Below are 57,671 nucleotides of genomic sequence, written 5' to 3' on the forward strand. Positions count from 1 at the left end.
CCACCGCACCCCAGGGTCCGGCCCCGGCCGGGAGCCGCTCACAACGGAGCACGGGGTCCCGGCCACCGCACCCCGGGTTCCGGCCCCGGCCGGGAGCCGCTCACAACGGAGCGCGGGGAGTCCCGGCCACCGCACCCCGGGTTCCGGCCCCGGCCGGGAGCCGCTCACAACGGAGCGCGGGGAGTCCCGGCCACCGCACCCCGGGTTCCGGCCCCGGCCGGAGCCCGCTCGGAACCAGAGCGCGGGGAGTCCCGGCCACCGCACCCCCGGGTTCCGGCCCCGGCCGGGAGCCGCTCAGAAAGCACCAGCGACGCGGCGGCCGGCGCTCCGTAGATCAGCGGGAACGGCAGGTGCGAGAACCAGCGGGCGCGCGCCACCGTGGCCGCGGCCCCGAGGAAGTACAGGACCAGGCCCGCCGCGGCCAGCACGCCGATCACGGGCACGAGAAGCCCGGCCAGCAGACCCGCCGCGCCGGCGGCCTTCGCGACGCCCAGCCAAGTCCACCAGGCGCGCGGCACGCCGTAGTCGGCGAGCGGCTTCACGGTCCACTCGGCGCCGAGCAGCAAGGACGCGGCCGAGAACCCGGCCAGGACGGCCCCCAGGACGGTGACGACGACATAGGCAGTGGACATGTCAGTGGCTCCTCATCGGGGTGTCGTGCTCGCTTCACCCCCCTGACACGCCGCGCCCCGGATGTGTGACAGCACCGGGGCGGAATGCTGCTGTGACCCGGCTCACATCGCGCGTCCTGCCAGAAGCCACCTCGACGGCAGCTCGATCCGGGTGCCGTCCGGGGTGAACTCGGTCGTGGCGAGCGGCAGTTCACCGGAGGCGAGGACCGTGAGGCCTGCGGCGGCGAGATAGACGGGCACGGCCTCGTCGGCGACCTCGCCGGGGGCGATGCCGTGACTCAGGACGGGGGCGAGCTTCGGGGGCGGTCCGGCGGGCCCGCCGGCCAGGTCCTCGAGGAGCGGCCGGGCCGCCTCCGACAGCTCGACGAGGAAGGCCCGGCCGGTGCCGCCGAGGAGGGCGGCGACACCGTCCACCAGCGGCTGGCGGTCGTCGGGCTCGCACTGGTGCAGTACGCCCCTCATATAGACGTTGGCGTCGCCGAGTTCGGCGTGCAGCGCCTCGGCCTCGCCCTGGGCGGCCGCGTCCAGCCGCCGGTACGCCGCCCTTCCGGCGGGGTCGGCGCGCCGGGCGTGGTCGAGGGCGGCGTCGGCCAGGTCGACGCCGATCACCCGCGGGAAGCGGTCGGCGAGAAACCGCGTCTGGGTGCCGTTGCCGCAGCCGAGGTCGACCAACGGCAGGGCGGCGTCGAGGAGTCGGGGCTCGAAGAAGGCGAGGTGGTGGGCGGAGGTCACCGCGGGGTCCGCGTCCCAGAACACCCCGCCCGGCGTCGTCGGGGCCGCCCGCCAGAACCCCTCCCAGGAGTCCCGGTACCGACTCGTCACGCTCATGCCCAACTCCCCTTCGCGCGACGCCGCTTCGGCGTCACCCTCGTTCAGCGCCCCGGCGGCGTCGGCGCGCACCGGACGGACTTCCCGGCTGCCGTGCGGCTGGCGCCACGCCCCCGGCCGGCGCGCTCACCACGCGGGGCCTCCGGCCCGCGCCCCGCGCCGCCGAACACCCCAGTCGAGGGTGACGGGCACCCGGTCGTTCCGGCTGAACTCCAGGACGGGATAGCCGAGTTCGAGGACCTGGGCGACGATGCGGGCGCTGTCGCCGACGCTCATGCCGGGCAGGATCCCGGGCAGCCGGCGGGCGAGTTCCCCGGCGCCGGGGACGTCGGTGTGCAGGGCGAAGGCGGGGGCGGCGCATTCGACGGTCCGCCGGTCCGGCTCCGGCCGCCGGTCCAGGCTCTCCGCGTCGGCGGCCAGCACGAGCAGCCGCTCGGATCCCGGGCCGACGAGGGGGTACGCCCACCACAGGACGTCGACCCGGCCCCTGCCCCCCGTCCCACCCCGCTCGGGCACGGTCAGCCGGGCCCGCCCGGCGGCCGGATGGCTCAGCGCGCCGTCGAGGGAGACGTCATCGCCGTGGGAGGCCGGGCCCTCGCAGGGAAGGTCCTCGTCCACCTCGGGGAGCACACCGGAGACGGGGAGCAGGTCGATGGCGGGCCGGCCGATCGCCTCGTCCGCGGCGACGCCGAAGAGCCCGCGGGCGGAGCTGCTCCAGTGGGTGACGAAGCCGCCCCGGTCGACGACGACCACGGCGAGCGGGATGCGCGCGACGCCCAAGGGGCCGCCCTCCGAAGGCTCGTCCGGTGGACCGGCGTCGGCGCCACGGCTGGGAGGTGCGTGCCTCTCGGTGCCGCGGTCCATGGCCCAGGCCCTCCCGGAGCTGCGCAAGATCTGTTCCGAAGGCACCACCGTACGGCGCGCGCCGCTCGCGATGTGCGTCATTTCTGCAATTGGTTTCACTGCCGGGCCGCCGGGGAACTCCCCCGCCCGGCGCACCGCCGGAGCCCGCGCGCCACCGCAGGTCAAACCTTGGATCCAGGGCCCTGGAAACACGTGACGGTCAAGGGCCGCCGGGCCCTTGACCGTCATGGTGACAGCGTGTCCTACTTCTCGACCTCGGTGGCGAGGTTGGCGAGAATCGCGTCGTAGATCCGGCCGAGACCCTTGGGCGCGAAGGTCCTCTCGAAGAAGCCGCCGATGCCGCCGGCGCCGGTCCAGGTGGTCGTCACGACGACCCGGGACCTGCCCTCGCCGGCCGGGGTGACGCGCCAGACGGTGACCATGGAGGAGTTGCGGTCCTTCTCGACCAGCTCGCCGTCGCTGGGCTCGGTGACCTCCAGGAGGCAGTCGCGGACGCGCTTGCTGGTGGCCTGGAGCTTCCAGTGCACGAGGGTGCCCTCGCCGTCGCCGCCCTCGCGCACCTCGTACTCGCTGAAGTGCTCGGGCAGCAGCTTCCCGCGCGTGCCGCTGTAGTCGGCGATCGTGTCGAACACCGTCTCCGGGTCCGCCGCGACGACCCGCTCCGTGGTGGCTTCGACCTGCGCCATGGGTTCCTCCAGGTCCTTGTTGCTCAGGGCTGAACAGGGGTTTCCTCAGCTTCGGGGCAAGCCAACCACCCCGCTGTCCGGCCGCCAAATCGGGGCGCCGGAAGCGGTCGCCGGCCGGTCGGAAAGCACCCTCGCACGATCATGGGAACACATGTTCTATTGTGGGCTCAGTGCTACCGAGGAGGCGTCATGCGCTGGGAGAACCTCACCGTGGAGTCCCGCCACGACCGCGCGGCGGACGCCGCCCTGTTCGGCGCGGACGCGGTCACCACCAGGACGTTCGACACGCCCGAGTTCCGTGGGATCACCTTCCACGAGATCCGCGCCCGTTCGATCCTCAACCGGGTGCCGGGCGCCTCCCGCATGCCGTTCGAGTGGACGGTGAACCCCTACCGGGGCTGCACGCACGCGTGCGTGTACTTCCCTGCGTGACCCTATTGAGCCCGGGAGGGCCGATGCTCAGCACTCCGAACGCGGACAAGGCATGGAAAGGCATGACGAGGTCATTCCCGACCCCGGAGGCGTCAGGCCAGTATGCCGCCCCGAGCAAGGCGGAGCGGACGGCATACGCCGTGCTGCTGTATGGACCGGCTGCGCGCTCAGGCGGCGCCGACGCGAGTCAGTGGCTGCTGCTGCGCGACCGCACAGCGAAGCGCCTGTGACCGACGCACCAGCAGCAGCCACACTTCAGGAGCGCGTCAGTCGCCCAAGACGCCGTCGAGGTAGTCCTGTACCGGCTCGTACAGGTCGCGCGGAACCAGCCTGCGGACAATCGCCCTGCGAGGCCCAGACGACCCCTGTGGCTTCCCTGACGCTCACCGGGGCGTTTCCGTGTGGGCGCGCAGGTCAGCGCAGGCCGTCTGTGTCGTCGTGCTCTTCGCCGCCTGGGAGTGGCCGACGGTCGCCCCCGGGTCCACGCTGTAGATGACCGCGGAGACCGCGCTGGGCTCTCTGCTCGCGGCCGGCCGCGAGCATGGCGGCTCGGGTCTTCCCTTACAGCGGCTCCGTGATCGAGGACACGGCTCCGCTGATTCGGACCGCACCTTCCCAACCCCGCTGGCAGAGCACCAGACGGTGGTCCGCGCCGTCCTCCGCCAGGCGCACGGCGTACAGGCCGGCACGGCTGTTGCCGAGCGAGATCTTCCCGAGCTGTATCAGGAGTTCCGGAGAGCACGGCAGCAGGACTTGATCCGCTGTGGTGCCGCGTGCGGGCGCTAGCGACACGAGGTCGAGACGCTCGCCTTCCCATCGAACCCACATGCCGAGCGTGGGCCAGGCGATGGCAGGGTCGAGCGCGGGGTGTGGCGCCCTCGCGTCCATGCGAGGGTCTCCCGGTCCTTGAGCTCTGTCTCGCGGCTGATCGGTCATGACGCGTTCGGTCACTAGCCGAGCCAGAAGGCGGCGACGGAGGGCTGGTCGATACCGGCGGTCGAGCCGTCGTGAGCAAGGAACTCGGTCGGAGCGATGTAGCCGTCGCCCGGATCGAGGCGGATGCGCAGGCAGCGCAGCGGGTGTCCTGCGGTGACGTACCGGCGGATGTCCTCGGTGTGGGGGTGGTGCCGGTCCGGGTCGGCGTGGAGCGTGCGGCAGATCTGCTGAATGTCGTGGTCGCCGATGAGCAGGTAGCGCGGGCCAGGGCCGAGATTGAGGCAGAGCCGTCGGCGACCCTGGTGGCGTCGGGCGTACGGCAGTCGGTCGAAATTGTCGACGTGCAGTCCGATCCGGCGACCGGTGGTGGAGTCCTCTGTGGTGGTGGCCCAGTGGCCGGGGCTGGCCGCGCACCCCAGGAGGGTTGTGGGCCAGCGGCCGTCGAGGGGGTCGAGGCGGGCGGCGGCTTCGAGGCGGCTGGCCAAGTCGTCGGAATCGAGGTCCGGCAGCGGTCGGTGTACGAGTTCGATCCGGATGCTGTCCGGCACCGAGTCATCGGCACGATGCTGCTCGGCGTCGGCCGCGGTGATCGATTTCCAGTTCTCGTCGGGGACGATAGCGCCGTCGTCGTAACCGGACTCGCTGGTGGTCTGCCGGACCGATGCGATGTCGCACCGGCCGCGTAGGTCGTCGAAGGAGTGGAATACGAGCTGTGGGCCCATGGCCGTGCCTCCCCAGGGCAGGTGCGGGGCTACTTGTCGTCGAGGTCTTCACCGAAGGTGACGTCCAGCTCGGCGGCGAGGGCCTCGGCGAGCTGGAGTGTCTGGGCGTGGTCGATGACGATCTGCTTGAGCGAGGCCAGGCCGCGGAGCTGGGAGAGGTCGTTACCCCGGAGGTCCAGGCCGCGGTTCTTCCCGCCGTCGAACTCGGTCAGCCGTAGATCGCAGTCATCGATCAGGGCGGCGCCGAGGTCAGCGGCGGCGAAGGTGGTCTCGCGTAGAGAGCACTTGGCGAAGATCACCGGGCCGGTGGCCCGGACGCGGGTGAGGGTGCTGTAGTCGAACTTGCAGTTCTCGAACAGGACGTTGTCGAGCGTCACGTCTTCGAGTGCGGCGCCCATGAGCTTGCAGTCGCGGAAGACGGCTCGGGAGATCTTGCTGTCGGTCCACTGCAGGGAGGACAGGTCGCATCCGGTGAACTCCACGGAGTCGACGCGGAGCTTCTCCAGGCGGGTGCGCTGGGCCTTGAGGCCGGTGATCCGCCCGTCCATCAGGTGGGTGTCGGCCAGGTCAAGGTCCCGCAGGTCAGCGCCAGCGTAGTGGAACTCCGCCACCCGGCCACGACCGCCCTCCAGCGAGGTGACGTTGGAGAGGTTGAGGCCCGGCTCGTTCAGGGCAGGGAGCGTGACGCTCGTACGGCGGATCGTGCGGGTGTCCATCAACAGCCTTTCAGCGCGGTGGCTCGGTCGCCGGTGCTGCTGGCACGCCCCAGGCGTGCCAGCAGCGGCGCGGCCTACTTCTTCTTGTTCCAGTTGTCCCAGGTCGGGCGGTTGTCGAAGGGGGCCGGGTTCTTCGCCCAGTTGTCCCACGTGGGCCGGTTGTCCCACGTCGCTTCAACGATCACCGGGGGCGGGACGTCGTGCGTGGCTATCAACTCCATCACGACGGGGGTGTCGGATGTGGCGAGTCGGTCCAGGATCTTCATGCAACAGCCTCCTTGGTTGCGAGCGTGGACAGCGCCGTGACCAGGGCCTGCCGGGAGACCCGGCAGTAGTTGGTCTCGGTGGTCGTGAGGTCACCGTTCTCGAAGTAGCGGTTGGCGGCCTGGGCGCCGCGGCAGAAGTCGAAGAACTCGCATTCGGCCTGGCAGCGGTCCAGGCCGGTGAGAAAGTCGCGTACGTAGCGCAGCCGGTGGGCATCACGGAGGATCTCGGGCAGGGGGCGGTCAAGGATGTTGCCGGCCACGAAGTCGCCGTACTCGGGCGCCGCCGTGTCCGCGAGTTCCGGGGAGAGCAGGACCACGTCGCCCTTCCAGGAGACGGTGGGGATCGGGTCGAGGCGGCGCCCGTCCCACTCACCTCTCTGGCCGGAACGGATCAGCTGGAGGTACTCGGCGAGGCGTTCGACTTCCCGGACCGCCGGGGCGCCAGGGCGCCGGCGGGTCCAGGTGAGGGTGCGGCGCCAGAACTCCTCGGCCTGGACCGCGGTGGGCGGCTGCCGGTCGGTGTTGACCCCTTCGATCTCCTCGATGTTGAAGCCCACCGAATGGCCGCCCAGAGAGGTCAGGAACTCCAGCAGATCCTCCGGCATCGCGATGCCCAGGGTGCCGACCACCGAGATCACGGAGAACGGGATGCCGTGCTCGCGCAGCTGCGCGATTCCGCGCAGGATCCGGTCGAAGGCGGGCTTGCCTCGCAGGTCGACGCGCTCGGCGTTCAAGGCGGCCGGGCCGTCGACGCTCACCCCGACGCGGACGTCGTACGCGGCCAGCAGGTCGCACCACGTCTCGGTGATCAGCGTCGCGTTGGTCTGCACATAGTGGTGGACTCGGCCCACCCGCCGCAGGGCCTCGAACGGCGCGAGCAGCGCGGCGAACTTCTGCTGGCCCACGGCGAGCGGCTCCCCGCCATGCCAGACGATGCCGATCGGATGGCCGCTGTCGTCGAACTGGGCCACCGCCTGCGCCAGGGCCTCGGCCACCTCCAGCGGCATCTGGTGTTTGAGCCTGCGAAACGGCAGGTAGCAGTACCGGCAGTCCAGATTGCACCAGGTCGTGGGCTGCACCACCACGGTCTGCGGGGCCGCAAACCACTGCTGGTACCGGGCACGCCACGGGGACGGGCGAGAGCGCATCGGGGTCCTCTCCTCGACGGACAGGGGCATCGCCGACCGCGAGCGGGAGCCGCGGGCCGGGGATACGACCACAATCCGTCCCGCCATGACGTATACGCGATGACATCGCGCTGTCATTGTCGATGACATGTCATCGGCGCGGCGCTGACACTCCACTGAAGTCGCTTCACCTGCACGGGAGTTCGAGTGGCTGCCTGTGGGCTATCGTGGCGGGGTGCCTCGCTCGATTCTGATCCACGACGGCCAGACCGCCCGCGACATCGGTCTGGTGTACTGCTGCTCGGGCTACCTCGTCGAGCGCGGCAAGGTGCTGCTCGTGCACCACAACCGCTTCGACAAATGGGTTCCGCCGGGCGGTCATATCGAGCCCGGGGAGTCCTTCGCGGGCACGGCGGTGCGCGAGTTCAAGGAGGAGACGGGGCTGCTGGTGGAGGCGATCTCCAGCCAGCCGACCATCCACCCGGCCGACCACAACGCCACTCCTGAACCCGTGCCGTTCTATGTGGACATCGAGCGCGAAGGCTTTCCGACGCCGGCGCTGGTCCAGTTCTTCTACGTCCAGCGGCAGCCGGGCGCCCGGGAACAGGCCGTGGAGGCGCAGCTCGAAGAGGTGCACGGGGCCGCCTGGTTCGGCCTGGAGGACCTCGACACCCTCAAGACCTTCGACCAGGTCCGTTCCCTGGCGCGGTTCGCCCTGCTGAACTACCCGGTGGCCGGGGAGCGCGCCACGTCGTAGGCGGCGGCCTACCGCCCTGCGAGGCGGTACCCGCTGGCCCCGTCCACCGTGCTGGCCAGCAGTAGCCTGGCCGGGGCGCCGCCGAAGGCCGTGGAGACGGCGTGGTTGAGGCGCTGAACGTACTTGGGCACCGAGGACGGGGCGACGTAGAGCTGCGCCGCGAGCCGCTCGGTCGACATTCCGGCCTCGGGGGCGTCGTACACGACCTTCACCACGTCGAACAGGCGCTCCGACAGCTCACACGCCACGCTTCCTTCGCTGTCGCGTGCCCTGAGGAGGACGGTCCGGCCCGGACCGAGGGCGACATGGACGATGGCAATCTCGGCCGACGCCTCGCTCGCGTGCTCGGAGGTGGTGTCGGCAAGGTTCATCCGGGCCAGACGCTGCATCGCTTCTTCGTAGGCCGACACCGTGTAGTACGCGGCCCGGATGGTTGCGCGCTTGCCCGAGGCACCCGGCTCGTTCCACAGTCCGGCCTCCGGGTCCCACAGGCCGTTCATCAGCTTCCACGCCTTGGTGAGGCGGGGGTCGCGCGGGCTCGCGCCGGCCCGGATGGCGGCCTGGGTGCACAGCGCGTACGCCATGTGCTCCCAGGCCGTGCCTTGTACGTCCTTGTCGTCCTCAACGAACTCCTCCCACCGGTGGTGGTTGTGCAGCAGCCACTGGCCGGCCTCGACGACCACGTCGGACAGCCGCTTGTGCTGCACCGGGCCGTGCACCCCGCCCGCCTCCCGCAGGCCGTCCCGATAAGCGGGCTCGCCGCCGGGCCCGGTGCCCGAGCAGACGGTCGACAGCGCGAGCAGGCACAGCGCTGTCTTGCTCGGGCTCGGGTCGGTGTCGATGTAGGTACGCCACCCCCATGCCCCGCTGGGGCGCCGGTGGTAGAGCAGGCCGTGCACTCCGTGGTCGATCAGCGGTTCGACGCGCTCCAACAGGCTGCTGGTCTCCACCCCGCCGGGTAAGAGGAGTCCGGGGCCGAAATCATGGAGGGTACCTCTGAGCTCGGCGAGCCGGTGCACCACCAAGGCGGTCTGGTGCAGCGAGGTGTCGTCGAGTCCGAGGACTTCGGGCCAGCCGTGGTCGACCTGGTGGTCCTCCAGCCAGCCGACGCACCAGGCCGCGGTCTCCGCGACGCCGCTGTGGTGGAAAAAGCGAGGGTGGGACAGCAGTCCGGCCAGGCCGAAGGCGATGAACCGGGTGTGCTCACCACGGCCGCCTTTGGGCCGTGGCCGCGAGTGCTCCGGGATGGCGCCGGTGAGGAAGTCGAGCCCCTGGCGAACCGGCTGTCCGGCGATGCCGGCAGCCCGCAGAATCGGCAGGACCTCGCTGGTGTTGACGATCGACGAAACCGAGGTCAGGGTGAGGCCCCACCCGCCGTCGTACCCCTGGTTGTGCAGCAGGGTCCGGGCAGCCTCGCCCGCTCTGGTCTCGAACGCCGCGAGCCCCACGTGCGCACTCTTCATGATTCGCCTCCGCCGCCAAACGACCGAACCGCCGGTCGGACCGTACCCAACTCGCCTACTGCCGACGCGTGTTCAGGGTCGAGACGCTACGGTGCATGGTCATGAAGCCGTTCGCGGGCGGCCCGCGTCCCGGCCCGGAGTTCGAAGCGCGAACCGAGGCGCTGCGCGAAATCGGGCGAGTGCCCTACTTCCCGTGAATGCCCGAGGGGGACGAGGCCACCGTCGCCCGCTGGGTGCGGGCCGCGCTGTCGACGGTCCTGCACTCGCCCAGCACTCGCCCTTCGAGGGCCCTTCGGCGCCGGGAACACGCGCTGAGATCTCGCTGCGGCAGTTCTTCTGGGCCCCCGTCAGTGCGCCCGGCATGAAGGTGCCGCCCAGGAGGTGAGGCAGGCGCCATGACCGGCGGCCTGAGCGGCTTCGCCCGTTCAGCGCGGGGCTTCGGCGCCGCCGCCGTGGCGGACTCGTTCCAGGATCTGCTCGTGCAAGGCCGCCAGGCCCTCCGGCGGCACCGGGGCGGGGCTACCGGTCAGGGTGTACCACTCGTCTGCGTTCGTGTACTGGATGGCGATGCCGGCGCGTCCGTCGGTCAGCAGGCGGGTGGCGACGGTGAGGTCGCCAGTGATGACGCCGACCTCGTCCGTCATCGCGCCGCCCTGCCCGGCCTTCACCTCACTGACGAGCTGTTCAGGCTGCGGGGGGTGTGCGTTCATGAGGGGCAGGTACCCAGCATGTCGGTGAGCGCGTCCTTCTCGGCCTCGGTCACCGACAGCTCGTAGTCGGACTTCACCGACACCCAGGCCCGGGCATAAGTGCACCAGTACGCCTGGGACGGTGGCTTCCACTCGTCCGGTCCCTGGTCGCCCTTGCTGCGGTTGGAAGCAGCGGAGACGGCCAGCAGCTGCGGGTGCGTCAGGTCGTTCGCGAACGCCTTCCGCTCCTCCTGCGTCCATGTGTTCGCCCCGGACCGCCAACCGTTCGCCAACGGCACCATGTGATCAATGTCAAGATCAGAGGCGTCCGTGAACATCTTACCGTCATACACGCTCACCCACCGGCCGGACACCGCCCGGCACTCGTCGTCCCGGGTGACGTCCGCGCCGTCACGCTCCAGAACCGTCTCGCGGGTGTTGCAGTTCTCCCCCTGCTCCGCCCAGTGCGAGAACTTGTCGCGGCTGTAACCGGACATCGAATCGTGCGGCGCCACCTTCAGCTCCGCCAGCTCCGCCCTGGCCTGCCCTGCCGTCGGCACACCCGGCAGCGTGCCCGTGTCGGCGGCCTCGCCGCCCGGCACCCCGGCCGAGCGCGAGGCGGACGGCTTGGCATCACTCGCCTGAGGCGCCGCCGGATCGTCGATGGCCGTACAGCCGGCCACCGCGACTACGGCCACGGCCGCCAAGCCCCGCCCCCATTAATACTGCTGACGCCCCATGACCTGCTGTTTCCTCCCGCCGGTGACCATACGAGCCGCAGCGTACCCGCCGGGGCCACCCGCCCAGCCACCACAACGCACCGCTCACCTCCACCGGGCAGGGCGGGCACGGGGCGCGCCCGCCCCGAGTACTGCGGAAAGCGAGCCGCAGGTAGTTCGTCCGGCAAGTGCGAACAAGCCGCGAGGGCCGCGGTTGTCGTGCCGACAGCTGCGCGGTCATTTGCTGGCCGCGGAGTTAATGGCGCTACGGATGGCGATGTCCACGGCGCGCTCGCCAGTCAGCTCGTAGTAGTAACGTGCACTGCCAGGGTGTTCCCGTAGCACACTGGCGAGGATCTGAGCGGCCTGGCCGTGCAAATGGCGCAGCCAGTCCCGGGTTGCGATCTGCTGGTCGAACTCGTTGGATGCCGCGTCCCAGGTGCACATACCGCGGGCCGCCTCCTCCAGCACCTCCCACTCCTCCTCCCGGGCGGCGTGACGGGCGACGCCGCGCAGCCACGCGATGGCTCTCTTGCATTCGTTGTAGTCCGGCCAGCCGGTGCCGTCGCCGTGGACGTGCCCGGCCATCGCCTTGACCAGGGTGAGGGCTTGCTCGGGGTTGGCCAGGAGGAGCAGCCCGGTGAGGTCCATCTCCAGGCCCGGCAGGACGTCCAGGTACAGCTCGTAGTCGTCGCCGTTGTCAGCGGCGAGCGCGAGCAGCCGGCGGGCCGCGTCGGTGTCCCCCTCCTGGGCGGCGGCCACGAGCTGCTGGGCCCGCGCAATGGGCAGGTCGAAGGTGGGGGAGGTCTCTCGCTCCACCAGGTCGAGGAATTCGGCGATGGACTGCGGGCGGTGCGACGGCTCATGGAAGGTGCACTGCCTGACAACGCCACGCCAGGGGCCGGACGGCAGCAGGGGCACGTTCGGCTGCGGGTCGGCGCCCGTCAGAAGCCAGCCGATGACCTTTCCCAGGCTGTAGATGTCGCTCGCGGGCGTCGCGTTGTGAGGATCGACGGACAACTCGGGGGCGCCGAACTCGACCGTGCCGATCGTGGTGCCGGTGCGTTTGGGATTGGTCGTCTGCCCGCGGGGGCGGCGCACGATACCCCAGTCGCCGAGGACCCACCGGCCGTCGAGATGCAGGATGTTGGCGGGCTTGATGTCCCGGTGCAGGTAGTCCAGGCGGTGGGCGTCGGCCAGGGCGGCCGCCACCGCGTCCACCAGGGCCCGCAGTTCCTGGCCGTCGCGCTGCAGCTCGGGCTGGAGGCGTTCGGCGGTGTCCTGGGCCAGCGGCATGACGAACCACTCGGCCCGGGGGCTCGAGTCGAGGACCGGCATGACGTGACGGTTGCTGCCGAGCTTCTGGGCGACCTCGATCTCGCGCAGCATCCGTGCGGTCAGGTTCTCGCGCAGCGACCGCGGCTTCTTGAACGCGACGACGGTGCCCGTCGGCTTGTGCACGGCCTCGTGGACGATCCCCATGCCGCCCTTGCCGTCCGGCAGCGGGAACTTCTCCAGGGCGTAGTCCTTCTTCACACCGAGGGCCTGCCGGCGCACTGCGGCGTACGTATCACTGGCGGCGGGCGCCGGCATGTGTTCCTCGACCGTGGGGGAGTCGGCAGGAACGTGTCCGGTGACCTTCATCAGTACGGGGTGGACGGCGTCGATGTCGTTCGTCGGCAACGAACCCAGCAGGTACGCGGCCCCGCCCTCCGGGTCCTGGGCGAGTCCCAGTACCTCGCCGAGCTGCACCTCGGCGACCGCATCGCTGGTGCGGGCCACCGCATCGACGGTGTGCAGTTCCACACCGATGCCGGAACCGGCCCGCCCGGCCACCAGGACCGTGTCTTTCCCGCTGCAGGCCACATGCCCCGGGTAGGACACCGGGGTCACCGTCCAGTCCTCCCGCCCGCCGGCGCTCGTGCCGACGGCGAGGTCGACGACGGCGCTGTGCCCGCCAGCGGCAAGGAAGAAGCGCCGTCCGTCAAGCCAGCCGGCCGACCGCACCGCCGCGTCGAAGGCGATGGAGAACCGCTGCTGATCCCCGACCTCGTCGCCGAGTCGCGTGAGCGCCAGCGTTGAGCTGGTGTCGGCGCCGAACGTCGCACCGGATCCGGACAGAACCCACACGCTCGCGTCGGGGCCGAGCAGCAGGCTCGCGTTCGCCTCGAACCCGCCGCCCACCGCTCGCAGTGCGCCGTCGCGCCACATCACCACCGCCGGCCCGCGCAGCACGCACACCGAGCTGTCCGGCAGTACGACCGCGGCACCATGCACGCCGGGAAGCGGCAGCCGCCACCGCACCCCGCCCCGCCGCAGATCCATCTCCGCGAGTCCGGTCTCGGTGGTGATCAGCGCCCGCCCGGCAGACTCCCAGGCAAGACCGCTCGGCCGCAGCGGCCAGGACTCGCCGGCCAGGACCACGGAGGCCGTGATGCCCGGCTCCGTCCGGGCCGGCACGGTGACCGGTCCGGACGGCCGCGCCGGCAGGGACAGGGCGGGGGTCGGCTCTTCCGGCTCCTGCAGCAGGAGTTCGTGCAGCGGCGTGTACGGCGGCCGCGGCGGGCGGAAAGCCGACCGGATCAGCGCCGCGAGCTCAGCGAGGCCGCACACGGCGGCTTCCAGATGGTCCCGGTCGAGCAGCACGCCCCGCGCACCCAGAACGGCGCGCAGGGCATCGTCCACCGCCGGGCCCGGAGTCCTCGCGCACACCAGGACCCACCGCACACCCTGACCCAGGTCCTGCTGCTCGCGGGCACGCACCGCGGCCCTGGCCGACTCGGCCACATCGGTGCCTGACGCAGCCGTCACGGTGATCGCGTAGTCGCGTCCGGCGAGTTCGAAGAACACGGTCGGCTCGTCCGGCGCGCGGTGGGCCACCGTTGCTTCCTCGTCGGTGCGCCGGATTAGGGCTATGACCACGTCGACGAGGAGTCGGTGACGGTCCGGCTCCGACAGTTCGGTGCTGTGGCACTGACCGTACTCGGCCAGTAGCTCCCGTACGTCTTCCATCGCCCCGCCCCGTGCATCGTGCCTACCGGGCACCATGCCCGGAGGAGCGATTGTCGCGCACAGCCGGACACGACGCGCGTTGATGACGGAGTTTCGCTCCGCATCCCATGGCCGGACCCACCCTTCCCCGTCACGGTCCCACGCCCTCGCGGCCCCCACGCGAGGGTGCGCTTGACCACCTGATCGATCTCCTCGGCCAGGTTCCGCTCTGTGATGGTGAGGCCGGACGGTGCGTGATCGTGAATGATTCGCGACAGGACGCCCACGTGGTCGTCGTCCAGCACGACGGCTTCGTCGGGGTGCTTCTCGGCGTCCACGATGGCGCGGGCGACGCGCAGCGCATCGGCCAGGAACTCCAGGGCGTCCTGCGCGTTCTGGATGATCCGGTCCCGCGCCCGTGGCATTGTCCGGCCGGGGCAGTCCTCTCCGGCCGCCGTGGTGCTGCGCCTTGGGCTTGGCTATGCCTGGGCAGGGGTGGGGCCGGGGGCGAACAGGAGGGCGTGCAGGGGACGGGTGCGGGTGGGGGCCAGGACTTCGAGCCAGCCGTCACCGTCGGCAAGGCAGTACGGGATGGACCGGTAATGCTGCCACTTCCAGTTCACCCACCAGCGGGCCTCTTCGAGGCGGCCGGCCATGCGGCTGGGGGTGGGCAAGCGGTAGCCGGAGAGTTCCACGTCGCTGAGGCCGACGTTCAGGTCCTGGAGGTGCTGCAGGGCGCAGAGCGCGGCGCGGCGCAGCGGGCTGTGGTCCACCCAGCGGGTACTCAGGTCGTAGGCGATCTCCACATCGGCGGGTTCGGCGGGCTGGTCGGGCAGGATGATGCGGGAGATGGTGATCTGGCCGGTGTCGGGCCAGGTGATCAGGTCGTGGCGAACCGGGCGGGGGATCGCATGGTCCAGGGCCTCGAATTCTTCGATCATGTCGTCGCGTGGTGCGCGCCCCGCTGAGGGATCCGGCTGGATGGCGTGCAGGATGCTCAGGGCATGCTGGAGGGTGTCGCCGCGGCGCCACAGGCGCAGCATGGGCACGCCCTCGCTCTCGAGTTGGCGACGCTGGGCGGTATCGAACTGAAACTGGATGCCGCGGCTGCGGCCGGCCAGCTGCCGACGGAGCTCGCTGTGGGGGTTGCGGCCGGAGAAGATGGAGGCGATCTCGAGCTGCCGCATCCGCTCGTCGCGGTGGAAGTCCACGGCGATGTCGACGTCGTGCGGCTCAAGGGCGCCGCGGGCGTAGGAGCCGAACAGGTAGACCTCGTCGACCAGCGTCAGCGGCCAGTCGGTCCCCTCATCCAGCCTGCGCAGCATGTCCTCCCCAAGCGTGGTGGCTCGCTCCCGCTTCACCTGTCCCCGCCCTTTCCCGTGTCGCGCTCCCAGGCCAGCGTAGGCCTCCGCGGCGCCAGTCGGGCCAGGGTCTTGGACGTCGAGTGTCTATGCCTCGATGTCGTCATTGAGCAGGGGAAGAAGCGCTTGGTGCAGGTCGACTTCGAGGTGCTGTGCGGGGACGGGCAGACGTTGGCGCACGGTGCCGCTGACGTTCGTGGCCGTTGCGCGCCACTCGCCGACGAAGGAGTCTGCCGCTTCCTGCGTGCTGTAGAGCGTGATCGGACCGAGAGGGACGGTCTCGTGGGGTCGCAGGTCGACCGGCGCGAAGCGGATGATCGTGCGGCCCTCTTCATGCTCGATGTCCGGTGAGTCGATGGGCGGCAGCCGAAACGCTGGTGCCTGCAGGGCGGCGATGCCCGGGAAGGCGCTGAGGCTGACGGGGAGAGCTGCTGATCCGTATTCTTTGGGCTCGTCAGGCCAGTCGACGTCCTCTTCGTCGTCTGTGACGTGCGCGAGGACCGTGTCGGGGAGACTCAGCACAACTTCGACCTTGAAGAGATTCTCCTCCCCGGGGTTGGTCAGCCTCAGCCGCAGTGGCGTACCCGTTGTACCAACCACCTGTACGAAGGACTGCTGCATCGCCGCGTCGAAGTCGCGCAGGTACTCCTCAACCTGCTCACGGAACTCATCGGGCGAACGGTAGTCCGTGGGGGGCAGGGCGCGGAACACGTCGAATGCCGGAGCGTACGGGAAGGCATCTGTCGTGTTCTTCTTCGCCTGGCGCCTGACACCGAGCTGTTTCAGCAGGTTCTCACGCAAGACGTCGAGGATCTTGGTGCGCATGTCCTCGGTGGGCGGCACCACAGCGACGGCGCCGGCGGCAACACCTACGGTGACGTTCACGCGCTTGGCCGCGCGCCGGGCCCGCTCCGTCAGGGCATCGATCTCGGCTGCGCGCGCGGGCTGGGTCTTGCCGGCGTACCGGTGGAAGACCGTGCCCGCGTAGAAGTTCTGGTACTCCTTGCGGAGCGGGTGAACCGGATCGCCCCATCGCGGTGGGAAGACGTCGACCAGCATGACGTGCCGCGGGCCTTCACCGTTGTCGAACGGCACGTAGGTGAACTGGTAGCGGTCGAAGTCGCCGATGTAGCGCCCCAGCCAGGCATCAACCTTCTCAATGTCGTGCCTCGTGACTCCCTGGAGCGCTTCTTCCTCGACTCCGACCAGGAGGTAGGCGTGGCCTTCGGCCCACTGCGCTGCCACGTCGGGCATCCGGTTGGCGAACCCGAGGATCGCCTTCGAGACGGCGAAGGCTCCTTCCGGCTTCGACACGTCGTGGTGAGACTTCCACTCCAGCCAGCGTGTCTCGTCAGCGTTACTTGCACTGAGAACCGCTTCGATCAGCGCTTTCTGTCTCTTCAGCCCGACTACCGGTTGGTCTGCATCGAAGTTCAACGTCATGGTGGTTCCGGGGTCCTTCATCGTCAGTTGGACCTCCAGCATGAGGGGTCACACTGACAACGCCGACCGGTTTTCCTGTCGTGCAGGGCGAGGACGGCTGGGGCCACCGTGTGGTGGTGGGGTCGCGGCGTCGTTGGATGGTGCGCCCTCGAGCCGGGCCCGGAGGTGTCATGGCTGATCCTCCGGGGCCCGTGTCGTCTCGTGGAGCGAGAATTACTCTTCGTCGGTCAGGGCCTTGACGAACGCCTCTTCGGAGTCCAGCGAGCGGAGCAGGGGGCCGAGGAGCCTTCGCGTCACGGTGCCCGGTGCGTCGCGCAGCTCGGCCAGGGTCACGCCGGTGCTCTCCTCGTACGTGTCGGCGCTGTACCTGTGGTCACTTGCGAAGATGGACGGCTGACTCCATCGACGTCGGCCGCGGAGCCGGTTGGCTCCGACGGCCACCGCCCAGTTCCCGTGGTAGCCCACGTCATCGGAGATGAGGCGGATCAGCTCCAGCATGTGTCGGGTGAAGACGACGGCGGCAGCGTCGAAGATGACCTGCTCCGCATCACCTGGCGACTCGTACGGCCTGGATGTGCCCTCGGAAAGACGGGTCATGAGCAGCCGCAGCCCTCCATCCTCGAAGAGCTGAAGCTCGATGACGGACTCGTCAGAGGAACCGCCTTCCGGGGCATAGACGCGGCCGGCTCCGAGCCCCGAGGAGCTGAGAGCCACTCCCCTCGCGCGCCGGTGCCCCTGGTGGGCGGAAGACAGATCAGGGCTGAATCCCATCCCGGAAAGCGCTGCCCGGGTGCGAGGGGCTTCCAGGGCACGCTGGATCAGCGTGCGCAGGCGGTGGTTCCAGTCCCGGGCGCCGGTGATGGGCAGGCACATGTCCCGTCGTCCGGCGGCCGGCTGGGCGACCAGGAAGAGGTGGGACTGGGATCCGACGTCGCACAACGGGTCCTCGTCCATCTCCTTGCGCAGCAGGGTGAGGGTGTCGGCCTCGGTGTTGCGTCGCCGTGCGTGGAGTGCGACGACTTCGGCGTCGCCCATCTGGTACTTCGTCTTGTCGCCGCGGCCGAAGTAGCGGTTGTCGACCATGTGCGGTGCGACAGGGCTGGCCGGGATGTGCACGATGAGGTAGCCGGTCCCGTCGTCGACCGCCGCGCTGATCTCCTCGGTGAGGATGGTCAGGGGCGGGTCGGGGATGGTGCGGGCCACCTGCTCGATCTTCTCCGGCAGTCCGTTCAGGGGCTGGGGAGCGAGCTCGAAGGTGCGGCTCTCCTTGTTCTCCTGGACGCCGATGATCAGGGTGCCGCCGTGGACGGCGAACGAGGACAGGTCGCGTGCCAGTTCCTTGTTGTCGCCCTTGCTGTTCGGGGCCTTCTTCAGGTCCAGGTGGTGGCTTTCCTCGAACAGGCCGCCGTCGACGGCGGCCTGGAGGTCGGCCTCGGTCTTCGGCATCCACCGGGGGGTTGTCGGAGGAGAGGTAGATCGACGTCACTATAGGGTCCCGCTTCCCGTGATCCAAGGCCCGGCACGGGCCGTAGCCCAGGGGGCTGAGCGCCAAGGGTACGGAGCGGGTCCGACAACGGACCTTCCGTTTTCCGGGACGCTGTGGGGCACCCCCTCTTCGTCGGTCGGGCGGGTCAGGACGTCGCGGTCTGCTCACCGCCGGGCTGCGTGGCGGCTTCGGCGTTAGTCACGAGCAGCACCTGCGTGAGATGGGCGGCGGACTCGGTCGGAATCAAGCGAACACAACACCGGTCAATACAGCTTCACGGCACTGCACTCCCACTTCACTCGGCCCGAGGTTGCTGAGATAGGGGTGGGAGTTTTCCTCGATCGATGCGGTCCTGCCAGGTGTCGAGCACGAACTCCGTCACGGTCACGGTGCTGTTCAGCGCCAGCCGTGCGTGGCGGGTCAGCGCTGGACTCGGTGCGGTGCGTCCGTGGCCGAGTCCGAGCTGATTGCGCAGTTCGGCCAGGCCCTGCACCGTCGTGGTGAGTGTGCGCAGGATCTTGACCACCGTGGCACTGGCCTTGGCGTGGTCGGCCACGGCGTCGGCGTTCAGGCCTAGCAGCGTCGTGACGCGCTTGAACAGCGGCGGTAGGTCTTCACCGGGCGGGAACTCGATGTCCTGGTGCTCCAGGATGATCTTGCAAAGGCTTTCGACGAGTTCTTTGCACGAGGCGATCGCTGCGGCCGGGTCGCGTTCCAGGCCGGCCCTGATGCGCTCTTGATGATCGTGGAGCACTCGGGGGTCGGACAGCAGCGGTCGTGATTCGAACTTCAAGTCCGGTCTGGCGCCGTGGAAGGACGCGAGGGGTCCGCCTGCATACACCGGCAGCCCGCTGATGTACTCGGTCGGGTAGAGCTCGAAGCCGTCTTTGGTGAGGATGTCGTTGAGCTTCTCGGCCAGACGTTGGACCTCGGCCGGGTCACGCCGCACCACGGGGTGGAGCATTTCGGCGAGGAAGTTCAAGAGCGGCTGCGGAGAGTCGCTGCTGAGGCCGAAGCGGGAGTCCGTGAACACCCATTCCGGCGGCCAGTCGTCGTTGTTGATGCAGTGCTGCCAGATGTCTTCTCTGGCCGTGAGACGCCGGTAGCCATCGCCTTCGAGAGCGTCCAGGTCGTACAGGCGTTCCAGGAACCTCACCTCGTCCAGAGCGCCCCACCACCAGACCTTCTCGACGACCAAGAGGTCGATGAGGCGCTGGCGGGTGACGACGGTGAGCTGCTGTGGTGCCACCGGCTGCCCTTTCTTATGAGGAGTTCCAGCTCGCGCGGGCTCAGGTTGAGGCTGCGGGTGTGTTCCTCGCAGGCGGGGTCAGTGCGGGGGCCGCCTTGCGCCAGGGGGCGTTGGGGTCGGCGAGGGTGTCGAGCATCAGCTCGCACCAGGTGGCGGCGGTACCGACGGCGAAGCGGGCATGCCGGGGGCCGAGTCCTGTGGGTGCCGCCAGCCGTCCGTGGCCGGTCCCGTACCGGTTACGCAGTTCGGCGACACCGATGGCAGCCGAGGTCAGTGCGCCCAGGATGCGCTTGATGCTGTCGGCGTTGTCCGGGCTCCCGCTGTTGCGGGCCGTCGGCACGGCCGCAGGGTGGAGGTGAAGGGCCTGCTGAGCCTGCTTGATCAGCGCGGGCAGGTCCTGGCGTTCGTCGACCGGCAAGTTGCGCTTGAGCAGTACGAGTTTGGCGGTGGCCTCGATGAGCTGCTTGGCAGCGCCGATCGCGTCGTCGGGGTAATCGGCCCCGAATCTGCGGAGCCGTTCGAGTTCGGCGTGGATGCCCGATGCCTCGGACAGGGCGTCGGCGTGCACGACCAGGTGGTCAATGCGGGCGGTGTGCAGGCGGAGTTCATCGTCCAGGCGGCAACCGTCCCGCGCGAACGCCTCTCGCAGCTCCGCCACCGTGTCGGCAGGCAAGCCGTCCCCGCCGGACTTTCGGCTCTCGCGGTCGAGGCGGCGCAGCATGCTCTCGAATACCCGCAGGGCCCGGGTCACATGGTCGTGGTCGGTCCAGTCAACGGACGCGGCGTAGGAGTCGAAGAGCTGTTTGCGGACGCCGCCCTCGCCGGGAGTGGCGTCAGGGTTTTGGGCGAAGTGTTCGTTCTCCCAGTACTCGCCGATCGCCCCTGCCACGAGACCGCTCATCAGTCCCCGGACGGCGTTCCGGGCGGTCCGGGAGAGCAGTTCACGATCAGGGGCGGCCATATAGGCAGATTACGGGGCTGGCATGCGCAAGACCCCGGAATTTTCACCCTTCACCGACGCTCGGCCGGAGACACGCGGCGTCACGCCTCACGGCCCGAGCGGGGAGCGCCCGCAAAGCCCTCCAACTGGTTCAGAAGCGTCACCCAGGTCACAGCGGCTGCCGTCACAAGAGTGCACGAGGCGGTCCACAAGACCAACATCCACGGGAAGGACTGCCCACGGCCGGAAACCCGCAACGCCACCCTGCCGCGCTCACGTCCTAGCGGGAGGCACCGCGGCTCCGCGCACCGCCCGGGAGACCTCGGTGCCCGAAACCGTCCTCGCCGCTTCAGAACACCTCACGAGCAGTTCCGACCGACCGCAACCAGGCCGTATGCGGCCAACGGCTGCCCGCCGTCCCTACTGCACGACGAGCCGGGGTTCGGGCTGCTCGCCGACCCCAGCGACGACGACTTGTGCAGACGGCACCCGGTCGGAAACGGGCTGGGACTACCATCTCTTGCTGATCACCGTTGCTGCTGAGCACGGTGATGTGCCGGGGACGGGGGCGAGTTGTGTATGTGTCCGAGGTGCTGGTGGAGCGGTTCCGGTCGTGCGAGCGGGTGCAGATACCGCTGAGGCCGGAAGTGACAGTGCTCGTCGGGGAGAACAACGCGGGCAAGTCCAGCGTGATCGATGCACTGCGCCTGCTCACGGACCCGCTGGACGGGCGCCGTGTGCGGTATTTCGAGGAGTCCGACGTCCTGAGGACCACAGCCGATCTGGGTGGTCCGAGCCTGCAGATGGACCTAGCCGACATTCATGCGGGGCAAAGCGGCGCCTACCTTGAGGCGCTGCTGCGCGAAGGGGCTCCCGACAACCGCACTGCGCGGTGGCAGGTGTCCTGGACTCCGCCGCAGACGGGCGGCCGGCGCGGAAGCACCGCCTGGTCGCAGGGCGCAGGCCTTCCAGTGACGGGAGAGCCTCCGGCGCGCGGTGGTGTGCGGCACGTCTATCTGCCGGCGCTGCGTGATGCGGAGCGGGAGCTCGCCTCGGCTGGCGGCGACCGGGTGCGCATGATCCTTCGCGGTCTGCTGGGGGACGACGACCAGGTCGATGCCTTCGTGGAGCGGATCGGCACCGAGCTGAAGAAGGTGGCCGCAGATGGGGACGTGGTCAAGGTCAGCGAGAAGATCAACGAACCGCTACGGGACCTGACTGTCGGCGCGCATCCCCAGGAGAGCGAACTGGCTCTGGCCGAGCCCACGTTCGCGTCGATCGCCCGCTCGCTGCGTGTGCTGCTGGGGGATGCATCTGTACAGCCGTTTCCCTTGGTGGCGTCGGGGCTGGGCTATGCCAACACCCTGTTCATCGCCACGGTGATGGCGGAGCTGGACGCGGCGGCGGAGGCCGATCTGACCGTGCTGCTGGTGGAGGAGCCCGAGGCGCACCTACACCCGCAGCTGCAGACTCTGCTGCTGCGCTATCTGCAGCGGCGGGCGAAGGCCTCGCGCCGCCGGTCTGCGGGGGATCCGGTAGAGCCTGCCGGACACCTGCAGGTGGTGGTCACCACGCATTCCCCCATCCTGTCGGCCGCGGCCAGTGTGGAGGACCTGGTGGTCATGGCCAGGTGGCCGGGTGAGCTGTCCGAGGGCTGGCAGGCACGGCCTTTGCCCATCCCCCGGCTGCGTCTGAGTCCGGACCGGGTGCGGCATCTGGACCGCTACCTGGATGCCACCAAGAGTGCCCTGCTGTTCGCCTCCCGGGCGATCCTGGTGGAGGGCATCTCCGAGCTTCTTCTGTTGCCCGCCCTGGCCGGGCGTGTCCTGGCCGCCGGTGAGGGTGCCGATATCAAGGCAAACCGGGAGGCGTTCGAAGCCCTGGAGCGGTTCTTCGGGACCACCCGGGTGATCGTGGACGGCGTCGGGTTCGAGGTCTACCTGCGGGTGCTGCTGGCGCCCGTGGACGGCATGAGCCTGGGGCAGCGGGTGGCGTTGATCACCGATACGGATGTGGCGCCCGATCAGCCGGAACCACCCCGGCTGGAGTCGCTGCGGGAGCTTCCCCGCCGCTGGGGTTCTCCCGGTAAGCTGCACTTAGCTGCAGCGCCGCGGACGCTGGAGCCAGCTCTGTGGTCGCAGGACAACATCGCCGCCTTGCGGGCGGCGTTCCTGCGCTGCGCGCCGCGCTCGCAGAAGCGCTGGGAGCAGGTCGTCAAGGCGGCGGATCCCGCTCTGGCGTTCGGGGAACTGTTCGTCACAAAGACCAGTCGAACCGTCACGAGCCCGGACGGAGAGCTTACAAAGGGCACAAAGATCTCCAAGGGCCGGTTCGCCCAGGAGCTTGCCGACGTTCTGGCCAACCCGGCGGTGGCGTTCACCGTGCCTGCCTACCTGGAGGACGCGATCCGCTTCGTCGCGGCCACGGACCGCACCGGCGCCGCTGCGGTGGGCGCGCCGTGACCGGGCCAGGGCAAGCGACGCCGGTGCGGGCCCGTGCCGAAGCGCAGCAGCAGGCTGCCGTGGCCGTGCCGGCGCCTGCCTTCATTCCGGCCTGCCCGGGCGCCGGCAAGACGCATGTGATCACCAGCCGCCATCTGCAGTTGCCCCGGCGACGGCTGCGGCAGGGCCGGGCGCTGATCTCGTTCACGCGGGTGGCGCGGGATCAGATGATCCGCCGCTGCCGCAAGACGGGCCGCGCCGACCTGGTCCAGGCACCGCACTTCATCGGCACCCTCGACTCGTTCCTGTGGGAGTTCCTGGTCAAGCCGCTGCGTGTGGCCGATCCCGTGCCCCGGTTGCTGGAGTCGTGGGCAAGCGTCAAGGCTCCCGTCGAGGACGTGGACCGGGTGATCTCCTTGCACCGCTTCCCCATGACCATCGATCCCTCGCAGAACCCTGCAGGCGAGGCAGTGGCCTGGGACAAGCTCCGCTACGAGGCCCGCCAGCTCATCGAGGCCAGCTCCTACAGCCGCCGCGCATGGGAAAAGAGGATCTTCGACACGCGCAAGTCGTGGTGCGAACAGGGGTACCACACAGGGCACGAGGCGCGGTTTCTGGCCCTGTGGAATCTGCGCAACGCCAAGGCCGCCGCCACACTGCTGCCTCCGCTGCTTTCCCGATTCTCGGAAGTCATCGTGGACGAGGCGCAAGACTGCTCCGCCGCCGACCTGGCGATCCTCCAGCTACTACACAACGCCGGCCTGCCTCTGGTCCTCGTCGGCGACCCGGACCAAGCCATCTATGCCTGGCGCGGGGCCGAGCCCCAGGCACTTCGGTCTTTCGCAGCAGGGCTCTCACCCACCACTCATCCGCTGACGGGCAACTGGCGCAGCTCCCCGGTCATCTGTGGACTTGCGGCCACCCTACGCACGGGGCAGCGCCCGCCGGACACGTCCGTCGTACGCGACGACGCCACCCCGGTCCTGCTGCTGCCTGCCCGGTTCGCCGCTTCCGGTGGCCGTCACCTGCATGCCCCAAGCGGTGCCAGTCTCTTCGACACCTTCGGTACGCTCGCCAAGGAGTACGCCGTCCAGGCGCAGGACTGCCTGGTGACTGCCTTCAAGTACGCCACGTTGCCGGGCATCAACCGGGAGAAACCCGATACCAGCGCCATCACCAGCCTGGCCTGGGCCCGCACCACCGTCGACACTCCGGGCGCCTCCGGAGAGGACCTCGCGCGGGCCTGCTTGATCGCCGCCCGTGTCCTGTTCGGCTACTGGTATCCGGAGCAAGCCGGCGGCCCCGACCGCATCAGCGCCGCCCACAGTCTCCCGGCCAACCAGGTCAACCGCTCCGCGTTCGCGTTCCTGCATAGCCTGCCCCCGCCCCACAAGAAGTGGGGTCCGCAGGTGTGGCAAGCCATGAAGGCCTGGCCTCCTCTGCCCGGGGCGGCGCCGCAGGGCAAGAAGGGACGCCCCGCCGGAGTTCCCACCGTGGCACGTCGCCAGGTGGCCACCGGCATGCGCACCAACATCGTCCATCAGCTCAAGGGCGATGAGGCCGACGGGGTTCTGCTGTTGTTGCCCGATGCTGGAAGCGTCCAGCGCTGGGCCACCGGCGATCCGGCAACGGACGAGGTGCTGCGGGTGTGGTACGTCGCTGTCACCCGTGCCCGCCGCTTGGCCGCCATCGCCCTGCTGGAAGAGGAGACCGATGCACTGGCCCAGTTGCTGACCGAGCGCCAAGTACCGGTCCGCGTCGTATGAGACCTGCTTCAAGCTGTCCGGCCCGCCGATATGGAGCCGGACCACACGTGGAAGAACCCTGCTTGTATCCCGTCGTCAGCTCGCGGACTGCACTGGTGAGCGCACAGCGAAGATCTCCTCGGCCGCGGCCGACTGGGTCAGCCACCCGCGCGGCGACGCACCGTCGGTGCTCGTTGCGGCCGACCGGTTCGCCGCCCATCTGCGGGATCTCATCTCCGCCTCGCGGGCGAAGGCGTCTGTGTCATGAACGGTCACACGGTGCTGTACGACCCCGAAGGCCGGATCGACACGCAACTGCCTCTTGATCGCGTAACGCGCGAGCGTGTGGTCCGGGCGGTGCTCGCGTGGTCCGACGACTACGAACAGGTCGGGCTGCTGCCGTCCGGGGCCGCCCACGCGGTCGCCGCCGATGTCCGCGCGTGCGCGGGCCAACTGCCCGACGACGACGGCCGGCGCCTGCTCGCTGAGATCGCGCTGGGCGAGGCCGACAGCCGACTGCCGCTGAGGTCCCGGAACCTGCACCGGGTGAAGAACGAGGCCCGCATACTGCGCGCGCTTTACGAACGGCTGGACCGGCTCCAGGGCACCGCACCCGCCGCGGAGACGACCGCAGTGGTCTCCCCCCTGATCGTCGCCCGGCACCTCCTCCCCCGTCGGCTCCGGGCGACCCGCATGAGGCCCCCGGCGGCCCGCTCTGCACCAGCGGCCGCCGGGGGCTTCTTCCCTTGCGACGGGCGGCTTCCCCCAGGGGTCAGGTGGCGGTGACGTCGGCGGGCCGGTTGCGTGGCGGGGTAGTGGTGAAGAAGGCGCGCAGGGGCTGGCTGATGTGGTTTTCGCGGCCTGTGCTTTGGACGGCAGCATCGAGCAGGGGCGCGAGGTCCTCGGTGTCGGAAGGGGTCAGGATGAGCCAGCGCAGGATGACCTGCAGTGTGAGGAGCCGGAGATTTCGCAGCTCTTTCAGTTTCTCCTCTTCTGTCTGGTCTTTGATCACGTCGCCGTGGACATAGATAGATCGGGCCTTGTAAGCACGTCGGACGATACCCTTGGCCTCTTCTTGGTGGTCACGGGTAAGAAAGAGTGCAGCCGCGCGGGAGAGGATGTTGGCGGTGATGCGCCCGCCTGTGTCGTTGGGGCTGATCAGCAGGGCTTCCAGGGCGATGACGTAGTCAAGGCGGAGTTCGTCGGCCTCCACCTCCCAGACGCCGTCGTCGTTGTAGGTGCGCTGGTAAGCGGCCAGAAGGTGCCGGGCTGCGCGTTCAAGTCGCCGGGCGCGCCGGCTGAGGATGCGCCGCTCGTGGGTCGCGCCTGCCATGATCGCGTCGATCTTCGCCGAGATCGCGGTGCAGAAGTCAGCCAGGGCCGGAAGATATTCGGCCGGGACATGGAAGGCTCCGGTGTCGCGGACCTCAACCTCCTCCTCTCTCCCGTACTGGCCTTCATAGACCTGGATGGTCGTCGGCACGTCTCTGGGGTTCAGATCGAAGCGGCGTCCGCGCGCAACGGTGAAGACCGAGTCCACCCGGAGAAGTTCGCTGTCCCACAACATCAGAGGAAGGAGTGCTTGCCAGTGCTGGGCTTCCGCACGCGGGCCGGTGAAGTCGAACCAGGTCGGACGACGCGTGACGGTGCGGCTGGGGTCAGGAACATGGAGAAACGGTGCGCCGGTGATCAGGTCGAGATCATGGCTCCGGCGCTGCAGGACGTTCAGCGCAGGCATCGGGATCGTCTGATTGAGTTCGTCCGCAGTGAAGGTCTGCAAGGTGTGCCGCCCCAGCGGAATCCGTGTTCCCTGGGGGAAGGTGCCGTTGAGGAGCAGCCATCGCTCGGAGACCGGTGCCGGGCCAGTACAGAAGGTGACGAAGCTGTCCGCGACCTCGGAGACGGGAACCGGCACGCCCTGGGCAATGAGACGTGCCGCCTCACCCAGCCCCGACTCCTCCAACAGCGTTCGGGAGTTCGGGACCCAGTCTCCGTCGATCTTGGCGTAGAGGTCGGGGTGCTCTTCCCTAGGCGCTGCGGCGGCCACCTCTCTCACCACGTCCTCCCAGTGGGGCTGGAGCATCAGTACCACGATGGACTGGGGTGTTGGGGACAGACCGCCCGCGTACTCGAGCCACGACAACACGGCCTCGCGCAGGGAGAGATGCTTGCTCATACGGCCTGAAAGTAGCGGCCCCAGTCGCATCTGAGCAGCAGTTTTCCAGCGGCGGAACCAGTAGCGACCGACCGCCGTTCGAGCAGCAGCTGACTACCACGTGACTCATACCTCGCAGCGTTGTTGAAGATCCCGCGACAGGCACCAAGGGGGTCTTCTCCCCCAAGGGGCCTGTGACGCATCCGAACCCAGCTCAGCAGACGCCGGTGACCCGCCCGAGGGCTTCGTAGTCGGTCAGCGTCAGCACCTGCGCTTGGCTGACAGTGTCGCCGCCCTGTACGACGTGGACGCGGCCGCGGCGCGGGCGCCCGCGGTCCTTGGGGGCGGGGCCAGCCACCGGGGCCAACCTGCGCCAGGTGTGCCGGTGGGGACCTGTCCCAGGACAACGGTGGAGAACTGCTCGCGGCCTTCCGGTCCCAGGACGCTGAGGGTGGGGTTGCCGGCGAAGATCACGTGCATGCGGACTATGGCGCAGGTCAGAGTCGGCGAGTCGGACCAAGTCCAGCAGCATCGTCTTCTTCATCATCTGTTCCTTCCAAGGCGGTGGTGCGATGCCTGGTGAACCGGGTGTTCTCCAGGCCGGCCGGACGTCGTGGCGGGTGCTGGCCCGCCCGGGGGACGGCGCGGAGATCGGACGTGGGTTCGGCGCAGGTGTGCGGTGATCTGCCCGAGGGCAAGCTGGGTCGACGGGGTCGACCTCGATCAGGGGGCGGCACTGCCAGCGGTCGGTGCGGCCGGCATCCGGCAGGTATACGCGCACAGCACTGCCCCACGCACTCAGCCGGTCAGCCGGTTCGACAACGCCCAGTCGGCGGCGTCGTCGGCCATGACCGCGATCTCTGCCAGTTCCCCGGCCTGCTCACGCAGCACGTCCACATCTAGCAGCAGCCGGCCATGGGCGTTGTGGGAGGTGGAGACGAGCGCCAGCGGTCGGAGAGGGGATGCGTCGAAGAGCGCTCCACGAACGCGGCGGCCGCCTGAGCCTTAACCCTCACGTCAAGGGCCCCTTCGGGGGCTCTTTCGCGCCCGGCCCAGCCGACCGACCAGCAGCGACCCGAGCTCCACTCTGCGAGGCTGGTAACCATCGCTTCTCCGCTAGCATCCATGGCATGCGCCCTGTTTTGAGGCGTAAATGCCCCGCCCACGGTGCACTCAGGCCGAGCGATGCAGCCGCGAACGACTGCACGTGCGGAATCCGAGCAGCGGTCGCCGTCCGCCCGGTCCCGATGGAAGCGGTCCGCATCGGAGCCGCCATTACCGCCTCCATCGCCCTGCGTCGCGCAGGGCGATGGAGGATCAAGCCGATCAGCTCCTCCGAGATACAGGCGACAGCTACAGCACGCCACGTCGTCCCGCCTCGTCCACGTGCCCGGTCTCCGTACGCCAGGAACGCCCCGCAGTGACCGGCGCAACGTATGTCGCCGATCACTGCCACGAGCCCGTCCCCGTAAGGCTGCCAAGCCCGGTCCTCGAAGGACCCTCGCGCCTCTAATAGTTCTCCCGCACGTACTCGTACGTCCGGTCGAACAGCTCACCTTTGATCGGCAAGCTGTACTCCTTCAGAACGGAACGCAGCTCGCGACGGACGCGCTTGTCGCCCGCGTCACTCGCGTTCCAGCCGGCGTAGGCGACCTCGACGACGATCGAGTCGATCCGCGAAACTATGTCGGGGACGATCTTGTGCAGTCCCGGTGGCGTGTTCTCCTCGACGATCTGGGTGAGCGCCCCGCGCTTGGGATCGGCCAGCCTGTCGAGCGCACTCTGGTCGCCCTGTTCCGCTGCCCGGTCCGCGGCGACCACATCTTGAGCGATCTTCAGCGCTTCCTCGAGGAACGCCAGCGAGTCCTCGACGTTCTCGATCGCCTTGGTACGGAGCTTCTCTATCCGCTCGGCCAGCGACCGGTACACCGGGCTCTCCGAATCCGCGAGCCGACGCCGCAGGCGCGCCTCGATGGAGTCGAGGACCTCCTGGTACACGTCATCGGACTTCGGCTCTGGCGTCTGCTGCTCGGAGAGCTTCAGCTGCTCGGCGATCTTCTTGACCAGCGCCAGGCCGGCAGCGTCGAGCGTGACTGTCTTCGACGGCATCGACTTCACGCCGACATCGGACATGTGACCGTGGATCAGGCCAGTGGTCTTCGCCCCGAGACGCGCCCAGAGGAACGTCTTGGAGACGTCCTTGGGCCGGATCGACTCGTACACCTTCGCGAGCCAGAAGTACTGCCGCTTGAACGGCTGGAGCATCGGGTGCGGGTCGAGGAACTCCCACACGGTCTGCAGCGCTACATAGGTCTCGATGAACTCTGTGCGCTGGCTGCCGCCCTCGGGCATCCGCTCGTGGGCCTCGGCGAGCGACTCGAACGACGAGTCGCTGGTGTCGATGCCGTCGAATAGATGGAGCAGACGCGTGAGGTCGGTGACGAACTTCCCCGCCAGCTTGGAGGCGTCGGTGACGTTGAGCTCGTCTTCGTCGTCGTCCTTCACTTCCGGACCGGCAACAGCCTTGCCGATGGCCTTCGCGAGCCCGATGTAGTCGACGACCCGCCCGTAGTCCTTGCGCTGCCCGGTGACAGGGTTCTTCCACGGGCGGTTGGGCCGCGTGATCGTCTGGAACAGGTTCGTGTCCTTGGCGGGCTTGTCGAGATACAGCACGCCCTCGATGGGCGCGTTGAAGCCGGTCATCCACTTCGCGGTGACGACGATGAACGACATCGGGTCGTCGACTTTCTTGAAGCGGCGCTTGAGCGCCTCCTCCTGCTCCGGAGTGAGCAGGTGCTTCCTGAACTCCTGCGGGGTCTCCTTGCTGTCGGCGACGTGCATCACCACGCCGACCTCGCGCATCCGCCCGTCCGGCATGACGGCCTCGCGGCGCTCCAGCTCGGCCTCGATTGCCTTGGTATAGGCGATCACAAGGCGCTGGTTGTAGGCCACGACCTGAGCCTTCTGCCCCAGGGGCGCGACGTAGGTGAGGAAGTGGTCGACGATGTCAGCACACACGGCAGTCACGCGCTCGGGGTTGGAGAGGATCGTCTCGATGTGAGAAGCCTTCCCCGACAGGAAGACCTTTTCCTCCTCGTCCAGGCCCTCCTCCGTGGCCAGCTCGTCGAAGGCCTCGTCCAGGGCCTCCTTGTCGAGGTTGAAACCGACAGCTCGGCCTTCCACGATCACCGGCTTGGTGAACCCATCGGCGATGGACTGCTCCGGCGTGTACCGCGACATCACGAAGTCCGGATCGTCAGGGTCACCGAACAGCTTGAACGTCGAACGGCTCTTGTCCTGGACCGCAGTACCCGTCGCACCGAAGAACTTCGCGTTCGGCACCGCCGCGCGCCACGCGTCGCCGAACTTCCCCTCCTGCGAGCGGTGCGCCTCGTCGACGAGGACCACGATGTTCGACCGGTTGTTCAGATGGCCAGCCTCCGCGAACTTGTGCACCGTCGTGATGACCACACCGGGTTCACCACTGCGCAGCAGAGCGTGCAGCTCGCGCCGGTTGCGGGGCACCGTCATCCGCGGCATGCCGGCGGTCTCGAACATCTCCGCCGTCTGCCTGACCAGATCCTTGCGGTCGGCGATCACGATGACCGTCGGCGCGCTCCCGAACTTTCCCGTCACCGCGTCATCACGCAGCAGACGGGCGGCGGCGAACGCCATGAGTTCGGTCTTGCCCGATCCCTGGTGATGCCAGATCAGTCCGCCTGGACGGCCTGCGAGCACCTTGGCGTGGATCGCCAGTGCCGCTTCGAACTGCGGGTAACGAGGCAAGAACTTGATGTCGACCTCGGAGGCGTCCCGAGCGTGACGGAACATCACCAGGTCCTTGAGGATCGGCAGGATCGTCTCTGGCCGCAGGAGCAAGCGCGCGGACCGCTCGACGCGAGCCGGGCCCGTGACGGTCTTCGGGTCGTCCTCAGTGGATCCCCACGGGGCCCAGATCTCGGAGTCGGGGTCCGGTATCGCACGGATCGGGGCCATGCGGAACTCCAGGCCCTCGGTGGCGACGTTGAAGACGTTCGTTGCGAAGAAGTTCGGGTACTCCTCCTCGTACACGTCGTGAAGGTCTTTCGCGGCGTTGACCCACGAGACCTGATGCTTCACCGGTGTCTTGGTCTCGGCAACGACCAGCGGGAACCCGTTGACGTAGTAGACGATGTCGAACCGGCGCGGCCTGGCAGCACCGTTGATGGTGACCTCGTCGGCGACAGTGAACCGGTTATTGCTGAGGTCTTTGAAGTCGATCAGCCGACGAGGCACGTGCCTGCCGTCGATCGTCGTGAACGAGTGGTCGCCACGAAGCATCACGGTCAGCCGCTCGTTGGCCGCGACGAGACCGTTGTGCGCATCGAGGACCACTTGATTGAGCTCGTGCAGCACGAGGTCCGCCGAATCGGGGTCGTCGACCAGCTCCGGGTTCAGCGCAAGTAACGCTGCGCGTGCCCAGTCCTCGACAATGACGTCATGCTCATCACGCGGCAACTCGTCCCCTTGGAGACGCTCCCAGCCAGCCTCCTCCGCCCACTCGAGCAGTGAACGCTGGATCGTGCTCGCTTCTGTCCAACCCACGTCAGGACACCTCCTCAAGCAGAGCGTCGTAGGACTCGGGAATCTCGATTTCCTGGTTGAGGAGGGAGGCGAGGAGCGCGGAGCGGAACGCGCGGAGGTGCGAGAGTTCGGCATTGCCCACGCGGAGAGCGTCAGCCATCGCGTCACACTTTGCTACGTATGCTTCCTGATCCGTAATCGCCTCCGGGACAGGGATCTTGAGAGCCCCGAAGTTCTTCTTATTGATTTTCTGCATCGACTTGCTTGTGCCAGATGCCGAGGCAGCGATACGTGCCCTGAACTCAGCAGCCGAGAGCAGATGTCCCAGGTAAGTGGCGAGACACCGTGATTCATCCGGTCTGATCCGCCAGATGAGGTCAGGTAGGTAGGTATCCGGCGGCACGTCGAATGCGACAGCAACGTAGCCAACCCGCTCAGGTGTATTCGACCGCGTGATCAACAGGTCTCCATCGTTCACAAGGTGAGCCTGTGCGTACCCCGAGTGATCATCGAGCCTCTTGGCTTCGTTCGCGTCGAAGTGCCCGAGCTGCACGGCACTCAACTTCAAGACACGCGCCTTACCTTGCACCGGCGCCTCGCCCTTTGTCTGGACGCTCTTACCACTGTCGATGCCGTCCACTACTGATGCGATGGGCACCTCGTCAGCCTCAGGTACATCTGCGCGGAGTACGCCCAACGTGCGCGTCGCCGCCTCAATCTCCTCTGTCAGCGCAGCGATCTGCGCGTCCACCGCAACCATGACGTCGACGATGCGGCGCTGCTCCGACAGGGACGGGAGAGCGACCTCAATCGTCAAGAAGTCAGCGGGTTTGACCCGTTCTCGCCTGCCGCCCATGCCGGTCGACAACGCCTGCAGTTGCTCCCACAGCCGTTTCTTGGTCGTAAGGAGTCGGAAGTAATCGGGAAGGATTCGCTCGCCGCACGTGAACGTCGGAAACTCCTGCGACGCGTAGGCCTCGCCCAGATCGTTCGGAGCAACGGTGATTGCTCCCTCGAATGCCTTCAAGCGGCTGTAGACGATCTGGTTCGGCCGGATGCGATTCAGCGTCTTGTACGAGGTCTCATCGCCAGCGATCGGGTCCCGGAACAACAGGCCCCGACCGCGGTTCAAGACACCGACGATATCGTAGGAGGCCGTCGCCGTGACCGGGACCGCGTCGACATCCAGCGCGATGACCTCGTCGAGCCGGACCCGCTCCCACTCACTCACCGGACACCCCGAACACGCTCAGGTCGACGCCTGCCGCTGCGAGCCGCTCGAACATGGCAGCCTCGGTCTCCATCCGGTGTTGGCGAGCATCGGCATACGCGACGAGCGCTGCACCCAGATCGGCAGTCTCCTCGGCCGCAACCTTGATGTAGCGGCCGATGTTCAGGTCGAAGCCGTTCTGCTCGATCTCCTCGAACGGCACCAGCCGGACGTTCGCGCCACCCTCACCGTCTGGGTCTTTGCCTGTCTGGTACGCCTCGGTGAGAGCCCTGACGTCATCCTCGGACATACGGTTCTGGTTCTTGCCCTTGACGAACCGGGCCGAGCCGTCGATGAAGAGGACGTGCTCCTTACGTTCGACGGGCTTCTGATCGCGGAAGATCAACAGGCATGCCGGGATTTGGGTCGAGTAAAACAGCTTGGGCGGCAGCCCGACGACAGCTTCCAGAACGTCCTTCCCGATGAGGCCCCGGCGGATCTTCGCCTCCGCGCCTGGACGGAACAGCACGCCGTGGGGCATCACCACGCCGACACGACCGGATCCAGGCTTCATCGACGAGACCATGTGCTGGACGAAGGCGTAGTCGCCGTACTTCGCCGGCGGCACACCGTAGATGGCTCGCGGATCCGAGGACCAGCGGTCCGCTCCCCAATTCTCCAGCGAGAAGGGCGGGTTAGCGATCACGACGTCGAACTGGCGAACCGCACCGCTGGGGGCCTTGAACGCCGGAACGCGGAGGGTGTCTCCGCGCTTGATGTCAAAGTCCTCGATCTCGTGCAGGAACAGGTTCATCCGGGCGATCGAGGCCGTCGTCAGATTGATTTCCTGGCCGTACGCCCTGAGCGTGCGGTGGTCCTTGCCGGACTCGCGCAGCTGGTTGATCGTCGCGACCAGCATCCCGCCGGAGCCGCAGGATGGGTCGTAGACGGACTCGCCGGGCTCAGGCTGGAGGATCCCGACGAGCAGGTTCACGACCTCACGGGGCGTGAAGAACTCGCCGGCCTTCTTGCCTGACTCGTCGGCAAAGTTCTTCAGCAAGTACTCGTAGCCCGCACCGAGCAGGTCGTGCGAGACCGTCGACGGATCCAGCCTGATCTTGTTGAATGCTCGGATGAGCCCCAGCAGCGCCGACTCCGGGATGCGCTCCTGGTTGCCCCACGAGGCGTCGCCGAAGACGCCCGCGAGCGAGCGGGGGTTGGCCATTTCGATCCGCTGGAAGGTCTTCGCGATCTCCGCACCGAGGTTGGTGACCTTCTCGGTGACCTCGCTCCACAGCGTGCCCTCGGGCAGCTCGAACCGGTGGAAGTCGGCCTCGATCTCGTCGTCGAGGTCGTCCCCGTACTCGTCGAACGCTGCGTCGTGCTCGTGCACCCAGGTGTCGCTGATCCACTTCCAGAACAGCATCGGGAAGACGTAGGTCTTGAAGTCAGCGGGGTCGACGGGGCCGCGGAGCGCGTTCGCGGCGTCCCACAGCCGAGATTCGAGCTCTTGCTGAGTGATCGTCACAGAGATGAGGTCCTTCGTAGAAGACGGTGCCCCGATTATGGCGGAGGGCACTGACATTTCGGGAGCCCGGTACGGCAGGCAGCAGCGACCTGCAGACGATGACCAGTACCCACGCTCCGAACCGAGCACGATCACAGACACGCTGAGACTGGATCTCTGCGCCTCGCATGCGATCGCCCTATGACCAGGCAAACGCCGCGACCACCACCTGTGCACTATTGATCAGCCCGGCTCGGCGGAGAGGACGCTAACCGGGTCCGGCTGGTCAACGCCCTGCTCGGCATGGTGCAGACCGAGGCGGCGCTCGCCGACGGTGTCGTCCTGGATGACGACGCCCACCACGCGGCGTGGCAGGCACAGCTGAAGGCCGCAGGTGCCGGGCAGGACGACCCGGCCAAGCGTGTCGAGTTCATCCGCTGGCAGGTCCTGCGGGCCGGCACGGCGCTCACGTTGATGGCCCAGCACCATGCGACCGGGCCGATCCCGCTGGCCGCCGCACACGCGGCGAGTGGCCTGCACCTGCTGCTCGGCGTGATCGCCGCGAGTCAGGACGCCGTCGCCCAGCGCGACGTGGACACCTTGGCCGCGCAGGCCGAACAGCTGGAGGCGGCCCGGGAGAGGCGCTGGAGACTGCGATCGGCAACACCGACATCCTGCTGAACATGCTCAAGTCGGTCGGCCTGTAGGAGGCGCTGGTGGCGGGGATGCCGAGTCCCGGGAACATGCAGCGGGTGCGTGCGAAGCAGATGGAGGAGGCCGCGGCGAGGAAGGCGCTGAAGGCCCAGCGGCGTGAGGAGAACGAGCGGAACCGGCTGGCCAAGGAAGCGTGCCGAGGTGACTCATCAGTACACGAACGAGACTCGATGGGGACACCGATGAGACGCCGACTGATGCCGGTGTACCTCTTGGAGTTCTGCGCACGTCCTCACGGTGTTTCGCGCGCGCTCCAACAGTGCCGCACTGGCGTCGCACACAGAGCCTTCGGAGGACTCACCTGTACAGGGATGCCGGGTGGCGTCTCCCAGGCGACACGACCGGGACACCACAAGGACGCCGTTCGCACTTCGCTGCGCCTCTTCTGGAAGGGCCCGGCTGGCGCTTCCGCCGGAGGCAGGGCCAGGCCGTCGACGACGTCCTCGGACCCTTGCGCGAGAGCGGCTTCCACGTCTACCGGCTGGCCAATGACTACGCCGCGGCCAGCTACCCGGCTGCCCTCGCAAGGCCCGCGCCCGCGGTGCGGTGCGGTGCCACGGGGCCGTCACCGAGATGAGCGACCTGGTCCTCTCCTGCACCGACGCCGCCACCCTGCCGCCCCGTTCCTGAACCGCACGCCGTACGCTCCGGGCGGTTGCGCCATGGCGAACTCGCCAGTGAGTGATGCCGCCGCCAGCGTGGATGCGCGGGCATGTTGCACATGCGCGCGATGGGGGGCACGCGGGGAGAGCAAACCTGCATGCCGGGCGTGCTGCTCGTTGTAGAGGGGTATGGGGGATTTTCTCTGCCTGGGTCCTCAGACGTGTCGGTGCTCAGCCTTGCCGAGCGCCGACAGCACGCGCGTTGGATTCCCGATCAGGTCGAGCAGGGCGCTGGTCCGACGCGCCCACCGAGCTGGATCGTCGCCCTCGGCGAACGCTGCGGTCGACTTGAACTGATCCCGGAGGTTGACCGGCAGACGGCCAGCCAGCGCCGCCGCGAGCTCACGGCCCAGAACAGCTCGCGGCGAGGCCGGCCGCATGAAGCGGGCCAGCTTGCCGGTCGCCGGGACGGGGGCGTCGGAAGCGGTCTCGAGGGCCGCGACGGCCTCTCTCACCCAGTCGGCGTCCCAGGCATCCGGGAGCGGAACTGGGACCTGCTGAACGCCGGCGATCGCTTCCCGCCCCAGCGCCAGGGAGAGCCCGCCGGGGTCCTCGTGGTAGTTGAGGTAGCGGGCGACGTCGACGCCTGGAGGGCAGACCTCGTCGAGGACGACGTCGCCGACGAAGTCGCTGGGATCGATGAGCCAGCCCTCGCGAACCACGACGGACGGATTCAGATGGACTCGGTACAGGTAGAACTGGTTGCCCCGGTCGGCCTGGTCGCGGATCCGACGCAGCATGTTGTGTACAGCGGCCTCGTACGTGCCGACGTGGAGGGCCCTCGCCCGCTGGTTCGCGGCCCAGGCGGCGACATGCTCGTCGCCGCCCATCATCAGGCGGGTCTCGGGCGTGAGGACGGCGGCCGGATCGAAGTCCCTCGTCGGCCAGTCCGGCTGCGTGCTCGTGTGGTACCAGGAGACGGTCGCAACCCGGTCGTCGTCGAGCGCCGGGTCGTCGGGATCGACCGTCACCCGGGGCGCGTCCTCGTGCTCGCACGTCAGGCCGCAGCCGGGGCACTCCTCTCCGCCCTGCTCCCACCGGTCGACCCAGTCCAGATCGACGACGAGGCGACGGTCGCAGCCGCCGCACAGCATCAGCCGGTCGCGCGAAAAGTCGATCAGTCGTTCCATGGCTCCATTCTCCGGGAGCGCTCCGGGGGCTGGCCAGGCCCGGCACATGTCGAGCGGACGACCTGTCGTCGTTGGCGCTCGCGCTCTAGAACGCACCTCTGGAACGCTGGCTGACCAGGCCAAATGCGGCCCAGGCGGATCGGACCATCACCTGATCATTTAAGGGCGTGGACGCGCCTGCGTTCCGCGTAATTCAGGGGTTCTGGAGTCCGGGCCGGGTTGAAGGTACAGGTCAGCGAGGTGGGAGCTGGTGACGCGACCGGATTCGCCTAGAGACGCGATTTTTCGGATTCACCTGCGCTGGCCTGGAGATTCTCCGTAAGGTCTGGAGCCGTGTACGTGAAGACGACGAAGCGGGAGAACAAGTCCGGCACGGTCCGGTACCTGCACCTGGCCCACAACGAGTGGGATCCGGTGAAGGGCCGGGCGGTCCCGAGGGTTCTGTTCACGTTCGGCCGCGAGGACGACCTCGACCGGGACGCGGTGAAACGCCTGGTCGCGTCTCTATCGAGGCTGCTCGAGCCGGGTGAGGCACTGGCATCGACCGCGGCGGGCGACCTGGAGTACGTCTCGTCGGTCCCGTTCGGCGGCACCTATGCTCTCGATCATCTCTGGCGGCGCCTGAAGATCGACAAGATCGTCGGGCAGGTGGGGCAGCCCAAGCGGGGCCGGCGCCGCGACATGTCGGTGACCGAACGGGTGCTGTTCTCCCTGGTCGCGAACCGGGCCCTGGCCCCGTCGTCGAAGCTGGCCGCCGCGGACTGGATCACTCACGACGTCCACGTCGACGGACTTCCCGCCACCGACGACGACGCCTGCTACCGGGCGATGGACTGGCTCCACGAAGTCACCGACGACCTGGAGAAGCGGGTGTTCGACGAGGTCGCGAACCTCCTCAACCTCGAGGTCGACCTGCTGTTCTTCGACACCACCAGCACCTACTTCGAACTGGAGGAACCCGACGAGCCCGCCGCCCGCGACGACAAGGGCCGCATCCTGACGGACGACCACCCTCCCGCCGAGGACGACGAAGAGCCGGCGGACCAGGCGGCAGGATTCCGCACATTCGGGAAGTCGAAGGACTCCCGCGACGACCTGCCGCAGATCGTGATCGGCATGGCCGTCACCCGGGACGGGATCCCGGTCCGCGTCTGGTCCTGGCCTGGCAACACCGGTGACCAGAAGCTGATCCGGCAGGTCAAGGACGACATGCGGGACTGGACCCTGAGCAAGATCGTGTGGGTCACCGACCGGGGATTCTCCAGCGAACGCAACCGCCGCTACCTCCGCCAGGGCGAGAACGCCTACATCGTCGGCGAGAAACTCCGCTCCGGCAGCCCGGAGGTGAAGGCCGCCCTGTCCCGACAGGGCCGCTACGGCGAGATCACCGGGAACATGCGGGTCAAGGAGGTGAAGATCTCGGAGACCGAACGGTTCGTGATCTGCCACAACCCCGAAGCCGCCACCCGCGACCAGCACATACGCGAGCAGCTCGTCGCCCAGCTCACCACCCTGATCGAGGACACCGACCGACTCAGCGAGTTCAAGCGCGGCGAGCTCCGAGGGAAGATCGCCGACCGGCCCGGCCTCAACCGCTACCTCCGCACCACGCCGGCCGGCAAGCTCCGCGTCGACCACGCAAAGATCAAGGCCGAGGAGAACCTCGACGGCAAGTACCTGCTGCGATGCTCCGACCCGGACCTGTCCGCGGAGGACATAGCGCTCGGCTACAAGCAACTTCTCGAAGTCGAGCGGGGCTGGCGGGACATGAAGCAGATCATCGACCTGCGGCCTGTCTACCACCGGCTCGAGGAACGCATACGGGCCCACGTCGTCCTCTGCTGGCTCGCCCTGCTGCTGATCCGCATCATCGAGACCACCACCGACGCGACCTGGCAGTCCGTCCGCCGCGAGCTCGACCGTCTCCACCTCGGCACCTTCACCGGCCCCACCGGCCTCTTCCGGCAGGTCACCACCCTCACCAAGCCCCAGACTGACCTCCTGGCCAAGCTCGGCATCCCCACACCGAAGCAGATCATCACGCTCGAACCTACACCCCGCTGACCAGCACGAACACCAGCGCCTAGAGAAACGCCTCTCAGGCGCCCTCACCCATGTCCGCGCAGGTCAGCCCCCAGATTCGCGACTCTAGGCCGCTGAATTACGCGGAACGCAGGACGCGTGGATAGCGCAAATGACTGGTGGTACCTCGCATGCGATCGCCCTATGACCAGGCAAACGCCGCGACCACCACCTGTGCACTATTGATCAGTCCGGCCCGCGGCCCGGATCGCCGCCGCGGGACGGTTTGCGGTGCACCGGCGCTGGGCGGAGCCGCGGAAGGCATCATCGGTGCGGTCACCGGCACCGCGCAGGCCCCCCGCGGCCTCCTGCTCGGCCGGCTCGACGCGACCGGCCGTCTCCGGCTGGTCGCCCGCTCCACGCCGCTGTCTCGCACGGCGGCGATCGAACTGGGTGCGGTACTGCGACCGGCGGGAGCCGAGCACCCCTGGTGGGGCCGGGAGTTCTCGGCGGGCTGGGGAACGAAGGAGCTGCTGGTCTTCCAGCCCGTGGTGCCCGAGCACGTCGCCGAAGTCGACGCCGATACAGCGCTTGACCTGGGCCGACACCGCCACCCGGTGCGATACCTGAGGCTGCGGGACGACGTGGCTCCCGGCGACATTCGGGAGTGACCGCCGCTCGCCGGACCGCTCTCGTGCTGCACCGTCGGGAGAGTGAGAGCTGGGTCAAAGGTGTCGACCCCCGGAGGGCACACTTCGTACGCCTTAGAACGCAAAGCAGAAGAAATTCCCGAGCTCGCCATCTGGCTCGTCCCCGGCATTACACCTCCGGGAATCCCTGGAAGGTGGAGGGCGCCTCTTGCCGGGAGCGCGAGATCGAATTTGGCGGGAGCAATGGGACACCTCTCACGATCGTTCCGTGGAGCGGCCGAAGCATCCCTTTCGATTTCCGCGGCATCCCAGGAACTCCTCTGTTCATCCGGCTCAAGTGCGTTGCCAACCAGTCGGCGTCTCTGAGGAGTTCCATGCGGGGACGCCGTCTCGGAGGTACCGGGGGATTCCGTCGCCGAGGGCAATGAGTGCTTGGGTCGCTCGTGCGCGTTGCCGTTTGGGGAGGAGGCGGAGCGCTTCCTCGGGCGCGAAAAACCGGAAGCCATTGAGCTCGTCGTCCTTGATAGACAGCTTCTCGACTCGGTCATTCGGTAGGACACCGCCGTCGAAGACGAAAGCGAGGAGGTCATCCCACGGGCCGTGAGGACCCACCCAGTCCACGCAGAGCAGGCCGCGCATCTGGACGCAGTCGGCTCCGAGCCCGAGTTCCTCGCGGAGCTCCCTCGCGACAGTGTCGAGAGGTTCCTCGTTGGCCTCAGCCATGCCGCCAGGCAGATCCCACCCTTCCTTGTAGGCCGGGTCGACTAGGAGCACGTGTCCTTGGTCGTTTCGGATCAGGGCGTCCGCGACCACGCGTTTCCGGGCCTGCTTGGCGTTGCCCTCAGCGAGGTACACATCACGACCGGGATCTCCCGGTTGAGGTGCGTTGCTCACACCTGGGACCCTTCCGTGACGGTGAGGCTGGCCAGCAGCAATCTACGGTGCCGGGCCACGACGGTCATATGGTCAAGGACTTCTTTGACCTGTCTGGAGCTGGCGTATGGCTCGAGTGCGGTCCGAAGATCCGCAAGGTCCCGACTGATGCGGATGGACCCCAGCGACTGGCAGGTTTCCAGTAGGTCGTGGGTGACGGCACAGGCCGCGTCCACCTGGTCTTGCGCGATCAGTGACTGGGCGAGCGTGATCTGACCGAGGCTACGGCTACGGGCCCGGCTCGCGTCGCGGAGCTTGAGGGCGCGGTTCGCCTCGTCGGTGGCCGCCGGAAGGATTCGTAGGTCGAGCAGGATGGATGCGGCTTCGCTCGCGAGTGCCGCGGCGTCGAAGGGGGCCACCCAGTCCGGCACTAGCGCCGTGTCGGCAGCGGCTAGTTCCTCGCGTGCCGATTCCAAGCACTGCTGTGCCTGCTTGGCGTAGCCGCCGCGCGCGAGCGCCCGGGCCTTCATGGCGTGGAGTCGGGCTGCCAGAACCGGCACAGGCTCGGCGGCGCGGAGCCGGTCCAGCCCACTGCGTGCAAGTTCGACCGCTTGGTCGGCGTGGCCTCTTTGGAGGGCCAGGTGGCTCATGCCGGCTTCCACATTGGCGGCGACAGACGGGTCGCCGGCTGCTTGGCCGAAACGCAGAGCACTGAGGAAGTGTCCCTGGGCAACGGTGTCGCGCCCCGAGTCGTGTGCCATCCAGCCGGCCATCTCCGTCAGCACTGCCGCGTCGCGGAACGCCTCTGCGCCTTGGACTGCGCCGAGACCGATGAGGCTGGTGGTGACTTCGGTGCGGAGGTAGAGCAGAAGCGAGTTGTAGACGTGGCCGCCGCCGAGTTGGCGGTCGGCGAGTCGGAAGGACGCCATCGCGTCGAGGTGAGGCGACAGCGCCTTTTCCTGCTCCTCGCGTGGTGGAGCGGGGCGCGGCGGGCCGAACAGGACCTCTGCGGGTTCCCCCAGGAGGTGCTCCAGGACTCTGCAGGTGTCGGCCCGCGGAGTGCCCTGGATGTCTCCGTCCATCCAGCGGTCCCAGGCGCTCCGCGAGACCATCGCCGTCGCGAGACGAGGGTTCTCGTCCAGTTGGGCCACTTCATGGGCGGCGCGCACAAAGTGGGAGCAGAACGACTCGAAGAGATGCAGGCGTCGTTGGTGAACCACCTGGCGAAATCGAGTGGCTCGGCGCATGGCTGTCGCCGCCGTCGCCGCTAGTTGTGAGAGCCGAAGCCGAGGATGGGTACTTCCCCACCGAACAGGTGTGGGTCCCGGCTTCGGGTCAGTGCCGGCCCATCCGCAGCTCCGATCACTTCCACCACGGGGATCTCGCAGATGAACTGGACGGTGGCACCGAGAAGGTGGGAGACGCGCCCGTCGGCGGAGGCGTCCTTGATGCCTGCTGCGACATGGATGTGTGGCGCCAGCTGGCCCTCTTCGGCGTCCCAGGCGAGCGTGCCACCACCGAGAGCCTCCAGATGTTCTACCTCGACCTCTTCCCACAGAGGAGCGTCCGGGTTCTCGAGGGGCTTGCAGTCCCCGACGAGTCGCGCAGTGCGGAAGCCCCCGACGAAGGAGGGGATGTAGCCAGACCGAATGTCGTGCTTGGCGCACGCTTCGGCCAGGCCGGAGTAGAAGTCCTCTCCGTGCTCGAGGACGACCATGATCTGGCGGCGGACGGTGAGCTCAGTGGAGCGCATGACGGAATCTCCGAGGGTGCGGTCGTGGGTCACCGGCAGGCGGCGAAGGCGGCTTCGATCTCAGCACGGGAGCTATTCGCACCAAGATGGGCGCTGAGCAGCAGCCGGGCCTTGAAGGGGTCGAGAGTGCCGGCGCCGATCAGTCCCCTTGCGAGCAGGTCGCTTTCCGATCCAGCAAACCCGTAGGTGCTCGTGAGCACGGAACCGGTGCCGATCCGGGAAGCAAGGACCACCGGAATCGTATCGGCGAGCGCTTCGAGCCTGTCACACCAGGAGGCCGGGACGTGGCCTACACCGAAGGCGGCGATCACGAGGCCCTGGACTGTGTCCTTGAGTGTGTCAAGGAGAGCGCCGTCGCTTCCGAGTGCGGCGGTGACCACCTCGACACGGGGCTGCGGGCCGCCGGGCCAAGGAACGGACGGGGTGCGCTGTCCGCGGTTGTGGATGCGAGGGGTGCCCTCCACAACGTGGCCGATGGGCCCGGCGTTCGGAGACGCGAACGCGGTGATGCTGGTCGTGTGCATCTTGCGCACGTGCCGCGCGGCGTGGATCTCATCGCCGAAGACAACCAGGACTCCGAGGCCGCGTGCCTCTGTTGAGGCGGCAGTTTGTACTGCGGCGAGGATGTTGGCTGGCCCGTCGGCGCCCGGGAGGCTCGCATGGCGCATGGCGCCGGTGAAGACCACGGGGATGTCCCCTCGGTAGTACAGGTCTGCCAGGAAGGCGCTCTCCTCGATCGTGTCGGTGCCCTGTGTTACCACCACGCCTCGGATGCCCTCTGCCTCGGCCTTTGCGATGTGCTCCACCAGGGCAACGATGTCTACCGGAGTCAGTGAGGCGCCTGGGAGCTGTCGGAAGTCCTCCACAGTGATCCGCGAAGCACTGCGCAGGTCAGGAACGGCGTCGACCAGGTCGGCTCCGGTTAGGCTCGGCGTCGCGCCCCCCGCCTGGGAGCTGCGTGTCATGGCAACGGTCCCGCCGAGAGTGATCACTTCGACGGTGTCGTTCGTGCTGGAGGAGGCTGGCACAGGAGCCCTTTCAGGGTCGCGGAGGCGGGAGAGCGTAAATCGTTTCAGATTCTGGGGGCGAAGGTGCCGAGGAACGACAGGGCATCGTCGAGGCCGTCGCTCGTCAGCAGACGGCTCCGCGTCCGGACGAGGCCGGCGACACCGTGCTCGGCCACTTCTCGGCATCGTGTGGTGATCCACCCCCAGTCGATGTCCAAGTAGCGAGCGAGCTCTTCCAGGCGCCCCTTCGGGTCGGGGCTGATGAGGATGTTGATCTCCTCGGCATCGCCGAAGGCGGTGCGATACGAGCGAAGATCCCCGCGGCTGCTGGTGGTGCTGGCGGCCCACAACGCCTCTCCGGTACGCACCCAGTTGGCGACGACGGCCTTCTGGCCAGGGATGAATGCGACACCGTCCATGTCGGCGTACGCGGGGTTTGTTACGAGTCGGACGCGGATGCCGTGGCGTTCCATGAGGGCAATGGCGAGCAGCAGCAGGATGCGTTCGTAGCGCTCGGTGCGGGCGACGGCAGCCTCAGGGACGCAGAAGACACGGGAGGTCGTCTGGCCGCCGTCGACGAAGCGGCCCATGCGCCGCAGATAGTCGATCTTGTGGGAAAAGATCACCCACGGTGCTGCCTCGGCGCCGCGTTGTTCGCGCGTCCAAAATGCGGGAATCTCTCCGGCGCTTTGGAGTTCCCGCTCGATGTAGTGGGCGCAGAATGCTGACCCCCACCAGCTGGACCCCGCAGAGGTCAGTTCCAGCAGCTGGCGGTTGGGGGCAGAGCGCGGGAGCGCGAGGTAGGTGTCCAGGTTATGGCTCTCGGCGTCGAGGGCCTGGTCGTCGGCGAGGAGACCATCGTCCAGTTGTGTGAGGGACCAGAGGATTCCGTAGGTGAGGTCGTCGAGGAGGTACGCCTTGGGGATGGAAACGGGATTGCTGCGGGCCGTGGCGACAGCTTGGGCCCGTCTTGCCGATGCGGCGTCAAGTACGTACAACCCGTAGTCCTCGGCATGCTCTGCCACGCCGAGGAGGAAGCCGCGGCGGGCAGCGGGCCGTAAGAACTGTTTCAGGCCTTCGTCGGAGTCGAGGACGCGTACCTCGTCGCCGTCCTCCTCGTGTACGGCGGTCATGACCTGTACAGCGGCGGCTGTACCGGCCAGGGAGTCCCGGCCGGTGAGCTCCCACATCCCCGCGGCTCCGGTAGCCGGCACGATGAGGCGCGATGTGGAGGGCCAGCGGTCGTCAATCACCGCCGCCGCTTCGGTGGTCGGCTGGCGAAGCTCGGCAGGTGTACGGGCCGGGCTGAACAGTTCGTCGGTGGAGTGACCGAAGATGTGTTCCAGGATTTGCGCCGCTTCTGACCGCGGCCGACCACAATAGGTGGGCTGCGCCCAGCGTTCGAACGTGGTGCGTCCGACGCTTGCGGTGGCAAGGCGACGCTGGCCCGTAAGCTCCGCCAAAGCCCGCCCGCCAGCCGTGAAGTGGATGCAGAACTCTTCCCAGCTGTCCCAGCCACGTCGCTTCAGCTCAACGTGGAACAACGTGGGGCGGCCCATGGTGCGGCCCTCCTCGGACGAAGGCGGGGGACGAGCTGAGACCGGCACAGCCAGCGGCACATGCCACAAGCCGCGACGGATCTCGTACGCATCGTGACCCTCGCTAGGATGCGCCTGTCGACCGGGAGTTAGCAACATGAGTGAGCAAATTGCTGAAGAGATTTGTTGTCGGGAGCCCGGCGAGAAGGCACACTAACCGGCATGTCGCCCGGTAACGAGGCACCGTCGTCACTGACGCTCCGTGAAGTAGGCGCGCGCATCGAGGAGTTGCGCGAGCGTCATGGCTTGACGCTGGCCAAGGTCTCCGCGCTGCTCCTGGAACACGAACCGCCGCGCAGACTGGGGCCCAGTCAGCTGAGCCGCATCGAGCACGGCCAGCGCAAGCGCTTCGCCCAGGAGGCAGCCCTGGCGCAGGCGATCCTTGGTTGCATCGGAGCGGAGCCCGCCGAGCGGGACGAGATCCTTGCGCTGCTGAGCTCCGACAGCCCGTCCACCCGTCCGCGGCCGGCTCTTTGGCGACGGAATGCCGGAGTCCTCGGGCCGATGAACTTCGAGGGGTTCCTCGCCCTGGAGCAGAAGGCGACCCTGTTTCGCACGTACCAGCCGCGGATCGTCCCCGGCCGTCTTCAGACCCGGCAATACGCGCTTCACGTCATCGGGCGCATGCGTCCCGATCTGCGCCCGGCCGACGTGAAGGCACTCGTCGACATCCGCATGGACCGCCAGAGGCGAAACGCCGGCAGTGCACTCAGCGACTTCCAGGCCCTGATCGACGAGGACTGTCTGCGTCGCACCCTCATGGACAAGGCTGTCCTGGAGGAGCAGCTGGAACGGCTGGTCGACGAATCCGAGCAGCCCAGATGCACGATCAGGATCCTGCCCGGTGCGGACACCATCGGTGTCCACCCCGGCGTCGCGGGCGGATTCGTACTGATGGATTTCCCCGGGCCTGCGCGGTCCGTCGTATGGCTCGAGAACATGGTCAGCTCGGGGTATATCGACGAGGAGCTGTACACGGACCGCTACGCCGCGGTGTTCACCGACCTCTGGAACCAAGCGCTGGAGCCAGAGGAGACCCGCGTGCGCCTCAAGAAAATGATGAAGGAGTTGTAGTGACCGTGCAGTCGCAGAGGCCCGACCTCTCCAAGCTCGATTTGTCCCGTCTGGAGGGGACGGTGTCGACCTACAGCGGCGGGGGTGGGGACTGCGTGAGGGTTGGCCGGATGGGCGACTGGATCCTGGTCAGCGACACCAAGTGCACCGACCGCCCGCCCCTGCTGTATCCCCTGAACGGAGCTCGTGCCTGGATTCAGAGCGTGAAGGACGGAGCGTTCGACCCGATCGCAGGCTTGGACTGACGTACGAAGTGACCCCTTGGGGTCGGCCGCCACGCCAGTTGAGGCCGGCCCCATCGGATCTGTGCCCGTCACAACGGCAGGAACGCCACTTGTTCAGGCCGACTGTCGGCCGAAAAACTTGTCCGGCTCAGCCGAGCCCCCCGACTCGCTCGTGCATGACAGGCCGTCCCGCCAGCATCTGCAGGCTGAGCCTCATGCGGGCGAAGACGGCATCGATCTGATCAACCTCGTCTTGAGAGAGCGAGCCGGGCAAGGCATCGAAGCACTGCTCAATCAGGTGTTCTTCCGCGACACCGACGGCGACGAGCGCATGGGGCGCCTGCTGGAGGCTCGACCGCAGCAGGAGCGGGGCCAAGGTACCGTGCCCGGATCCGAATAGCCCGGCCAGCTCCCGCAGGCCGCCCTCTACAACGGCGGCAGCCGCCTCGGGACAAACACCTTGCCCGCAAAGTGCATCCAGAGCCCTGCGGTTGCGCTGGCCGACGAGCATTCCGTGCCCGAGAGGCGAAGCAACGACCAGTCCCAGGCCCTTTCGCGCGGTGAACTCGCTCAGGCTCTCGCCCTCCTCCAGGACGGCTGCGGGCAGGAGGCCGTTTGCCTGGGCCCACACCACGTCAGGCTGGATCTCCTCGACCAGCCAGAGGAAGCGCCGTATCTGGTGGACGCTGTCAGCGCTGGTGGGGCCTCGGAGGCCGATTGCCCCGATCTGCTCAAGGTCGCGCATGGCGTGCATCTGCGCGACCACGGGTCCCAGGTACATATCTCCGGGGCCGAAGTCGTACGAGTCCAGCACGTAGACGGCCAGGTCCTCTCGGTACAGATTCTCCAGCGTCTGCTCCAGCTGGTGGCGGACCCTCGGGCCGGCATACGGGTGTGGCGCGGAACCGCGCAGTCGCCCGACCTTGCTGATGGCGTGAACCCCATAGTGCCGGTACTCCCGAAGGACCTTCCCGACCAGCCGCTCAGCATGTCCGTCGCCGTGAGCATCGGAGGTGTCGACGAACGACGCTCCCAGCTCAATCGCCCTGCGCAGCCCTCTGAGGATCTGCCCGTCATCGACGATCTGCTCAGGGAAGTCCCAGCGCGTGGTCCCTGTGCTAACGCCCAGCGGGCCGAGACTCAGTCCGGGAGTGAGGGCTCTGGGGCGCAGGTCGCAGCCCTTCATCGCCCTCCTCCGGCCGGCTGGTGAAGAAACAGTGCCACGACGCTCTTGCCCGTGTCAGTCGGCCGCACGCCCCACGAGCTCGCCAGAGTGTCAATCAGGAAGAGGCCGCGCCCTCCCTCGTCCTCGAGTGCCGGCTCCTTCGGCTCACGCGAAATGGCGGTGATGTCGCGTCCGCTGTCTTCGACTTGGACAACTGCACCCCATTCGTACAGGTCCACCGCCATCCCTATCGGCTTGCCGGCCTCGACGTGCTGGTGAGCATTTCCCACCAGCTCGTCGGCGACCAGGACGATGACGTCCGTCCACGAGTCGTTCTCGTCGGCGAGTACCTCGTGGACGAGGTGGCGGGCGACTACCTGGGGGGCCAATAGGCCAGTGAGGTCGGCCTCGGCGTGTGCGAGTGGCTCGCCACGCAGGCCAGCTGCGCTCGCCGAGGTTGTAGCGGGAATGGGCATGCCCTCGTCTCCTGGTTGCTCTGAGACGCCCGGGGGCGTGGACCGGGGTAGTCCTCTGGACCACGTTGGCTCATGGCAGATCGGCGCGGTACACGAGAAGGCACCCCACTTCACCCCACTTGGATGAGTGCGCTGGGCCGCATCCTGGCCGCCAGGCAGATGAATTACCCCAATTGCCTGGTTTTCTCGCGGTCGGGGCACATGCGGCGGCGCGACCGGGGGTCGACGTCCTTGGGCACGTTGCCGCACGGCCACAGAGTTCACCCACCCGCGCACCAGGCCCGCTCAGGGGGATCTGACCAGCCGCAACGCCACGCCTGCACACCGCATCCCGGACCCGCTCGGCCGCATTCAGAGGGCTGGCTACACACAACGATCCATGCTGTCAAGCCACTTCAGCAAAGTGGGGTGAAGTGGGGTGCCGGACTCATCAGGTGGCCGGGCACCTGATCCGAACGGGGAACGCTCGGCAGAATGTTCCTCTAAGGGCCTAAATGTCCCTACGTCCGCAATTCATACACGAGAAGCCAAAGGCTCTGATCGCTCGCCCCAAGTGGGGTGAAGTGGGGTGCGGATTCATCTACCGATGGCGCTGGCGACCGGGAAGGCTTTGGTTCACGACCTCGGCTCATCCGAAGCGGCCGCCTGCTGCCCTTCGTGCACAGGACTCGGTTTCCCCTCAAGGATCTCGACTAAGGAACCACCACCGTGGCGACTCACCCCTCGCAGATCGGCGTCCTCGGCGCGCTCCCGTCCGGCATCACCAGGCTGGTGTGCTGTCGCGAGGACGTCCTGAAATCGGGCTCGGCGGCATGAAGAACAACGCACTCGGCTTCCTCGGCTCCCGGGCTCCCTAAGCCGTCACTGGGGTACGTGAGCGGCGGCCGCGTCCGTCGACGTCGCACTCATCGACCTGGGCACCCGTTTCGGCACTCCCCCGTATGCCGCTCGGGCTGCCCGACCTGGGCTCCGACTTCCGTCGCCTGGGGATCGCACGGGCCCTCGATCCCCGGAAGTTGAGAGCGAGACTCAGCGCAGCCTCGCGCTCGGTCTCCCGGCTGCCGCCGGCGCGGGGATCCACTCCGCCCAGCGGCAGCCGGCCCACCTGCTGTCCCGCGACCAGCGGGCACGGGAGCGCGGGCACAACTGCACAAGGCTCGTCGCTCCTCGCCCCGCTCACCGTGGTCCCTGCCGCGAAGGTTGCGCACTGACCCGACGACGGGCTTCCCGTCCTGACCGGAGAGCTGATGACTCCCCTGATCACGCGCCATGCCTGGCAGATTCAATTCGGCGAGGCTCCCCTCCCACCGAGGCTCCCGCGCGACTTCGACATCGTCCGCGTCGGCGTGGGTCTCGGCATGGCTTCGGTCGACTTGATGGTTGACCAGAGCCGCGAGGTCGGACCGCTGCTGTGCTGCCTCACCCACCAGGTCCTGCTCATCCCTGTGGGATCCGGTACCGCCGACCGGTGGGGGGCACCGCATTCCGTTTGCAGCAGCGGCCGGAGCCTCCAGTGCCCCACCAAGGGGTATCAGCTGCCATGCCGGGCGCGGTTCTGGGCCAGTGTGCCTGAGCCAACGGCTGCCGCGGTCACGGAGTCGGCAGCGCTTCATGAGTCGCTCAGCCAGACACGGGCCGGGATGCGTCGAGTCTGCCGGGCTCGCCGGCGCGAGGTGTGCCATGTCTGAGCACTTTGCCCGCGAGCAGGCCGCGACTGGCGGCAGCCGTCGCAGGGCGCACGCCGATGGCAGCCTTCGCCTGCCCCCCGCAGTCCTTTCCAGCGCGCTCTCGTCCCTGGCAGTGGGTGGGGCGTGGCTCCTCGACCGGCTCGGCGCCGTGCCCACCGAAGCCGGCGTCGTCGGCGCGGGCGCCGCAGCGGGGGGCCTGTTGTGGTGGACGGTGACTCGCTCTCGACGCGCCCACAGAGCTGTTGCGCACATCTTGCAGCTCCGCGCCGAGCACGATGGAGCGCTCAGGCAGCTCTGCGCCCAGCGCGACGAAGCACTGCACGCCTTGGCCAGTGTCATGGCCGCGATCGACAAGGGCCGGGAACAGGTGCGCTGGGCGCTCGGGCAGGCCCAGCAAGGCGCGGCACGGACCAACTTCGCCGAGCCCGCTGTCCAGCCACGCACAGGCGACGTGCGCCTCGATGTGATCCCAGCTATCGAAGCGGGGTTCACCGAGGCCTGGCAAGCCGTGATGCGGGCGGCGGCGCATACGCACGGTGTGCTGAACCCGCAGGCAGAGCTGGCTGAGATCTTCAAGTCGGTCGCTCCCCGGCTTCAGGGCCTGGTCAACCGAAGCATCAGCGTCATCTCCGATGTGGAGAACGGCGTTGAGGATCCGGACCTTCTGCATCAGATCTTCGGCATCGACCACCTGCTGACGCAGATTCGGCGCGCTGTGGAAAGCCTGGCGGTCATAGGCGGGAGTCTGCCGTCCCGCAACACCCCGCCCATCCTCGTCGCGACGACAATCCGGCGAGCTGTCGCCGAGATCCCCGAGTACGCGCGGGTGCGTGTCGAACTGACACCGGTGACGGCGTCGGTCCCCGGATACGTCAGCCCCAACCTCGTGCACCTCCTGGCCGCACTGATGGAGAACGCCACAGACTTCTCCACCGAGAAGGTTGAGGTTCACACCACCCAAACCGGCGACGGCATCGCCATCGAGGTAGTCGACCGCGGTACGGGGATGTCTCAGGACAAGCGTGATGCCCTCAACCGGCTCCTGGCCAACCCCGAAAGAGAGGACCCTCGCGACCGTCTACGCACGGGCCAGCTCGGACTCCTGGTAGCGGCACTCCTCGCCAGGCGCCACAAGATCACCATTCAGCTTCGGCCCAACATCGTGGGCGGCACCCACGCAATCGTCTTTCTGCCGAGCGAACTACTCGTCGAGGCCCACGAGACGCCGACGCAGTCCGCCGCTGTCGCGGGCGCACCAGCCTCGCCTCCAGGCCCGAGCGGCGCGCCGCACTCCGGCAGCGCAGGGTCGCCCAGGACGGGCCAGACACACGATCTTCCGCCCACGCCCGCCCGGCCGCACCCTCCAGCAGACGCCGGCAGCGACAGGCCGCCGTTGCCGGTCCGGGACGTCAGCCAGCCAAAGGACCAGGCGCCGCGACCGCGGCAGCAGGAACCTGCCGGCCGTCCCACTGGCGGCTTGATGGCCAGCTTTCAGTCTCGTGCGCCCCTCGATGAGGGGCAGCGGCAGTCGGAAGCTCCCAACACACTGACCGCCACCGACGCCCCTTCGACCACCAATCCCCCCATGCAGAGCAGGAGTTGACAATGGACGCGGACAGCCAGGCCATCACCAGCGACCAGGCAGCGTCGGCGCGAGCCCAGTTGGACGGACTTCTCAGCAGCTTCGTGAGCCGGATCCCTGGTGCCCAGCACGCTCTCCTGGGCACTGGTGACGGCCTCAAACTCGCCTATACGGAACAGACGGTTGACGAGGCGGACACCACAGCCGCGGCCATCACCGGCATCTGGGCCCTGGCCCGACAGCAGTTCAAGAACGCCAAGGGCGGTGTGCGTCAGGTCGTTGTAGAGCACGACGCCGGATACCTCTTCCTGATGAGCGCCGGAATGGTGAACGAGGCGGTCCTCGGCACCGTCCTGGCCGTCGTGACCGACCCCCAGGCCGACGTGGGGCAGGTCGGGCACGAGATGGAGAAGCTGATCAAGGGGCTCGACGAGCACCTGATCATCCAGGCCCGGCGCAACAACGGCTACAACACGGGACTTTGACGTGGGTTCGCGTGGCGGGTGGTCCGACAGCACGTTAGGGGATGTGCGTCCTTACACAATCACCGGAGGACGCACCCGCCCTACCCACCCGCTGCACCTGACCACCTGCCTTATCACCGAGGCCACAGTCCTGCCCGCTCAGCTGAGCCGTGAGCACGAGTCGCTGCTGTTGCACTGCAGCGGCGCTCCGTGTTCCGTCGCGGAGCTCGCGGCTCGGCTGCACCAGCCGGTCCAAGTGGTCAAAGTCCTGATCAGCGATCTTCTCGACGCTCAGGCACTCGCTCTCGCCAACCCCGCTGGCACGTCCGACCCCGACGTGCACCTTCTGGAGAGACTGCTCAATGCTCTACAAACCTCCCTCTGAAGGCGACCGCCACGGGCGCGCCAGCACACCTGCGGAAGAACTCAAGATCGTCGTGGCAGGCGGCTTCGGCGTCGGCAAGACCACGATGATCACGACACTCAGTGAGATCGAACCTCTGACGACCGAGGAAACCCTCACCGTTGCCAGCGCAGGGGTCGACGACCTCGAAGGAATAGCCGACAAATCCGTCACCACCGTGGCCATGGACTTCGGCCGGATCACCTTCGCCGACCCCCACTCGCTGATCCTGTTTCTGTTCGGAACCCCCGGACAGGAGCGGTTCTGGTTCTTCTGGGACGACCTCTCCTACGGTGCCGTGGGCGCCGTGGTGCTCGTCGACACACGGCGTCTGCCGGATTCCTTCGCGGCCGTCAACTGGTGTGAGGAACGTGGCCTGCCCTTCGTCATCGCGATCAACGAGTTTGACGGCGCCTTCCGATACACCCCCGACGAAGTCCGCCAGGCCCTCCGTCTCGCCTCGCGCATCCCCGTCATGACCTGCGATGTGCGGCAGCGCTCCTCGGCCAAGCACGTCCTGATCACTCTCGTGCGCCGCAGCATCGAACTGCGCGGCGTCTCCTCCTCTGGAGCTCTCACATGACCCGCCCGAACCCCACCACGCCACCAGCCCAGACCGCCGAACAGCTCGCGCGTGCCGACGTGCAGCGTGCTCTGGGCCTCACCGGCCCCGACGCGGAACTCGACGCCTTCGCCATCCGGCTGGCACAAGCCGCCCGGGTGCCCTACGCCATGGTCAACATCTTCGGCGCTGAGCAGCAGTTCTTCGGTCTGGCGACCCCCGGCGACGACAGCGAGCTGCCCACGGTAGGCCGGAGCATGTCCCTCGACCACGGCTTCTGTCCCGAGGTCGTGCACAAGAAGAAGGCACTCATCCTGCCTGACGTGTTCGCCTCCCCCCGTTTCGCGGGCAACGCGGTGGTGGACCTGATCGGCATCCGCACCTATGGGGGCGCACCCCTGATGCATGAGGACATCGCGCTCGGGACCGTCTGCTTCGTCGGTCCCGTCGAAAAGCCCCTCGCCACGGGTCAGGGATCGCTCCAGCTGATCAGACAGTGCCGCGACGAGGTCATGGCCTTCCTCTATCGCCGCGCCGGCTTCCAGCCGCCGCACTAGAAGACACCCCGCGCCGCGCCCGACAGCGCTCTCTCAGGGAGGGAACCCCACCATGTCCGCCTCGTATCTCGCTGCAGAGCACCACCAACTCCGTGAAGCCGTACGGGGTTTCGCCGAGTCCCAGGTCGCACCGCGTGTGGATCAGATGGAGCGGACCGGGGAGATCGAGACCGACCTCGCGGCCGCGATCGCTCGCCGGGGATGGATCGGCGCCACGATCGGCGAGGAATACGGCGGCATGGCCGCTGGCCACTTGGCCAAAACGATCATCATCGAGGAACTCTCGCGCGTCAGCGCGGCCATGGGAGCCATGGTGCAGGCGTCCCAGCTCGGAGTCGCCAAGATCATCCATTTCGGAACTGAAGACCAAAAGCGTCGCTGGCTGCCGAAGATTGCCGCCGGGGACTGCCTGCCCACCATCGCAGTCACCGAGACAGCATCCGGCGGCCACGTTCTCGGCATGGAGACCACTGCCGTACGCGACGGCGACGAATACGTCCTCAACGGCGCGAAGGTCTACGTCGGCAACTCCCACATCGGACACCTCCACGGCGTGGTCGCCCGCACCGGCACAGGATCCGGAGGCCTGAGCGCGTTCCTGGTCGAAGCCGGCACCCCCGGACTGACCCGCAGTCCGCACCCGGAGACCCTGGGGCTCCACGGATTCAGCTTCGGCGAGCTGATCTTCAACGACTGCCGCATCCCTGCGAGCAACCGACTGGGCGCCGAGGGCGACGGCAGGGACGTGGCCTACTCCTCCAGCATCCTGTACGGGCGCCTCAACCTGACCGCCGTGGCCCTCGGCCTGCACCAGGCCATCCTCGAGACAACCACCGCCCTCTGCCACGAACGCAAGCGCTACGGCAATCCGCTCCACCACCTGCCAACGGTGAAGGACAAGCTCGGCCGGATGCAGTCACGGCTGATGACCGCACGGCTCTCCGCCTACCACGCGGCAAGCCTCCTCGACCAGGGTCTTCCCTGCGACCCAGAGTTGATGAACGCCAAGCTGGTCGCCGAAACCGTGCTGGACTCGGCGCGCGCCGCAATGGAGATCCACGGGGCCGCAGGCCTGGTCAACAACCGGCCCATAGGCCGCTACGTACGCGACGCCTACCACATATACGCGCCCGCCGGCACATCCGACATCCAGGCGCTGCGGCTGGCCGAGTTCGCCCTGGGCATCGACAAAGGCCACTACTCCGAACGTCTCGCCAGCCAGCCGGACAGCCCCACCACGCAGGTCGTGCCGGCCTGACACAGCACATCGGGCGGCCGAGCCGCACCGCCGTCAGCGGCCCTGCCGCACGCCCCGACACCGCTTACTCGCCTGGAGACACCGCATGGCCACCGTCACCGCCCCGCTCGCGCCGCCCCACCACGGCACGGCGGACAGGCCAGCCGCAGACGTCGAACCATGCCCGACCATGCCGGCCCTCGACGATCCTGAACAGGAGGCATTCGGACTTCTGGGCCAAGCGTGGCGCAGTTCCACCGCCACAGCATTGCCGACGGGGCGTGCCTTCGACGTCGTCCAGGCCCCCGCACACCATGCTGCTCCAGTCCTCCTGCAGCTCAAGCGTCTCGGCCTGCCCCAAGGAGCCGTCTTCGCCGACGGCAATGTGTGGCACTTCTTCGTCCCGCTCGGATCCGGCTACGTACCTCCGCGACTTGGTGGGCCGGGCTGGCCACCCCCAGCCAACTACTTGAGCGGAGAGTGGATCACGATCCCTCCGCGCGGAGCCCGCACCGCCGATCTGCCCCTTCGGTGGGTCACCCGATCACCGGCCGGCCGACTACTCACCGCCCCGATCTGGCTCTTCGTCGCGCTCTCAGCCCAGAGGCAGCAGTCTGCACACCACAGCAAACGAGCGGCCCCCGACGAAGACGCGCTGGCGCCGCCAAGCCACGACAGATGCGCGCCCACGGCGGTACCCGGCCAGATGCGGGGGTGGCAGTGATGCCCGCTCCCAAGATCGCCCTCTTTGACCTGGACGACACCCTCACCGACCACGCCGCCGCGTTCGCTCTCTGGGCCGCTGAGTTTTCCCAGGCCACCGGCATCCCACATCCGTGGATCACGGAGGCCGACGCACGTCACGCCGGCGCCAGATACGCCTTCTTCGCCGATATCAAGGAGACCTTCGGCATCCAAAAATCCATCGCCGCGCAGCACGTCGCCTACCAAGAACGCACGGCCGAACTCGTGCCGCACCGTCCGGAGGTGTGCGCCGCCCTCGAAGCGCTGACTGCTGACGGATGGTCGCTCGGTGTCGTGACCAACGGATCACCGGCCGCGCAGCGCACCAAGCTGGAGGTCAGCCGACTCGATCGGTTCTTCACGACAGTCGTCATCTCCGGTGACTACGGCGTACGCAAACCGCACGAGGCCCTGTTCCGGCTCGCACTGGACGACCTCCAGGCCGACAAGGACACATGGACGGCCATGATCGGCGACTGCCTGGCCGCGGACATCGCGGGCGGACTCCGGGCGGGGCTGCACACCATCTGGGTCTCACACGGGCGATCCCGCCGCCGCGGGGATCCCGTTCCCCACCACACCGTGCACACCACGGTTGACGCCTGCGAGTGGCTGAGCGTTGCAGTCGACGTTCCCCCGCCACTGCCGGCGCTCACCCATTAGAGCGAAGCGACCTGCACAGCGCCCCCGAGCAGGTGCAACCGCCCCACCCAAGGCCGTCGGGCCCAAACGACATAACCACCAGGGTGCCTCCATCCGACTGGACCGGCGCCACACCACAGGACGGAATTTGCATGGCTGGGCGTATCGAGGACTACGCACTGATCGGCGATCTGCAGACAGCTGCGTTGGTCGGGCGGGATGGGAGCGTCGAATGGCTGTGTCTGCCCCGGTTCGACTCCGACGCGGTCTGCGCAGCGCTTCTCGGCAACGCCGACAACGGCACCTGGCGCATCGGCCCGGCCACCAGCTCTGGGCAGGCACCGCCGACGGCGGCGCGGCGCGTCTACCGTGGCGATTCGCTGGTCCTGGAGTCGGAATGGGACACACCCACCGGGACACTCCGGGTCACCGACTTCATGCCGCCACGTGAGGGCGCGCCCCGTCTGGTCCGCATCGTCGAAGCTGTCACCGGCACCGTTCCGGTGGCCTCCACGCTGTGCCTGCGCTTCGGCTACGGGCAGATCGTGCCCTGGACGGAAACCGTGAACGGCCGCACCCGTCTGGTCGCCGGGCCCGACGCAGTGTGGCTGGACACGGAGAGCGAGCTCTGCGGCGAACTGCCCGCCCCCTGGTCGCAGTTCACCCTCGACGCGGGCCAGCGTGTCGCGTTCACCATGAGCTGGCAGCCTTCCCACGCATGCGCCCCAGAACGGATCAAGACCGGGGAGGCCCTGGAGACGACTGAGACGTTCTGGACCGACTGGGCGGCCCACTGCACCTACGCCGGTCCCTACCGCGACGCAGTCGTCCGGTCGCTGATCACGCTGAAGGCCCTGACGTACGCTCCGACCGGCGGGATCGTGGCCGCGCCAACCACCTCGCTGCCCGAGGACATCGGCGGCACCCGCAACTGGGACTACCGCTATACCTGGCTGCGGGACGCCGCGATCGTCATGTCCTCCCTGCTGCGCGCCGGCTACCGCGACGAGGCACGCGACTGGCGTAACTGGCTGCTGCGCGCGGTCGCCGGCGACCCGGAGAACCTGCAGATCATGTACGGCATCGCCGGTGAGCGCCAACTCCCGGAATCCGAGCTGGAATGGCTGTCCGGATACGAGGGATCCGCACCCGTCCGGATCGGCAACGCCGCCGCCGACCAAAGACAGTTGGATGTCTACGGCGAGGTGGTCGAGGCCCTCCACGTGGCCGCCTTGCACGGCCTCGGGTGCGACGAGAACATCAACCGCCTCCTGGCCGCACTCATCGAATCTGTCGAGGCGCAGTGGACTCAGCCCGATGAGGGCATCTGGGAAGTCCGCGGCCCACGGCGGCACTTCGTGCACTCGAAGGTCATGGCGTGGGTAGCCGTCGACCGCGCCGTCCAAATGGTCGAGGCCGGGCACGCCGATGGCCCCGTGAAACGTTGGCGGCAGCTGCGTGCGGCAATCCATCGCGACGTGTGCGAGAGGGGCTTCGACACCGGGCGCAACACCTTCACCCAGTCCTACGGATCTGTCGAGCTCGATGCCGCGCTCCTGCTGATCCCGCAGGTTGGGTTCCTGCCGCCGGACGACAAGCGGGTCATCGGCACGGTCGAGGCCATCCAGCGAGAACTGTCTACCGAGGACGGGTTCCTTCTGCGCTACCCCACCGCCGGTGCGCATGCCGGCGTGGACGGACTGACAGGAGACGAGGGAGCATTCCTGATCTGTTGCTTCTGGCTCGTCGACGCACTCGCGGAGATCGGCCGCATCGGCGAGGCGTACGAGCTGTTCGAGCGACTCCTCGCCTTGCGCAACGACGTCGGTCTGCTGGCCGAGGAGTGGGACTCCCGCCGCCAGCGCATGGTGGGCAACTTCCCGCAGGCCTTCTCCCACTCCGGCCTCGTCGGAGCAGCCCAGACCCTGATCAGGTACAGCCGCCCTGCCGAACCACCGGACGAAGCCCTCATCGAGGAAGCAACCGCCTGACTCACAGCCCTGCCGCGCCCACCCGGGCACAGTCCCGCTCCGCTGACCCACGAACAGGACCTCGACCCCGTGTCCACCCGACCGCCTTACGTCATGACGCCTGTCCCTGCCGGGCAGGAAGACCGCGACCGGCTCGCCGCCGATCTGACCTCCTGGCCCCAGGAACGCCCCGCCCTGCGCCCTCACACAGAAGCTCTGGTCAACCTCCTCCACCACGGCGGCGGCGCCGAGATCGTCACGCTCTCTGGCGACGGCCAGCTCCTGGCGGCACTGCACCTCGTGCGCGAACCCCGCCTCAGTACCTGGGACGTACCCGCAGGCGCCGAGCCCAGCCTGCTGCTGTGCCACCTCGCCAAGTCCCCGGATGCTCCAGTGGGAGAGCCGATCCTGCGGCTGGTCACCCTGTGGGCCACAGACTTCGCCGCCCGCACAGGCAAACGGTGGGTACGCGGCGAAGTCCTGCTGCCGACCGGTAGTCCTCCCAACAGGCTGCTGTCCTTGGCTCAAGACACCGGGTGGGGACAC

At 68.0% G+C, this 57,671-nt stretch carries 48 protein-coding genes and 3 pseudogenes (1 of these 51 running past the window's edge); 20 read left to right on the forward strand and 31 right to left on the reverse strand.

Translation table 11 applies throughout. From position 1 onward, the window contains the following. Positions 1 to 164: 164 nt before the first annotated feature. The 4 genes and pseudogenes from ACIOC0_RS18240 to ACIOC0_RS18255 all read right to left on the reverse strand — a co-directional run bounded on the left by ACIOC0_RS18240 (position 165) and on the right by ACIOC0_RS18255 (position 3,010). A complete protein-coding gene (locus ACIOC0_RS18240) occupies positions 165 to 632 on the reverse strand; it encodes a DoxX family protein (RefSeq protein ID WP_402155980.1) in 468 nt (155 codons plus the stop codon). A gap of 102 nt (positions 633 to 734) precedes the next feature. After that, entirely contained in the window at positions 735 to 1,460 is a 726-nt protein-coding gene (locus ACIOC0_RS18245; protein WP_402155982.1) for a class I SAM-dependent methyltransferase, read from the reverse strand. Between the two features lie 147 nt (positions 1,461 to 1,607). Continuing rightward, a pseudogene (locus tag ACIOC0_RS18250) lies at positions 1,608 to 2,324 on the reverse strand (PAS domain-containing protein); the annotation flags it as partial. A gap of 242 nt (positions 2,325 to 2,566) precedes the next feature. Continuing rightward, complete coding sequence (locus tag ACIOC0_RS18255; protein ID WP_402155984.1) at positions 2,567 to 3,010, reverse strand: SRPBCC family protein; 444 nt, start codon at positions 3,008 to 3,010, stop codon at positions 2,567 to 2,569. 189 nt (positions 3,011 to 3,199) lie between these two features. Between ACIOC0_RS18255 and ACIOC0_RS18260 the strand changes: the two are divergent. Both ACIOC0_RS18260 and ACIOC0_RS18265 read left to right on the forward strand, forming a co-directional pair. Next, a pseudogene (locus ACIOC0_RS18260) lies at positions 3,200 to 3,430 on the forward strand (radical SAM protein); the annotation flags it as partial. 74 nt (positions 3,431 to 3,504) lie between these two features. Further along, a complete protein-coding gene (locus tag ACIOC0_RS18265) occupies positions 3,505 to 3,672 on the forward strand; it encodes a hypothetical protein (protein WP_402155986.1) in 168 nt (55 codons plus the stop codon). A 331-nt stretch (positions 3,673 to 4,003) separates the two neighbouring features. Here the strand turns inward: ACIOC0_RS18265 and ACIOC0_RS18270 are convergent, their stop codons facing one another. The 5 genes from ACIOC0_RS18270 to amcB all read right to left on the reverse strand — a co-directional run bounded on the left by ACIOC0_RS18270 (position 4,004) and on the right by amcB (position 7,230). Continuing rightward, positions 4,004 to 4,330, reverse strand: coding sequence for a hypothetical protein (locus tag ACIOC0_RS18270; RefSeq protein ID WP_402155987.1), 327 nt, complete (start codon positions 4,328 to 4,330; stop codon positions 4,004 to 4,006). A gap of 62 nt (positions 4,331 to 4,392) precedes the next feature. Continuing rightward, the gene (locus ACIOC0_RS18275; protein ID WP_402155989.1) at positions 4,393 to 5,100 is read right to left on the reverse strand and encodes a hypothetical protein; all 708 of its coding nucleotides are present in this window, start codon (positions 5,098 to 5,100) and stop codon (positions 4,393 to 4,395) included. Positions 5,101 to 5,129: 29 nt separating this feature from the next. Further along, positions 5,130 to 5,816 carry a pentapeptide repeat-containing protein gene (locus ACIOC0_RS18280; RefSeq protein WP_402155991.1) on the reverse strand — a complete coding sequence of 229 codons (687 nt, stop codon included), beginning with the start codon at positions 5,814 to 5,816 and terminating at the stop codon, positions 5,130 to 5,132. Positions 5,817 to 5,890: 74 nt separating this feature from the next. Next, positions 5,891 to 6,082, reverse strand: coding sequence for a multiple cyclophane-containing RiPP AmcA (amcA, locus tag ACIOC0_RS18285; protein ID WP_256905529.1), 192 nt, complete (start codon positions 6,080 to 6,082; stop codon positions 5,891 to 5,893). Beyond that, complete coding sequence (amcB, locus tag ACIOC0_RS18290; protein WP_402155992.1) at positions 6,079 to 7,230, reverse strand: cyclophane-forming radical SAM peptide maturase AmcB; 1,152 nt, start codon at positions 7,228 to 7,230, stop codon at positions 6,079 to 6,081. The genes amcA and amcB overlap by 4 nt, the downstream gene beginning before the upstream one ends. 214 nt (positions 7,231 to 7,444) lie before the next feature. Here amcB and ACIOC0_RS18295 point away from each other — a divergent pair, with 214 nt between their 5' ends. Further along, positions 7,445 to 7,966 (forward strand): NUDIX hydrolase, encoded by a 522-nt coding sequence (locus tag ACIOC0_RS18295; protein WP_402155994.1) that lies wholly within the window; start codon positions 7,445 to 7,447, stop codon positions 7,964 to 7,966. An 8-nt stretch (positions 7,967 to 7,974) separates the two neighbouring features. Here the strand turns inward: ACIOC0_RS18295 and ACIOC0_RS18300 are convergent, their stop codons facing one another. From ACIOC0_RS18300 to ACIOC0_RS18340, 9 genes are all read right to left on the reverse strand, one after another. Then, positions 7,975 to 9,429, reverse strand: a complete 1,455-nt coding sequence (locus ACIOC0_RS18300) for a hypothetical protein (RefSeq protein ID WP_402155995.1) — start codon at positions 9,427 to 9,429, stop codon at positions 7,975 to 7,977. A 425-nt stretch (positions 9,430 to 9,854) separates the two neighbouring features. Continuing rightward, positions 9,855 to 10,139, reverse strand: coding sequence for a hypothetical protein (locus tag ACIOC0_RS18305; protein ID WP_402155997.1), 285 nt, complete (start codon positions 10,137 to 10,139; stop codon positions 9,855 to 9,857). Beyond that, positions 10,136 to 10,816: an HNH endonuclease family protein gene (locus tag ACIOC0_RS18310; RefSeq protein WP_402155999.1), complete on the reverse strand. Its 681-nt coding sequence runs from the start codon at positions 10,814 to 10,816 to the stop codon at positions 10,136 to 10,138. The genes ACIOC0_RS18305 and ACIOC0_RS18310 overlap by 4 nt, the downstream gene beginning before the upstream one ends. 258 nt (positions 10,817 to 11,074) lie before the next feature. Continuing rightward, positions 11,075 to 13,849, reverse strand: coding sequence for a protein kinase (locus ACIOC0_RS18315; RefSeq protein ID WP_402156000.1), 2,775 nt, complete (start codon positions 13,847 to 13,849; stop codon positions 11,075 to 11,077). Positions 13,850 to 14,307: 458 nt separating this feature from the next. Beyond that, on the reverse strand, positions 14,308 to 15,153 hold the full coding sequence (locus ACIOC0_RS18320; RefSeq protein ID WP_402156001.1) for a nucleotidyltransferase domain-containing protein: 846 nt from the start codon (positions 15,151 to 15,153) through the stop codon (positions 14,308 to 14,310). A 123-nt stretch (positions 15,154 to 15,276) separates the two neighbouring features. Next, the gene (locus tag ACIOC0_RS18325; protein ID WP_402156002.1) at positions 15,277 to 16,674 is read right to left on the reverse strand and encodes a hypothetical protein; all 1,398 of its coding nucleotides are present in this window, start codon (positions 16,672 to 16,674) and stop codon (positions 15,277 to 15,279) included. Positions 16,675 to 16,845: 171 nt separating this feature from the next. Then, entirely contained in the window at positions 16,846 to 18,078 is a 1,233-nt protein-coding gene (locus ACIOC0_RS18330) for a helix-turn-helix domain-containing protein (RefSeq protein ID WP_402156003.1), read from the reverse strand. Between the two features lie 335 nt (positions 18,079 to 18,413). Then, positions 18,414 to 19,367 (reverse strand): abortive infection family protein, encoded by a 954-nt coding sequence (locus ACIOC0_RS18335; RefSeq protein ID WP_402156005.1) that lies wholly within the window; start codon positions 19,365 to 19,367, stop codon positions 18,414 to 18,416. A gap of 40 nt (positions 19,368 to 19,407) precedes the next feature. Further along, the gene (locus ACIOC0_RS18340; protein WP_402156007.1) at positions 19,408 to 20,328 is read right to left on the reverse strand and encodes an abortive infection family protein; all 921 of its coding nucleotides are present in this window, start codon (positions 20,326 to 20,328) and stop codon (positions 19,408 to 19,410) included. A gap of 560 nt (positions 20,329 to 20,888) precedes the next feature. On the opposite strand from ACIOC0_RS18340, the gene ACIOC0_RS18345 reads away from it, so the two are divergent. The 3 genes from ACIOC0_RS18345 (at position 20,889) to ACIOC0_RS18355 (ending at position 25,279) form a co-directional block, all read left to right on the forward strand. Beyond that, a complete protein-coding gene (locus ACIOC0_RS18345) occupies positions 20,889 to 22,769 on the forward strand; it encodes an ATP-dependent nuclease (protein WP_402156008.1) in 1,881 nt (626 codons plus the stop codon). Next, on the forward strand, positions 22,766 to 24,514 hold the full coding sequence (locus tag ACIOC0_RS18350; RefSeq protein WP_402156010.1) for a UvrD-helicase domain-containing protein: 1,749 nt from the start codon (positions 22,766 to 22,768) through the stop codon (positions 24,512 to 24,514). The genes ACIOC0_RS18345 and ACIOC0_RS18350 overlap by 4 nt, the downstream gene beginning before the upstream one ends. A 243-nt stretch (positions 24,515 to 24,757) precedes the next feature. Continuing rightward, positions 24,758 to 25,279, forward strand: coding sequence for a restriction endonuclease (locus tag ACIOC0_RS18355; RefSeq protein ID WP_402156012.1), 522 nt, complete (start codon positions 24,758 to 24,760; stop codon positions 25,277 to 25,279). Here ACIOC0_RS18355 and ACIOC0_RS18360 read toward each other — a convergent pair. The 5 genes from ACIOC0_RS18360 to ACIOC0_RS18380 form a co-directional block, all read right to left on the reverse strand. Then, entirely contained in the window at positions 25,266 to 26,669 is a 1,404-nt protein-coding gene (locus tag ACIOC0_RS18360) for a hypothetical protein (protein WP_402156013.1), read from the reverse strand. The two genes, ACIOC0_RS18355 and ACIOC0_RS18360, sit on opposite strands and share 14 nt — an antisense overlap. Before the next feature lie 193 nt (positions 26,670 to 26,862). Next, entirely contained in the window at positions 26,863 to 27,006 is a 144-nt protein-coding gene (locus ACIOC0_RS18365; protein ID WP_402156014.1) for a hypothetical protein, read from the reverse strand. A gap of 1,151 nt (positions 27,007 to 28,157) precedes the next feature. Further along, entirely contained in the window at positions 28,158 to 31,232 is a 3,075-nt protein-coding gene (locus tag ACIOC0_RS18370) for a type I restriction endonuclease subunit R (RefSeq protein WP_402156016.1), read from the reverse strand. 1 nt (position 31,233) lies between these two features. Next, positions 31,234 to 32,442, reverse strand: a complete 1,209-nt coding sequence (locus ACIOC0_RS18375) for a restriction endonuclease subunit S (RefSeq protein WP_402156018.1) — start codon at positions 32,440 to 32,442, stop codon at positions 31,234 to 31,236. Then, complete coding sequence (locus ACIOC0_RS18380) at positions 32,435 to 33,949, reverse strand: N-6 DNA methylase (RefSeq protein WP_402156019.1); 1,515 nt, start codon at positions 33,947 to 33,949, stop codon at positions 32,435 to 32,437. Before ACIOC0_RS18380 ends, ACIOC0_RS18375 begins: the two co-directional genes overlap by 8 nt. A 237-nt stretch (positions 33,950 to 34,186) precedes the next feature. Between ACIOC0_RS18380 and ACIOC0_RS18385 the strand changes: the two are divergent. Then, positions 34,187 to 34,609: pseudogene (locus ACIOC0_RS18385) on the forward strand (DUF6245 family protein); the annotation flags it as partial. 850 nt (positions 34,610 to 35,459) lie between these two features. On the opposite strand, the gene ACIOC0_RS18390 reads toward ACIOC0_RS18385, so the two are convergent. Then, entirely contained in the window at positions 35,460 to 36,434 is a 975-nt protein-coding gene (locus ACIOC0_RS18390) for a hypothetical protein (protein ID WP_402156021.1), read from the reverse strand. A 339-nt stretch (positions 36,435 to 36,773) separates the two neighbouring features. Here ACIOC0_RS18390 and ACIOC0_RS18395 point away from each other — a divergent pair, with 339 nt between their 5' ends. Further along, positions 36,774 to 38,498 (forward strand): IS1634 family transposase, encoded by a 1,725-nt coding sequence (locus ACIOC0_RS18395; protein WP_402156022.1) that lies wholly within the window; start codon positions 36,774 to 36,776, stop codon positions 38,496 to 38,498. A 149-nt stretch (positions 38,499 to 38,647) separates the two neighbouring features. Next, a complete protein-coding gene (locus ACIOC0_RS18400; protein WP_402156023.1) occupies positions 38,648 to 39,127 on the forward strand; it encodes a hypothetical protein in 480 nt (159 codons plus the stop codon). Between the two features lie 312 nt (positions 39,128 to 39,439). Here ACIOC0_RS18400 and ACIOC0_RS18405 read toward each other — a convergent pair whose 3' ends face one another. Genes ACIOC0_RS18405 through ACIOC0_RS18425 form a run of 5 tightly spaced genes read right to left on the reverse strand, consistent with a single transcriptional unit; the run spans position 39,440 to position 44,298 of the window. Next, a complete protein-coding gene (locus ACIOC0_RS18405; protein ID WP_266552284.1) occupies positions 39,440 to 40,000 on the reverse strand; it encodes an NUDIX hydrolase in 561 nt (186 codons plus the stop codon). Further along, the gene (locus ACIOC0_RS18410) at positions 39,997 to 41,199 is read right to left on the reverse strand and encodes a hypothetical protein (RefSeq protein WP_402156024.1); all 1,203 of its coding nucleotides are present in this window, start codon (positions 41,197 to 41,199) and stop codon (positions 39,997 to 39,999) included. Before ACIOC0_RS18410 ends, ACIOC0_RS18405 begins: the two co-directional genes overlap by 4 nt. A 47-nt stretch (positions 41,200 to 41,246) precedes the next feature. Next, positions 41,247 to 41,732 (reverse strand): PPC domain-containing DNA-binding protein, encoded by a 486-nt coding sequence (locus ACIOC0_RS18415; RefSeq protein ID WP_266552278.1) that lies wholly within the window; start codon positions 41,730 to 41,732, stop codon positions 41,247 to 41,249. Between the two features lie 29 nt (positions 41,733 to 41,761). Further along, positions 41,762 to 42,760: an asparaginase gene (locus ACIOC0_RS18420; RefSeq protein ID WP_402156025.1), complete on the reverse strand. Its 999-nt coding sequence runs from the start codon at positions 42,758 to 42,760 to the stop codon at positions 41,762 to 41,764. Positions 42,761 to 42,804: 44 nt separating this feature from the next. Further along, positions 42,805 to 44,298 (reverse strand): hypothetical protein, encoded by a 1,494-nt coding sequence (locus tag ACIOC0_RS18425; protein WP_399882461.1) that lies wholly within the window; start codon positions 44,296 to 44,298, stop codon positions 42,805 to 42,807. A 201-nt stretch (positions 44,299 to 44,499) separates the two neighbouring features. Here ACIOC0_RS18425 and ACIOC0_RS18430 point away from each other — a divergent pair, with 201 nt between their 5' ends. Together ACIOC0_RS18430 and ACIOC0_RS18435 are read left to right on the forward strand one after the other, a co-directional pair. Next, positions 44,500 to 45,411 carry a helix-turn-helix transcriptional regulator gene (locus tag ACIOC0_RS18430; protein WP_266552270.1) on the forward strand — a complete coding sequence of 304 codons (912 nt, stop codon included), beginning with the start codon at positions 44,500 to 44,502 and terminating at the stop codon, positions 45,409 to 45,411. Positions 45,412 to 45,416: 5 nt separating this feature from the next. Beyond that, positions 45,417 to 45,656 carry a DUF397 domain-containing protein gene (locus ACIOC0_RS18435; protein WP_402156026.1) on the forward strand — a complete coding sequence of 80 codons (240 nt, stop codon included), beginning with the start codon at positions 45,417 to 45,419 and terminating at the stop codon, positions 45,654 to 45,656. A gap of 127 nt (positions 45,657 to 45,783) precedes the next feature. Here the strand turns inward: ACIOC0_RS18435 and ACIOC0_RS18440 are convergent, their stop codons facing one another. Both ACIOC0_RS18440 and ACIOC0_RS18445 read right to left on the reverse strand, forming a co-directional pair. After that, complete coding sequence (locus ACIOC0_RS18440; protein WP_266552264.1) at positions 45,784 to 46,821, reverse strand: aldo/keto reductase; 1,038 nt, start codon at positions 46,819 to 46,821, stop codon at positions 45,784 to 45,786. After that, entirely contained in the window at positions 46,818 to 47,276 is a 459-nt protein-coding gene (locus ACIOC0_RS18445) for an ATP-binding protein (protein WP_266552261.1), read from the reverse strand. Before ACIOC0_RS18445 ends, ACIOC0_RS18440 begins: the two co-directional genes overlap by 4 nt. Positions 47,277 to 48,956: 1,680 nt before the next feature. On the opposite strand from ACIOC0_RS18445, the gene ACIOC0_RS18450 reads away from it, so the two are divergent. From ACIOC0_RS18450 to ACIOC0_RS18490, 9 genes are all read left to right on the forward strand, one after another. Then, entirely contained in the window at positions 48,957 to 50,567 is a 1,611-nt protein-coding gene (locus tag ACIOC0_RS18450) for an ATP-binding protein (protein WP_402156028.1), read from the forward strand. Positions 50,568 to 50,569: 2 nt separating this feature from the next. Further along, positions 50,570 to 51,031 carry a roadblock/LC7 domain-containing protein gene (locus tag ACIOC0_RS18455; protein WP_402156029.1) on the forward strand — a complete coding sequence of 154 codons (462 nt, stop codon included), beginning with the start codon at positions 50,570 to 50,572 and terminating at the stop codon, positions 51,029 to 51,031. A 43-nt stretch (positions 51,032 to 51,074) separates the two neighbouring features. Beyond that, positions 51,075 to 51,395, forward strand: coding sequence for a DUF742 domain-containing protein (locus tag ACIOC0_RS18460; protein WP_402156031.1), 321 nt, complete (start codon positions 51,075 to 51,077; stop codon positions 51,393 to 51,395). Further along, positions 51,373 to 51,996, forward strand: coding sequence for a GTP-binding protein (locus tag ACIOC0_RS18465; RefSeq protein ID WP_402156032.1), 624 nt, complete (start codon positions 51,373 to 51,375; stop codon positions 51,994 to 51,996). The genes ACIOC0_RS18460 and ACIOC0_RS18465 overlap by 23 nt, the downstream gene beginning before the upstream one ends. Beyond that, positions 51,993 to 52,532: a GAF domain-containing protein gene (locus ACIOC0_RS18470; protein WP_399882454.1), complete on the forward strand. Its 540-nt coding sequence runs from the start codon at positions 51,993 to 51,995 to the stop codon at positions 52,530 to 52,532. Before ACIOC0_RS18465 ends, ACIOC0_RS18470 begins: the two co-directional genes overlap by 4 nt. Positions 52,533 to 52,584: 52 nt before the next feature. Continuing rightward, a complete protein-coding gene (locus ACIOC0_RS18475) occupies positions 52,585 to 53,790 on the forward strand; it encodes an acyl-CoA dehydrogenase family protein (RefSeq protein WP_266552246.1) in 1,206 nt (401 codons plus the stop codon). 657 nt (positions 53,791 to 54,447) lie between these two features. Beyond that, positions 54,448 to 55,176 (forward strand): HAD family hydrolase, encoded by a 729-nt coding sequence (locus tag ACIOC0_RS18480; protein WP_402156033.1) that lies wholly within the window; start codon positions 54,448 to 54,450, stop codon positions 55,174 to 55,176. 131 nt (positions 55,177 to 55,307) lie between these two features. Further along, positions 55,308 to 57,146, forward strand: a complete 1,839-nt coding sequence (locus ACIOC0_RS18485) for a glycoside hydrolase family 15 protein (RefSeq protein WP_402156035.1) — start codon at positions 55,308 to 55,310, stop codon at positions 57,144 to 57,146. Positions 57,147 to 57,239: 93 nt separating this feature from the next. After that, positions 57,240 to 57,671, forward strand: partial view of a hypothetical protein gene (locus ACIOC0_RS18490; RefSeq protein ID WP_402156036.1) — the 5' portion only. 141 nt of this gene lie beyond the right edge of the window; 432 of the gene's 573 nt are visible here — the first part of the coding sequence; it begins with the start codon at positions 57,240 to 57,242; its stop codon lies off the right edge, out of view.

This window comes from Streptomyces sp. NPDC088254, assembly GCF_044740925.1.
Lineage (GTDB): Bacteria > Actinomycetota > Actinomycetes > Streptomycetales > Streptomycetaceae > Streptomyces.

Coding starts and splice junctions, on each gene's coding strand:
- ACIOC0_RS18240 (WP_402155980.1), bottom strand. CDS start 632: ATGTCCACTGCCTATGTCGTCGTCACCGTCCTGGGGGCCGTCCTGGCC.
- ACIOC0_RS18245 (WP_402155982.1), bottom strand. CDS start 1,460: ATGAGCGTGACGAGTCGGTACCGGGACTCCTGGGAGGGGTTCTGGCGG.
- ACIOC0_RS18255 (WP_402155984.1), bottom strand. CDS start 3,010: ATGGCGCAGGTCGAAGCCACCACGGAGCGGGTCGTCGCGGCGGACCCG.
- ACIOC0_RS18265 (WP_402155986.1), top strand. CDS start 3,505: ATGACGAGGTCATTCCCGACCCCGGAGGCGTCAGGCCAGTATGCCGCC.
- ACIOC0_RS18270 (WP_402155987.1), bottom strand. CDS start 4,330: ATGGACGCGAGGGCGCCACACCCCGCGCTCGACCCTGCCATCGCCTGG.
- ACIOC0_RS18275 (WP_402155989.1), bottom strand. CDS start 5,100: ATGGGCCCACAGCTCGTATTCCACTCCTTCGACGACCTACGCGGCCGG.
- ACIOC0_RS18280 (WP_402155991.1), bottom strand. CDS start 5,816: ATGGACACCCGCACGATCCGCCGTACGAGCGTCACGCTCCCTGCCCTG.
- amcA (WP_256905529.1), bottom strand. CDS start 6,082: ATGAAGATCCTGGACCGACTCGCCACATCCGACACCCCCGTCGTGATG.
- amcB (WP_402155992.1), bottom strand. CDS start 7,230: ATGCGCTCTCGCCCGTCCCCGTGGCGTGCCCGGTACCAGCAGTGGTTT.
- ACIOC0_RS18300 (WP_402155995.1), bottom strand. CDS start 9,429: ATGAAGAGTGCGCACGTGGGGCTCGCGGCGTTCGAGACCAGAGCGGGC.
- ACIOC0_RS18305 (WP_402155997.1), bottom strand. CDS start 10,139: ATGAACGCACACCCCCCGCAGCCTGAACAGCTCGTCAGTGAGGTGAAG.
- ACIOC0_RS18315 (WP_402156000.1), bottom strand. CDS start 13,849: ATGGAAGACGTACGGGAGCTACTGGCCGAGTACGGTCAGTGCCACAGC.
- ACIOC0_RS18320 (WP_402156001.1), bottom strand. CDS start 15,153: ATGCTGCGCAGGCTGGATGAGGGGACCGACTGGCCGCTGACGCTGGTC.
- ACIOC0_RS18325 (WP_402156002.1), bottom strand. CDS start 16,674: ATGCTGGAGGTCCAACTGACGATGAAGGACCCCGGAACCACCATGACG.
- ACIOC0_RS18330 (WP_402156003.1), bottom strand. CDS start 18,078: ATGCCGAAGACCGAGGCCGACCTCCAGGCCGCCGTCGACGGCGGCCTG.
- ACIOC0_RS18340 (WP_402156007.1), bottom strand. CDS start 20,328: ATGGCCGCCCCTGATCGTGAACTGCTCTCCCGGACCGCCCGGAACGCC.
- ACIOC0_RS18355 (WP_402156012.1), top strand. CDS start 24,758: ATGAACGGTCACACGGTGCTGTACGACCCCGAAGGCCGGATCGACACG.
- ACIOC0_RS18360 (WP_402156013.1), bottom strand. CDS start 26,669: ATGAGCAAGCATCTCTCCCTGCGCGAGGCCGTGTTGTCGTGGCTCGAG.
- ACIOC0_RS18390 (WP_402156021.1), bottom strand. CDS start 36,434: ATGGAACGACTGATCGACTTTTCGCGCGACCGGCTGATGCTGTGCGGC.
- ACIOC0_RS18400 (WP_402156023.1), top strand. CDS start 38,648: ATGCGATCGCCCTATGACCAGGCAAACGCCGCGACCACCACCTGTGCA.
- ACIOC0_RS18415 (WP_266552278.1), bottom strand. CDS start 41,732: ATGCGCTCCACTGAGCTCACCGTCCGCCGCCAGATCATGGTCGTCCTC.
- ACIOC0_RS18425 (WP_399882461.1), bottom strand. CDS start 44,298: ATGGGCCGCCCCACGTTGTTCCACGTTGAGCTGAAGCGACGTGGCTGG.
- ACIOC0_RS18430 (WP_266552270.1), top strand. CDS start 44,500: ATGTCGCCCGGTAACGAGGCACCGTCGTCACTGACGCTCCGTGAAGTA.
- ACIOC0_RS18440 (WP_266552264.1), bottom strand. CDS start 46,821: ATGAAGGGCTGCGACCTGCGCCCCAGAGCCCTCACTCCCGGACTGAGT.
- ACIOC0_RS18445 (WP_266552261.1), bottom strand. CDS start 47,276: ATGCCCATTCCCGCTACAACCTCGGCGAGCGCAGCTGGCCTGCGTGGC.
- ACIOC0_RS18450 (WP_402156028.1), top strand. CDS start 48,957: ATGTCTGAGCACTTTGCCCGCGAGCAGGCCGCGACTGGCGGCAGCCGT.
- ACIOC0_RS18455 (WP_402156029.1), top strand. CDS start 50,570: ATGGACGCGGACAGCCAGGCCATCACCAGCGACCAGGCAGCGTCGGCG.
- ACIOC0_RS18465 (WP_402156032.1), top strand. CDS start 51,373: ATGCTCTACAAACCTCCCTCTGAAGGCGACCGCCACGGGCGCGCCAGC.
- ACIOC0_RS18470 (WP_399882454.1), top strand. CDS start 51,993: ATGACCCGCCCGAACCCCACCACGCCACCAGCCCAGACCGCCGAACAG.
- ACIOC0_RS18475 (WP_266552246.1), top strand. CDS start 52,585: ATGTCCGCCTCGTATCTCGCTGCAGAGCACCACCAACTCCGTGAAGCC.
- ACIOC0_RS18480 (WP_402156033.1), top strand. CDS start 54,448: ATGCGCGCCCACGGCGGTACCCGGCCAGATGCGGGGGTGGCAGTGATG.
- ACIOC0_RS18485 (WP_402156035.1), top strand. CDS start 55,308: ATGGCTGGGCGTATCGAGGACTACGCACTGATCGGCGATCTGCAGACA.